The sequence below is a fragment of the Coprococcus hominis (ex Arizal et al. 2022) genome, from assembly GCF_040094675.1.
Lineage (GTDB): Bacteria > Bacillota > Clostridia > Lachnospirales > Lachnospiraceae > Coprococcus_C > Coprococcus_C hominis.
In genome coordinates, this window is record NZ_JBBNHG010000039.1 from 57,672 (window position 1) to 115,342 (window position 57,671).

A 57,671-nucleotide genomic window follows, 5' to 3' on the forward strand; every position below is an offset into this window, starting at 1 on the left:
TGATACCGCCATGTCCCGGAATCAGCTTTCCGTAATCCTTAATGTCATTATTTCGCTTGATGGCGGATGCGGTCAGATCTCCAATCACCGCAAATCCGGCTCCTACAGCGCCTGCCACTGCAAAAATAAGTGGTGCATTTGTTAATTCATATACTTTTGCATTGAAGAATATTCCATACAATGCGCCAATCAATGCAGAACCAAAAATACCGCCAAGCAATCCTTCCACGCTCTTCTTCGGACTGAGTTTTGGTGACATCTTATGCTTTCCAAACTTCACACCAACACAGTAAGCAAATGTATCATTGATCCAGGAACAGATATATACCATCACAACCAAAGCACCACCGTACTTTAAGATACGAACCTGATACAGGAAGGACAGCAGCAATGAAACATAGAAAAATGCTAAGATTGCAACCATCGCATCTTTGTCCGTGTACTTTGGATATGTGATCACATAAACAGCCAATACCAATAATACATACAGAATCATGAGCGGCAGAAGGTATTTCTCCAAATGGAAGAATAAGAAGCAATAATACGCGATCGTCATCAGATAAGCAAGCACTGCCATCGCAGATTTCTCCTGCTTATAGACGCGCATCAGCTCGAACACTCCGCCCAAACTCAAAAGCATAACCGCCACGCCGGTTACATAACCACCCAGATATAAAATTCCAATTGTGAGCAGCGTTAATACTGCACCACTGATAAAACGTGTTTTAAACATAGTTTATTTTACTCCACCAAATCTTCGCTCTCTACCGTTGTAATACCGGATTGCCTCTTTCAATGATTCCTTGTCAAAATCCGGCCACAAGGTATCTGTGAAATAGAATTCTGCATAAGCAAGCTGCCAGATCAGATAATTCGATAACCGCAGTTCGCCGCTTGTACGAATCAGCAGATCCGGATCTGGAAGATCTGCCGTATCCAGATGCTTTGCTATCACATCCTCTGTGATTGCTTCCGGTGCAAGTGTTCCTTCCTGTACCTGCTTTGCAAGCTTCGTCATCGTCCGGCGCAGTTCATCCCTGCCACCATAATTTAACGCGATTGTAAAATCCAGCTTGTCAAACTTTGCTGTCTCACGCTCTGCATGTTCAAGCATCTCCACGATATCTGCATCCAGGGCACTCCGGTCTCCGATCACACGGATACGCAGTCCATCCTTTGATGCACGCTCCACACAGTTCGACAGATAGCTTCGAAGCAGATTCATGATACCGGTTACCTCCTCAGTCGAACGCTTCCAGTTCTCCGTGGAAAATGCATACACCGTCAGATACCGGATTCCCAAATCCGCCGCATCCCGGCAGATCTGCTCCAACACCTTCGCCCCCTGTCTGTGTCCCATGTTCCGTGGAAGCAGACGTTTCTTTGCCCATCTGCCATTTCCATCCATGATGATTGCCACATGAGTAGGTATTTCCAATTCTTCTCCATCAATGATTTTCTTCATAGCTTATACTGTCATGATTTCCTTTGTCTTTGTCTCGATTTCCTGATCTACCTGTGCCACATACTTGTCTGTCATCTTCTGAACTTTCTCTTCGTTGCCTTTGAGTTCATCGTCAGACATCTCTGCTGCCTTGTTCGCCTTCTTCAATGCATCATTTGCATCACGTCGGATATTACGGATGGCAACCTTTGCATTCTCACCCTTCTTCTTAACGTCCTTTGCCAACTCTTTTCTTCGATCCTCTGTCAGCTCCGGGAAGTTGATAATGATGTTCTTACCATCGTTGTTTGGATTGATACCAAGGTCAGAACATACAATCGCCTTCTCGATCTCTTTGATCAGGCTTGACTCCCAAGGTGAGATCATAATCGTTCTTGCTTCTGGAACTGTGATATTTGCCACCTGCTGCAATGGTGTAGGTGCTCCATAATAAAGTACTGTGATACGATCCAGAATATGTGGATTCGCACGTCCGGCACGGATTGTGCTGTATTCTTTCTCCAGACTCTCAATTGTCTTCTTCATCTTCTCTTCATACTGTGCTAACATTTTTCTTCCTCCAAATATAATATACTTTTCTGTCATCCTGTCTTCCTGACATGTAACACACACTTACTCTACTGTTACGGTTGTTCCGGTAAATCCACCAGTCACAGCCTTCTCAATACTGTTGGTATCATTCAAGCCGAACAGCATCATCGGCATCTTGTTCTCCATTGCAAGCACAGCGGCCGCAAGATCGATCACACCAAGCTTCTTGTCCACGATCTCAGAGATTGGCATCGTGTCATATTTCTTTGCGTTCGGATTTGTCTTTGGATCACTGTCATACACACCGTCGATTGCCTTGGCAGAAAGGATCACATCTGCCTCTACCTCGATTGCCATAAGCACGGTTGCTGTATCCGTTGAGAAATATGGATGTCCGGTTCCGCCTGCAAAAAATACGACCTCTCCGTTCTCCAGATACTCGATTGCCTTGTCCTTGTTAAAAAGCTCTGTCATGCTGCCACAGGCAAATGGTGTCATAATGTGTGTCTTCAATCCTTCTGCACGCATCGCATCTGCTGCATAGATGCAGTTCATCACCGTTGCCAGCATACCAATCTGGTCTGCCTTTACACGATCCATGTTGTCGGATGTTCTGCCTCTCCAGAAATTTCCTCCGCCGATTACAATACTCACCTGAATATGCTTATCACAGATTGCCTTTACCTGCTTTGCCACGTCACGGACAACCGCCTCATCAAATCCGGTATGCTTTTCTCCGGCAAGTGCTTCTCCTGAAAGTTTCAATAAAATTCTGTCCATCTTCATCGTTTGATACTCCTCTTCCTTTTATTCAAAAAAGCTCTTTACATCAATCTCCGAATAGCACTGGGAACACATTCCCTCGATCACAGCACCATTGTTGATCTGTACGGATCTTGATTTTATATTTCCCATAATTACCGCGGTCGAATCCACAATCACCGGTCCCTGTACATCGATATCACCCTTGACAGCGCCTGCGATCACAGCAGAACCAGCAAATACATTTCCGACAACGACCGTTCCCACACCAATCTTTGCTGCATCCACGACATGTACATCGCCCTCAATTCTTGCAGCATTCGCGTACAGTTCGCCGACCTGTACATCTCCAGTGATTGAACCGCCCACGATCAGCTTTCCATCACAGCTTACCGCACCGTTTACCGTTCCAATCAGATCGATACAGCCGTCGGTCTGCAAATCTCCATTGATAACTGTCGTCTTTGTAATATAGGTTGTATCTGCCTCTACGAGAGAGCTGACATCTGTCTTTTCAACTGCCGCTGTGTCCATAGTTGTCTCCATCGCTGCATCCTCCTGTACGCGTTCGTTTTCCATCTGCGTCTCTTCCTCTGCCTGCTTCGCCAATGTATCCTCCACAGCCTTCTCCAGATCCGCCGTCAGGAAGTTCTGCAGTTCTTCCTGCTTTGTCTCCGTCTCCGGTTCCGTCAGAAGTGCTTCCTCCGTATGCTCCAGCATATTTTCTTCATCAAGTGCATCCAGCGCCTTTAACTCATCTGTCTCATCCGCGGTATCTTCCTTTATCTCTGCGCCTGCCTCTGTTACCGTCTCCGCCTGCAGATATTCGGTATCTGGTTTTGGTTCCAGCTCATCCTCTGAGAATGGCTCCGGTTCCATTTCCAGCTCGTCCTGAATCACCTCTGCCTCTGGCACGGTGTCAAACACAGAAGTCTCATCTGATGTCTTATCTTTCTCCGTTGTCTCTACATTTGAGAAATGTTCCAGATTCTCAGATGCCTCTGGCATCTCCGGTTCCGGTCTGTCAATCCGGATCTCATCCAGATTCTCCAACAGATCTTCCGGTGCAACCTCCATCTGGTCATTTTCATCAAAGGTGTTTACCATATCTTCATCATCGTATTCCGCGCCAAGTTCATCCTTGTCCGGCATCAGCTCATTGACTGCCTGCGCGAAATCACGCTTGAAATCTTTAAAAAAACCCATGTAGACTTCCTCCTTGTCTCATCGTTTCATTATACACCATGCCTACCTCGAAATCAATTTATTGACTCTGCTTTTCCGTAATTCTTCCATTTTCGCAATCAAGACACATGATCTGCATCCGGTGGATACGCTGGTATATCTTCTCTCCACAGCCGATGGCTGCCGGAATTCCAAACTCTGCACAGCGGATTGCCATATGGGATGCTGCACCGCCATATTTGGTCACAAAGCCTGCAATATCCTTCGCAAAGATCCAGTCATATCCCGGATCTGCTTTCGTAAGCGCCACGATTTTGCCGGTAATGTCCGAATCATGATCCTCATCAAGATTGACGATCGGTGCCTCCACAACCTTATTCGTGATAAAATTCGGTCTTGCCTCGTCGATATCAATAACATCAATATCCCCGACATCGAAGATGACCTCCGGTAATACGAGATACGAATTCACATGGTAAAACCGACGTCGTGTCTCAATCGTCTGAATATAAGAATCACGGCTGTGATAGCTTAAGAGATCCTGAATTTCCAGATAAGACATATCTTCTCTGGCAATCGCCATCACCTCGCCAAGCTTGACGATTACATCCAGCATCAGCGACAATGACTTCGTAAACTCAAACTTAAAATACTCCCGGTTCTGTGTTGTTTTCTTGATAAACTCGATGAATTTCTCCGGTGTAACCGGAATGCCTGCTTCATCCAAAGCAACCTGCAACCGTTCTAAATCGAGACTTTTTGCCTCCTGCTTTACCTTATTGTTTCCAGTCAGATTCGCAGATGCGACATCAAAATAAATGTTCCGGTAGCTGTCTGAACGGATATCATAGGTGCCAAGCCTTAAATGTCCATATAGATGATTGAAGTCATCCCGGCTCAGCTTGCCATGACTGTATAAATCAAAATCACGTTCGAATTCCGAAGCAACCGTCGGAATGGACAACATGAAATCATCCATCTCCTGCTTCGTAAAATATCCTTTTTCCACCAACGTCCGGCAAAAACTCCGCGCCATAAATGCACAACGCGCCTGTCTTGTAAACTGTGGTGTTCCATGGTCCTTGATGGAATCTAACAACTCGTCAATGTAGCTGTACAGCTTCATGACATTTGTCTCCGCAAGTGGCGCATGCTTCCGAAGTTCATGCCGCAGCTCGGTAAGCTGTCCCAGCGAGCGAAGATCCTCCTCGCAAATTTCGTCGTAATGTTCTAACGTCTGCTTTGCAATCTCAAACAGCGCATTTCGAAGCTGGGAAATCTCGACATCGTCAAAGCCATATTCCGCAAGCTCCTTCAGACGGGTATCTGTCATAAAGTCATAGGTGTTGAAAATAATCTCAAATTCAATCTTATCATGTGCCGTCTTATCCTGTCTTAATTTCTGCTCATAATACTGATTTAGCTTATAGCACAGATCCTCCGGCAATCCTGCCGGTGTCAAACCATCGAATGTATAATTCACCGATATATACGGCTTATTCCCCACCTTCTGCATCAGTTCTCCACGAACTGGCTGATAGCCGAGTGGCTGTAATCCTGCCGACCAGATATGGGCGGTGATCAGTTCCCGGTACAGGGAATAATCAAGCGGTCTTGGATTGCTGCCGATAATCTCCGCCGGGTTCCAGAATGCCATATCAGAAAGGATATGGAATGTATCAAGATACTTGCACTTTGCAAGGGCCTTTGTGTCCTTGAATTCCCGGTCTGTCATCGGTGCAATAATCTTCAATGCTGCCGCCAGTGGACGCACCTGGAAAATTACAACCGTTCCATCCTCCAGAATTGCAAATTCGATATCGAGTGCGGAAACATATTCATAAATCTGTTCGATTTCCTTGACTGCCGTCAACAGATCTACAAATTCGTATTCCAGGAACTCTCTGGATGCATTTTTTGCGATCCATTTTGTCTTTCCACGGACGCCACTTGTCACGGAATCCGTGCTTCCATTATCATCATATGTCACCATATAATACGGACGGTTGTATATGATATCTCTTGTGAACACAACCCCTGAAATCCGTACATGATCCGTCTGTCTCTGGATCAATACCTCTTCGTTTGCCTCAATCAGTTGCTGCTTCGCTTCCTCTGTGAAGTCCCCTTCCACATAAGAACGATACACTGTCTCGATTGCCTCTGTAATTGCTGCATCCTTTGATGCATCGACCCCCAGCACGCTCTCAAAGTGTCCGGCATTGCTCGTCTCCAGATTATCCTCACTTTTCGATGAGCTTCTAACAACGATCATCGCTCCGGTAAACTGCTCTTTGATTGCCGCAATCACACCTGCCGGATTTCCGAAGAAATCCTCCGCATACACAATGCTTAATTCCTCAATATAAGAATGTTTTACAATTTCACGCAGATCAGCCAAAGTATCTGCTTTGGTTGATATTAAATATTCCTTCATCTTCTGCCCTTCATTCTACAATACAAACTTCTTAATCACTTCTACCAGTCCATCTTCATCGCAGGAAGCTGTCACATAGTCCGCCACATCCTTGACGACCTGCTGTGCGTTTCCCATCGCAACGCCAACACCTGCGTATTCCACCATCGTCTTGTCGTTGAAGCCATCACCACAGCAGATACACTGTTCCCGCTTCATGCCGATATGCTCCAGAAGCCGTGCGATGGATTCTGCCTTGTCCACACCTTTGACCGTAATCTCAATGAAATACGGTTCGGAACGGAATACATTCAGATCCGGCGAAACCAGCGCTGCCAGCTCCTTCTCATACTGTTCTGCGACTTCTGGCTCAGCTGTCATCAGGCACTTGATCATATCGAAATCCACAACCTTGAGAAAATCATCGACCTGACATAATTCCATATGATTGAGCCGTGCCTCAAACTCCATATATCCATCAGTGTCGGTTCCGGTAATTACCTGATTGTCCTTGTATGTGACCATACCAATGTGACGTTCCTTCGCAAATTCATAGAGAATCTTCGCATAACGGTTCGGGATTGCCTTCGTATAAATCACTTCCTGTGTCGCACACGAAATCACCTTGCCACCGTTAAAGCTCAACGCATAGCCGCCATATTCCGCAAGCCCCAAAGCATCCGAATACTGCTTCAACCCCGGAAATGGTCTGCCCGATGCCAGTGCAACAATATGTCCCTGCTCCTGTATCATCTTCAAATATTTCAGTGTCTCCGGTGTAATCTTTTTCTCCGAATTCACAAGTGTACCATCAATATCTAATACTAAAATCTTTTTATCTGTCATCGTTATCCTCTATCAGCATATTCTTCATTCCATGCCATCGCAATATACTCCTAGGCACGGTTATATTTATTTTACCATTTTCAAGGACATATGAAAAGAAGTATGTTATAATATTTCCATGGAAATTTTAATTCATGTTGAAAAAAAGAAATTAGATAGTGCATATACAAAAGCGGTCGCGGAGTACATCAAACGCCTCTCCGCTTTTTGTCGTGTGAAATGTATCTACTACAAGGATTTCTCAAAATTAGAACTGCAGAATTCGTCTGCCTGCTTCCGTGTCGTTCCCGGCACTGATACGATCTCATCCGAAGAATTTGCGGCAAAGATCGAAGAGCTTGGTCTGTCCGGTTATTCCCGCATCGAGTTTGTTGTTGCAGATCCTGCAACTGTTTATGATCTGGATATCGCAAAGTTTTCCCCATTCTCACTTTCCGGATTTACAATGTCCATTGATCTGACAACCGTCGTTTTGACCGAACAGCTCTACCGTGCCTATACGATATTAAATCACATCACTTACCACAAATAGTATCTGCCAGCACTTCCATAAGCATCACTCGCATCAACTGGTGCGGAAATGTCATATTGGAAAAGCTGATCTTCTCGTCTGCTCGTTTCACAACCGCATCTGACAGTCCCAGCGATCCTCCGATCACAAATGCAATACTTGATTTGCCTCTCTGTTCTGCTGTTGCAATACTTTTTTTGATTTTGGAATTATCCATCTTCTTCCCATCAATGCAGAGAGCCGCCACATAATCGGTATTCTGGATCTGACTTAAAATCTTCTCCCCCTCTGTCTCCTTGATCTTACGGATCACTGTCTCCGATGTCTGCTTCGGAATGCTTTCATCCTTGAGACAGATCAGCTGTATTGATATTTTTTTATTGATCTGCTTCTGAAATTCCTCTATTTTATTCTGATAAAAAGTTTCTTTTACGTTTCCAACTACGATCAGTTTGATCTGCATATCCTGTTTTCTCCTGATTTTCCTTGTTAAATATTACACTTTGCCCGATTATTTACACAAACTTTCAACTTATGTCATAATTTGTTCATAATTATAACTTATATTATAACCATAGTTTTTTCATAAATCCTCTCTTTTTAAGATACAAAAAGAAAATGCCGGCTCGCATCCGGCATTTTCTTTTTTATTCTATTTATGCATTGATGTTTCCATTTTTCACATCTTCAAATTCCTGCATGATCTCATCGCTTGCCTTTGGTGTTGCAAGTGATACAACGACGATAAATACAAGGCTTACAATAAATCCAACTAACAGAGAATATACACCCGTATAAGTAGCCGGTGTCACATGAACCCCATCCAGGGTACAGCATTTAATGTAGTCCCAGATAATAACGGTCAATCCACCGCTTGCCATACCTGCAGCGGCACCTGCGAGATTCATACGCTTCCAATAAAGTGACATCAGGATTGCCGGACCAAACGCACTACCAAGTCCTGCCCATGCATCGCTGACCAGATTCATGATGGATGAATTTGGATTCCATGCAATTACGATCGCAATGATTGCAACAACAAATACCGTTGCTCTTGCAATAAACAATATCTGCTTATCTTTCAGCTTCTTGAAGAACACACCCTTGAACAGATCATTTGCAACTGCGGAAGACGATACAAGAAGCTGGGAATCTGCCGTTGACATGATTGCAGCTAAGATGCCACACAGCAGCAGACCACCGATAAATGGCAACGCGTAATCTGTCATGAAGAGCTTCTTGATCATCTCGATATAGACATTCTCATACTGTGCACCTTCGTTGGAAAGTACCATTGGATACAGATATGCACGTCCAAGCACACCGATCACACAGGCAAGTACAAGCGAGATCAGTACCCACACGATCGCAACCTTCTTGGATTTTGCAAGTTCCTTCTCATCGCGGACTGCCATGAAACGAACAAGAATATGTGGCATACCACAGTATCCAAGTCCCCATGCAAGCTGGGACGCAATACTGATACCGGAAATCGGCTTACCATCCTGCATGAAGATATTCAGATAATCCTTCGCATCGACATTCAATCCGGAATTTACAAGATTTGGTACAATGTTTCCTGTGCCAAGCACGATCACAACCAGAATTGGAACAGCAAGTACACCAACCAGCATCATCATACCCTGTACGAAGTCTGTGGTACAAACGGCAAGGAATCCTCCAAGGAACGTATAGATCAGAATAACGACCGCACCGACGATCAATGCCTGATGATAATCCATCTTTGTGATTGATGCAAACAGCTTTCCACCAGAAGCAAATGCAGATGCAGAATATACCACGAAGAAGATTACAATAACGATCGCAGAAATCGTAATCAGAATATTATGCTTATCGCGGAAACGATTGCTCAGATACTCCGGAATCGTCATTGCATTGCCTGCTCTGATCGTATAGCGGCGCAGACGACCTGCGACGATCACCCAGTTCAAAATCGTACCGATCAAAAGACCGATTGCGATCCAAGCCTGATTCGCACCAAATGCATAGACACAGCCTGGAAGTCCCATCAGCATCCATCCACTCATGTCGGATGCCTGTGCAGAGAGGGCTGTCACCCATCCTCCCAAGTTTCTACCTCCTAAGAAGTAATCATCCGAGCTTTTGTTTTTTCTAGCTGTAATAATACCGATTCCCAACATGAAAATCATGTAAATTACAAATGCAAGTATTACCCATGTTGACATTTAATCTTTGGTCTCCATAAGAAACAGGTACCCATCTCCAATCGTTATGTGACCTTCCTCCTCTCTTAATTCGTTGCTAAGTCCTATCGTCTCTCCCTTTCTGATTGACAGGTCATTTGCATTATATTTAAAACCTTTGAGGGTAATGCCCTTCACACATTCTGAAAAGGGCAGTAAAGATATATAAGGTCCATACAGATTTTCTGCACGAACTATCTTTTCTTTTTGTATCAGAAAAATCCGGTTATGCAGATCTAAGATTTCTGCATGGATTCCCTCCTGTTCACACGTAAAAAGCAATCCCAGATTTCCAAGTGTATGGTCGAGTCTGGTTCCAGTTGCGCCAAGCAGCAATGCCCGTGTAAATCCACGTTTTGCCGCCTCTAAGACTGCAACATGTGTATCCGTGAAATCTTTTTCCGGATTCAGTACCACACACTTTTCACGCACAACGGCATCAGGGCTTGTCACATATTTCGCTCTGATGCCGTCATTCGCGGAATCAAAATCTCCAATTATCAAATCCGGTTCGATGTCCAATTGTTCTAACATTTCCAGTCCCTTGTCCACACCGATCACATACGGATGAACCGGATATCCATATGCGCCCTCATAAACGGTCGCGAGCAAATTCTGATCGACCGAGCCACCTGTGACAATGAGACAATATTTGCTTTCTGTTTTCATTTCTATGCTCTATGCGTTCAGCTTTTCCATAAAAGCCGCGATATTTGCTTTCTTGTCGCCCTTGAAGACAGCGGAACCTGCAACAACAACATTCGCACCGGCGTCTAATACATCCTGTACGTTGTCAACCGTGATACCGCCATCCACCTCGATCAGAAGCTCTGGATTACGCTCTTCGGCAAGTGCCTTTACTTCCTGCAGCTTCGTAAGTGCAATCGGCATAAACTTCTGTCCGCCAAAGCCCGGATTGACGCTCATGATCAGCACCATATCCACCTGATTGATATAGTACTCTAACCAGTGTACCGGAGTCTCCGGATTCACAGCAATACCAACCTTCATACCTGCTGCCTTGACAGCATCAATCGTCTCCTGTAAATCCTTACATGCCTCGTAATGTACTGTCAGCATGTCTGCTCCTGCATCCGCAAATGCATCGATATAACGAATTGGCTCATTAATCATCAGATGTACATCAAAAAAGCTGTCTGTGACCTTACGGATGCATTTAATAACCGGTGGTCCAAAGGAGATATTTCGTACAAAGGTTCCATCCATAACATCTAAATGAAACCATTTCACGCCTGCCTCATCCAGCACTTTTGCATTTCGTTCAATATGGTTAAAATCAATTGACAACAATGACGGTGAAAGAATATTCATACCTACCATCTCCTTTTATTTTTTAATTCATCATATAACTGCACATAATTATCATAGCGAAGCTGTGAGATCGTCCCCGCCTGCAACGCTTTTTTCACGAAACACTCCGGCTCATGTATATGCACACAGCCATTGAATTTGCAACGGCCATTATAACATTCAAACTCCCGGAAATATTCCTTTAAATCTTCCGGTTCTAAGTCCTCAATCACAAGAGAACTGAATCCCGGTGTATCCATGATATACGTGTCTTCCTCAATGTAAATCAGTTCGGAATGTCTCGTTGTGTGTTTTCCTCTGCGGATCTTCTCACTGACTGCTCCGGTCTGCACCTGCGCCTGCGGATGCAATGCGTTTAACATCGACGATTTTCCGACACCAGACGGACCCGCAAAAACGCTTGTCTTACCCCGGATTGCTTCCCGGAATGCATCAACTCCAACATTCTCCTTTGCAACCGTCAGGAACACCTGATAACCAGCGCCTACATAGATATCACAGATTTCCTTTGCTTCCTGCCCGCTTACAAGATCAGATTTGTTAAAGCAGATCAACGTGTCAACGCCCTGTTGTTCCATCATGATCAAAAACCGGTCTAACAGATTGTAGTTTGGCTTCGGATCTGCCAGTGCAAATACGATCACAGCCTGATCGACATTCGCAACCGCCGGGCGGATCAGCAGATTCTCCCGCGGTAAGATTTCCACGATGTTTCCGGTCTTATCCTGTTCACTGATGATCTCGATCTCGACATCATCGCCAACTGCCGGTTTAATCTTCTGGTTGCGGAACGCACCCTTCGCTTTACACTCATATATGGTATTTACAGTATTATGTGGGTGGATATAATAAAATCCACCCACACCTTTCATAATCTTTCCCTGCATAGACTTCCTATACTCTTTTATTCTTCCGAATAAGAAACCTCTGGCGTTGTTCCCGAAAATGCCGCAGTTACATTATTTCCACTCGCATCTACAATTATAAAGTTTGCGCTTCCTCCTGTGGAACTTAATCCTGGAACAGTCGCTGATACATCATAAGTAGCACCTGGTTTAATTGTAATATTCTTTGAAAAAACTATTTGACCATTAAATTGAACTTGCACTGTAACCTCCGTTTCATCAGGCACACTGACATCATCTGTTCTGGCAATTGTTCCCGATATACTAGCTGTATATGTCTTTGCTTTCGGTCCGTCACTGATGACAAAATCAACACTGTCGCCCTCTGTGACAGTGGTTCCTCTGGCTGGATTCTGGCTGATAACCATACCTGCTGCTACGCTGTCACTATTTTCATGCGTCACATTTCCTGCATTAAGCTTCTTACTGGTCAGGGAATCTCTCGCCTGAGCCTCTGTAAGTCCGCCTAAGTTCGGAACCTCTACTTCCTTCTTCTCAGAACCGTTGCTGACTGTCACGATAACCTTTGATCCCTTGGCTGCCTTTGTGCCGCCTTCCGGATCAGTCTTGATAACTTTATCTTTCTCGACATCATCGCTGTATTCATATGCATGACTGACTTCAAAACCAGCCTCTGTCAAAATTGTTACTGCCTGTGAATCTTCATAATTCTTGACATCTGGTACATCTACTTCCTCTGCGCCTGCACTGACCGTGAGCACGATCTCCTGATCTGCAGGGATTGTCTCGCCTTCTTTCACGCTCTGATCAAAGACGTAACCTTCCTGCGTCTTCTCATCCTCGACATGCTCTGTCTTGACGTTTGTAAAACCTGCATCTGAAAGCATCTTCAGTGCTGCATCTTCTGAAACGCCAGTGACACCGATCATGGCAATGGACTGTACTTCCTCGGTTGTGATCTTGTTCTTGTTATCTTTCTTGGAGCCAAATTTGAACCAGCCAAGCACATTACCAAGCACGACGATAATAATGATTGCAATAATCACGGCAGTTGCTACACCTGCGATTGTAACTGCCTTCCGGATACCCGGATCAATGCCATCCGGATCTTCCTCTTCTTCTAACTCTTCATCGTCATCATAATCCTGAACCTTCTTCAGATTGCCACGCTTTGGCTGTGGTTCCGGTTCATAATCATCCTCTTCCCATTCGTCATCGTCTTCCTGCAGAAGTTCATTGATTCTGCCGTTGTTTGCCTGCGGGGTAGAGTTATATCCAATCGGACGGATCTCGCCCATCTCCTGTGATACTGGTGGGTTATCATATGGCTGGCTGTACAGGTCGCGGTTTGCACTTCCGTTACGGATTGCCTGTACGTCTTCCTTCGTCCACTCCTGTGTCGGACTGTTTGTGATTGATGTTGGTGCAACCACAATATCAATATTCGGGTTGTTCTGTACACGCTTCAAGTCTGCGATCAAGGCACTCGCTGTCAGATATCTGCGTTCTGGCTTCTTCTGTGTCGCCTTCAAAATGATCTTCTCAAAGCTGGTATAAATATCCGGATAATACTGTCTCGGCGGAATCATCTCGTTCTGGATATGCATGAGTGCAACCGATACATTGTTATCTCCCTCAAACGGCACTCTTCCGGTTACCATCTCATACATCGTGATACCGAGCGAATAAATATCGCTTCGTTCATCGCTGTATCCGCCTCTCGCCTGCTCTGGGGATATGTAGTGTACACTGCCCATTGCGCCAGATGTAAGCGTATTGCTGCTCGCTGCCTTGGCGATACCGAAATCTGTGACCTTGATATTTCCATTTTTTGATACAATAATATTCTGTGGCTTGATGTCACGGTGAATAATATGGTTCTCATGCGCTGCTTCCAGACCGGATGCGATCTGGATAGAGAAGTTGATGGCTGTCTCCATATTGAGACGACCGTTCTGCTCGATATACTGCTTTAATGTGATACCCTCTACCAGTTCCATCACGATGCAGTAAATGCCTTCATCATCGACAACATCATATACATTTACAATATTCGGATGTGTCAGTCCTGCGGAAGCCTGTGCCTCGATCCGGAACTTTGTCACAAAGTTCTTATCGTTGCTGAACTCCGGCTTCAATACCTTGATTGCCACATTTCGATTCAATCTATGGTCTCTTGCTTTGTAGACTATGGACATTCCGCCTGCACCGACCACGTCCAAAATCTCATATCTATCACATAATATCATTCCTGGTTTTAACATGATTTCAACCCTTTCTGCTATATTCGTTCTCTATTCGGTCATCAATCTGCCGATATAATAATTACGGATATATTATCCGAACCACCATAATAATTTGCCCGATCCACAAGTTCCTGTGCAATTCGGTCCAAATCGTCTTCCTCGGAAACAATATCCCTTATTTCGTCATCTTCGACCATGTTCGATAACCCGTCTGAGCATAACAGATATTTTTCTTCCGTGTTTATATCTATCTCAAAAAAGTCCGGCATCATCTCGTCCCGTGAACCCATCGCTTTTGTGATGATGTTCTTCTCTGGATGATTGCGTCCTTTTTTCCGTTCCAGTTCACCTTTTCGGATCAGTTCCTCGACAAGCGAATGATCCATTGTGATCTGACGAATCTCTCCGCCGATCGCATACAATCGGCTGTCACCGACATTCGCCACATACAGCTTTCCATCCTGTGCCACGGCTGCTACCATCGTCGTTCCCATCCCATTTAAATCGGGATCTGCACACGCCGCCTTATATATTTCATTGTTTACAAATAACATTGCCCGTTTTAACAGTGCTACCGGATTTTCTATTGTGGACTTCTCTACGAAATCCACTGTAATATCAATCGCCATCCTTGATGCTTTGTCCCCCGCGCGATGTCCGCCCATTCCATCTGCTACGATATACAGATTCGGAAGTGGACCGACCGGAGTGTCACTGAAAAAAATACTGTCCTGATTGTTATTACGTTTGATCCCGGTATCCGTCTTTCCACTAGAATGCATGGGAATCCTCCTGATGATGAAACGCATATTTCCTTCGTAACTGACCACAGGCAGCATCTATATCGCTACCCATACTCTTCCTTATTGTAGCATTTATGTGATATTTTGCAAGAGTGGATTTGAATTTTTCAACGGAATCACTGTCGCTTCGCTCGTATTCCCGCTCTTCCACCGGATTGATCGGAATCAGATTGACATGACAATTCATACCTGCAAGCAGCTTTGCCAGTTTTCTCGCCTGTTCCTCCGTATCATTCTTGCCCTTTACAAGGCTGTACTCAAAAGTCACTCTCCGTCCGGTCTGCCGGAAATATTCCCGACAGGCATCTAATGTCTCTGCCAGTGTGTACTGGTGTGCAACCGGCATCAGTTCTTTCCGCTCTTCATCGGTCGGCGCATGTAAGGAAAGTGCAAAGGTGATCGGGATATCCTCCTTTGCCAGATCATGGATGCGCGGCACAATTCCGCAGCTTGATACCGTGATATTTCTGGCACTTAAATTGTATCCATTCTCATCGATCAGCAGGCGCAAAAAACGAATCAGATTCTCATAGTTGTCGAGCGGTTCTCCCGTTCCCATCACGACCACGTGGCTGATACGTTCCCCGGTGATGCGGCTCGTCGCATAGATCTGTTCGAGCATCTCCGAAGCGGTCAGATTCCGTACCAGTCCGCCAATCGTCGACGCACAGAAACGGCATCCCATCCGGCAGCCCGCCTGCGATGAGATACAAACCGAATTACCATAATTATGGCGCATAAACACCGTCTCGATCATCTGTCCATCCGACAAGCGGTACAGGAATTTGATCGTACCGTCTGATTTTGATTCCTGACTCATTTCTGCCTCAATGTGCACGAATCCTTCCTCGTCCATCTGTGCACGCAGTGCCTTCGGAAGATTCGACATATCCTCCGTCGATGCCACATACTTCTGGTGCATCCACTGAAACACCTGCTTTGCCCGAAACGCCGGCTGTCCGTGTTCTTTCATCCACTGTTCAATTTCTGCAAGGTACATTGATTTGATGTCCATTTTAATCTCCTAGCTTATGCAGTACCGCATAATAAAATCCGTCACAGGCATCGATGCCCTGTAAGAACTGTCGTTGTTCTTTTAATGTATATTCTGGATGTTCCTTTAAGAAACGCTCCACCTGCAAGGTGTTTTCTTCCTTTGTGATCGTGCAGGTGCTATATAAAAGCGTTCCACCTGCCTTCACGTATCGGCAGGCGTTTTGCAGTATCGTATGTTGCAGCTCCACCAGTGACTCGATCTGTTCCTCGGTTACCCGGTATTTGATATCATTTTTCCGTCCCATGATGCCAAGTCCGGAACAAGGCAGATCTGCGATAACAACATCTGCTTTTTCCTCCTGCTCCTGCATATATTCCGTTGCATCCTGACAACGGATATCCACATTTGCAAGCTTTAACCGTTCTACATTTTCTTCAATCAATTCCAGTTTTTCCTCTGCAATGTCCATCGACAGCACATGCCCTTGCTGTGCAAATTCTGCTGCCGCCGTCGTCTTACCACCCGGTGCCGCACAGATATCCATCACAAAATCCTCTGGCCGGATGCCTGCTGCCGCAACCGCACACATCGAGCTTTCATCCTGCACCGTGAAATATCCCTGCTTATATCCCGGAATCTTGTGTATAAAATCATAGCCCGATAACAGCCATGCTCCTTCATAATATGCACCCGGCTCGACTGTTATGCCTGCTTCTTTCAATCGGTTCTTATAAGAATCCATCGTCTCTCCGTTTTCTTCGATCCGATGTTTGTTCAGCCGGATACTCGTCTTCCGGTCTGCAAATGCCGCCTGAAAGATCGTTTCTGCGCTCTCTGTGCCATATTCCAAGATAAGCTTCTGTACGAGCCAGAGTGGTGTTGATGTCATCACGGACAAATACCGCTCCGGTTCTCTTTTTTGATCAGGATATGCAAGCTTCGTTTTCTCCCGTGTGATCGTCCGAAGCACGCCGTTCACAAAACCAGAAAGTCCGGCAAAGCCATGTTTTTTCGCAAGCTTCACGCATTCATTGCACGCGGCAGAATCCGGTACGCTGTCCATAAAAAGAATCTGGTAACAGCCCATCCGGAGCAGACAGGCGATCACCGGCTTACACTTTTTTATCTTCGTCTTTGAATACTGGTCGATCACATAGTCCAGCCGCAGCTTTGTCTCTGTGACACCCTCCACCAGTCTGGATAAAAAAGCGCGTTCTACCTTGTCCGTAAACTGGTTTTTACGAAGTGCATTTCCAAGTGCAATATTCGAAAATGTCTGATTAGTCTCTATATCCAATAATACAGTCAAAGCCACGTCTCTTGTATCCATGTGTTTCTCCTCTTTATTTCCAATTTACAGTCATCCCTGCCTTAAGCGGATTGCCATTTAAATAAGCTACGGTATCCATCGGCTTCTTACCCTCCGGCTGCAGTTTCTGGATCTGCAAGGCATCCGTGCCACACGCGATCACAAAATACTTCTTTGCAACCTCCACGATTTCGCCCGGCGCAAAGGTCAGTGTCTGTTCCACCTTTCCCTGTGCCTGCGTCTTATATGCATCGTCCATTGCGATGACCTTTGCTTTGTAGATCTTCACATTCTTGCCGTCTATCTCTGTATATGCACACGGCCACGGATTGAGTCCCCGGATCAGACGTTCCAGTTCCTCTGCGGACTTCGCAAAATCCATCCGCCCCATTTCTTTGGAAAGCATTGATGCATAACAACTCTGTGCATCATCCTGTTTCGTCCGTGTTGCTGTATGATTTTCCAGTTTGGTGAGTGTCTCCAAAATCAAAGCTGCTCCAGCCTCGGCAAGCTTGTCATGCAGCGTGGCTCCAGTATCTTCCGGTGTGATCGCAACCTCCACCTTGTCGATCATGTCTCCGGTATCAAGCCCTTTTTCCATATACATCGTTGTGACACCAGTTACCGTCTCTCCGTCGATGATTGCACGCTCAATTGGTGCTGCGCCACGGTATTTCGGAAGCAGTGACGCATGAATGTTGATACAGCCATACGGCGGAATCGATAAAATGCTCTCCGGCAGAATCTGTCCATACGCAGCCACCACGATTGCATCCGGCTTGTATGACCGAAGCGTTTCTACCATCTCTGCCTCGCGCACCTTCTCCGGCTGATAGACGGGAATCTCATATTCCTGTGCTTTCACCTTGACTGGTGTTGGTACCAGCTTGCGGTTTCGTCCCTGTGGTTTGTCCGGCTGTGTCACAACCGCAACCACCTCATGTTCTTTCACGATTGCCGAAAGCGCAATCGCTGCAAACTCCGGCGTTCCCATATATATGATTCTCATGCTCTACCTCCATGTTCTACCCTGTTGCACTTACGATTTCTGGTTACTCTTCCGGCTCAACTGGCTCTACTTTGTAAAGTCCATCCTCTACCTTGTCCTTGTACAGAATTCCATCGAGATGATCTAACTCATGACAGATTGCACGTGCCAGTAATCCTTCGCCCTCGATCTGCCGAAGCTGCATATCCTCGTCATATGCTTCACAGATTACATGATTTGGTCTTGTCACGGTGCCCTGCAGACCCGGCAGACTCAGGCAGCCTTCCTCGCCTGTCTGTTCGCCGTCCGCCTCGATAATCTTTGGATTGATCAATGTATAGGCATTATCATCTCCGATATCGATCACGACAATGCGCTTTAATATACCAACCTGTGGTGCCGCCAGTCCCACACCATTTGCCTCATACATCGTCTCATACATATCATCGATCAATGTCTGCAACCGTGGTGTCATCTTCTCAATCGGTTTGCAGACCTTTCTCAATACATCATCACCATCTAAACGTATCTTTCTCGTTGCCATATTGCCCTCCATTTATATTATAATTTAAAACCATATTTTTCTTAACAAACCGTCATCGGGTTCATATCCACGCTAATCGTCACGCCTTCGCAGCCGCATGTGTCAATATAGTCACGCAGCGTCGTGATTGCGCCAAGACCCGGTGCCTTGATATAGATCACATAACGGTATTCATCGTTGATCTTTCCAATCGCCGCTTCTCCCGGTCCGATGATCCTTGTCTGCGTATATTGTAATGTCTTTGTCTTTTCCTTTAAATCCCGGCATAAAATCCCGGCATAGCTTTCTACTTTTCCTTTAGATTCTCCAGTCAGCAGAATCTGCAGCATATCATAAACCGGTGGATAACGAAGCATCCGCCTGTATGCCATCTCCATTTCGTAAAATGCTTTGTAATCCTGACTGGCAGCTGCCGCAATCGCATAATGCTCCGGCTGATAGGTCTGTATCACGACCGCTCCTTCTTTTTCGCCTCGACCGGCACGTCCGGCTGCCTGCGTCAGAAGATCAAAAGTACGTTCTCCTGCACGGTAGTCATTTGCGTATAAGGATAAATCCGCCAGGATCACGCCAACCAACGTCACATTGCTGTAATCATGTCCCTTGACGATCATCTGCGTGCCGATCAGCATATCTGCCTTTCCTTCCGCAAACTGCTTCAGAATTCTGGCACCTGCGTCCTTCCGCATCGTTGTATCCCGATCCATCCGCAAGGTCTTAATCGCAGGGAACAGTTTTTTTATTTCCTCTTCAACCTTCTCTGTACCGGTTCCAAATCCGGCGATCATATTCGATTTACAGGACGGACACTGCTTTGGCATCGCTGTCGTATAGCCACAGTAATGACACACCAGTTGTCTCTGTGCCTGTATTGTCTGCTGATGATACGTTAACGCCACATCACATCTTGGACATTTGATTGCCTCACCACATGCCCGGCACGATACAAAGCTGTTAAATCCCCGGCGGTTGATAAAAAGCATCATCTGCTCTTTTCTCTCAAGCCGCTCCTGTATCTTCTCATAGAGACTCCGGCTGATGATACTCCGGTTTCCCCGTCGGAGCTCCTCGCGCAGATCCACAACCTCGATTTTCTGTGCCTGCACACCATCGGGGCGTTCTTTTAATTCCCATAACCGGTATTGTCCGGCTTCTGCCCGCGCATAGCTCTCGATACTCGGGGTCGCCGAACCGAGAATGACACTGGCTTCTTCCAGCTCTGCACGCTTGATTGCCACGTCTCTTGCATGATACCGCGGTGCCTGATCACTCTTAAATGCCGGATCATGCTCCTCATCCATTACTAGCAGCTTCAGATTCGGAAATGGCGTAAAAAGTGCCGAGCGGGGACCGATCACAACATCGACTTCCCCTTCCTTCGCCTTGCGGAACTGCTCGTATTTCTCACCCTTGCTCTGCTTGGAATTGACAAATGCCACACGCGTGCCAAAATGTTTTCGGAACCGCGCCAGTGTCTGATACGTCAGCGAAATCTCCGGAATCAGCACAATCGCCTGACCGCCCTCCCGGATCACTTCCTTGATGCACTGGATATAGACCTCTGTCTTCCCACTTCCGGTTACACCGTGCAGCAGATATGTATGCCGCTCTCCTGCCTGTATATCTTCCGCAAATGCATCGACCAGCGCCTGCTGCTCATCATTCAGTGTCACAAACTCCCAGTTTGTATCCGGCAAAGTTGTCTCCTCCACCTTCTGCGCAGTCTTTCGCACCGTCTGTTTCACTGGCATGACTGTCTGCAACGCCTGATTCATCGTTGTCCCATATGTCTCCCGCATCCATGCAGCAAGCTGGATCAGCTTTCCCTCGATTGGAAGTCCTTTCTGCGGCACATCGACGATCTCTTTGATCTTATCCGGTTCGTAGGATGGAGTCTGTGTGATACCAATCACATAACCGTGCCGGTGCGCATTTCCTTTTCCAAACGGAACCGTCACCAGACTTCCGACCTGTACCTGCTCTTTCCATGCATCTCCGATCCGGTATTGAAACACCCGGTCGATCGCACTATGCGAAATATCGATTATTATATCCGCATATGTTTGTGACATCCTCTTCCTCCAAAATCTCACGAATCAGATCCCGTTCATCCATGTGATGTTTCACACCATGAATCTCCTGATAGTCTTCATGTCCCTTTCCTGCAAGGACGATGACATCGCCCTCTTTCGCATGCAGGATTGCATAACGGATTGCTTCCTTCCGATCTGTGATCTTCACGTATTCCCCATCCGTTTTCTTCATTCCGGTTTCGATATCTGCGATAATTGCAAGCGGTTCCTCATCTCTTGGGTTATCGCTTGTAATAATCGTAAAATCAGACATTTTCCCTGATACTTCGCCCATCTCAAACCGACGGTCTCTGGAACGGTTTCCGCCACATCCAAACAAGGTCACCAGACGTTTCGGATTGTAGGCTCGAAGCGCTGTAAGCAGACTTTCAAGCGCCATTGCATTGTGCGCATAATCGATCATCAGCGTAAATGAATCGGAGATTGGAATCATCTCCACACGTCCGCGTGCCTTTGCTTCCTTCAATATATTCTGAATATCTGTAATACCAACCTGCATCTGATCTGCCACTGCGACTGCTGCCAGAGAATTATGCACGGAGAACTCTCCCGGCAGGTCTACCACAATCTTTGCATCCAGTTTTCCGCACAATGCATACTGGATTCCAAGCACACCTTTTTCTCTGTATAATTCGATGTCTTTTGCCCGGTAATCCGCATCTGCACATTCCCCGTAGGTTAATTTCTCACAGGTTGCATGCTCCATCATGTACGCTGCATTTGCATCGTCCACATTGAAAATACCAGTCTTGCAGAGTGTAAACAGCTTTGCTTTCCAGTCTCGGTATTCCTCAAAACTTGCGTGTTCATTTGGACCGATATGATCCTTCGACAGATTTGTGAAGATACCATAATCAAAATCCACACCCGCTACACGATCTAACATCAATCCCTGCGAAGAAACCTCCATCACGACAGCCTTGCAGCCATTTTCCACCATATTCTTTAAATATTTATGCAAGATCATCGACTCTGGTGTTGTGTTGTCCGCATGAATCTTCTGACTTCCATCTATAATTTCAATCGTACCGATCAAGCCGGTTTTAATCCCGGAGCGTTCCAGCATCTCACGGATCATATAGGTCGTTGTCGTCTTTCCTTTGGTTCCGGTCAGTCCAATGACCGTCAGCTTCTCAGAAGGATTTCCATAAAACGCGGAACTGATCTTACCCATCGCATACCGGGTACTCTTCACACGGATCACCGTCACGGTGTCTGGCACATTTACCGGCTTTTCCACGACGATCACGGCTGCACCCTTCGCAGCCACATCCTCTGCATATGTATGTCCATCTGATACCGCACCAGAGATACAGAAAAACAGATCTCCCGGCTGTACCTTTCGCGAATCGTTCTGGATCTCCCGGATCTCTGTATCTGTGTTTCCCTTCAAAACCTCATAATCCAGTCCCTGTAATACTTCTAATAATTTCATACGCTGTCCTCCCTAAAAGAATAGAAGTGAAAAGTAAATAAGGCTACAGCATTTGTTCTGCAGCCTTTTTGAACCTTTCGGGTTTCTTTACTCGTCATCTCCGACAATCTTAACTTTTCCGCTATACAGCTCCTTGACTGCGGTAGAAAGTGGATTGCCACTCTCGGATTTTACCAATGGCTCTGCGCCATCGATGATCTGTCTGGCTCTCTTTGCAGTCGCCATAACCACAGAATAACGACTCTGAACAACCGGCTGTTCACCTGGTTCTACGTCGCTGTTAATCACTTCCATTAATTCCGTGTAAGATGGATGTATCATTGTCTATATCTCCCTTCCTATAAAGCTTTCAGCTCGTTTTTAATCTCTTCTATAAATTCCAGATTATTCTCGCGCAGACATTTTCTGCCGACAATAATCGAGTGTACGCTGTGTACACATGTATCTAAATCGTCGTTGACAACGATATAGTCGTATTGCTGCATATCCTCGGACTCCTCCACTGCACGTTGCATGCGTTTGTCGATGACTTCCTCGCTCTCGGTGCCACGTCCTGCCAGACGCTCCCGGAGTCCCTTCGCGCTCGGTGCTGTGATAAAGATAAGAATCGCATCCGGATACTGTTCCCGAACATTCATCGCGCCCTGCACTTCGATCTCTAAGATCACATCATGCCCCTTCGCCATCTCATCTTCTACAAATTTTCTTGGGGTTCCATAGTAGTTCTCCACATACTGTGCCCACTCAATAAATCCATTATAATCAATCAGATTCCGAAATTCATCCACGGATTTGAAATAATATTCTCTTCCGTCTACTTCGCCTTCCCGCGGTGCACGTGTTGTCGCAGAAACCGACAGGCTGTAACCATACTCGGCAACCATCTTCTTTACCACGGTACCTTTACCAACACCGGAGAATCCGGAAATAACGATCAAAGAACCTTTCTTTGCCATAATCTATCTGGTTCCCCCTACTCTATATTCTGTATCTGTTCACGAACCTTCTCGATCTCTGTCTTCAGGTCGATTCCCTTATCGGAAATGATCAGGGAATTTGCCTTGGAAAGAATCGTGTTTGCTTCCCGGTTCATCTCCTGTACGATGAAATCAAGCTTCCGGCCAACGGCACCACCCTCGGTCAGGATTTTGATTGTACTGTCAATATGACTTCTGAGACGTACAACCTCTTCGTCCACACAGACCTTATCCGCATACATTGTAACCTCGGCTGCAATACGCTGATCATCGATCTGCGTATTGATTGCAAGTTCATCCACCTTCTCGATCAATCTCGCCTTATAGTCCTCGATGATCTGTGGGGATTTCTCCTCGATATAAGCCACAATGTCTGACATCGCAGAAAGCTTGGCAAGCAAGTCTTTCTTCAGGTTCTCACCTTCACGGACACGGGATTCCACAAATTTCTCGGCTGCTTCCCGCACAACACCCTCCAAATGAGACCATATCTCATTCTCATCCACAGACTGCTCCTCCAATGTAAACACCTCTGGGAATCTGCCGATCACAGACGGCTTCACATCTGACTGCAAACCAAAATCATCCACCATACTGTTCAGATAATTTACATATTCGGTTGCAATTTCCTTATTATATTTTACACATACATTGGACTTTGTATAATCTTCGTATGTGATAAATACATCTACTTTTCCTCGCTGAATGTACTCTTTCAGGCAGGTTCTGATATCTGTCTCAAAATAATTCAGCTTCTTTGGCAGCTTCACATTCATATCACAGAATCTATGATTCACCGCCTTGATCTCTACCACGATCTTACGATCGTCATTTACCTGTTCGCCTCTTCCGAAGCCTGTCATACTTTTTATCACGATAGTCTCCTATATACGTCGGTTGCCTTGCGGCAATCGTTTCTCCCTGCGCATTTATGCACACATAAAAATAATGCAGATTATCGTTTCTATCTTATCCATGAACGATAATCTACATTATTATAGTATAGGCACCCCTAAAAATCAAGGTGTTTTGATGTTTAATTTCACGTTTTAAGCTTCTGCAATCCCGTGGATATCCGGCTCGATACTCATCGAATAATTCGTATGATAGATTACAAAACCCGGCTTTGCTTTCGGCGGTTTCTTCAGATTTTTCTTCGTCGTATAGTCAATCTCCACCTTCGGTGCTTCTTTGCCGGTTGAGTAATATGCCGCCAGTCTCGCTGCCTCCTCGTAGGTACGGTCTGGAATCTCTGTCTCACCGTTCGTCTTGACGATCACATGGGAACCCGGCATCTGTTTGGCATGAAACCACAGATCATTGCCCTCTGCAAACTTAAATGTCAGCTCCTCATTCTGGAAATTATTCTTTCCGACATACATATGGTAGCCATCACTGGATATATAATGCAGTGGCTTTGCCTTCACCTGTTTCTTCTGCTTGTTCCGATCGAATCTGCCGCGCACATAGCCACTTTCCACAAGCTCCTGCTTGATCTCCTGCAGATCATTTTCTGTCTTCGCAATCTCCAGCGAATTCTGCACAGAAAGCAGATAATCAAGTTCCTCTTTCGACTCTACGGTAAGCTCCATCAGCGCCTCATAGGTACGCTTCAGTTTATTATATTTGTTGAAATACCGCTTTGCATTTTCCATCGCCGACTGCTCTGGATCAAGCGGAATCGTAAGCATACTGCTATCATAGTAGTTCTCGCAGGTGATTTCTTTATCGCCCGGTTTACAAGAATATCCATAGGCAGTCAGCAATTCACCATAGACCTTGTATTTATCCCGTTTCTCTGTATCCTTTAGCTGTGACCGCTGCAGATCGTATTTCTTCGCCGTCCGCTCAATCGCGTTGTTCACAATCTTACGAAGATCCGTCGACCGCTGCCGGATGCGCGTTACCACACTTTTTGCCTGATAGTATTCTTCAATGACCGGAGACATCGACGGAAATACTTTCAGTCCATCCACATCCTTCTTGGGAAGGTTGTCTGCTTCCTCTCCGTACATCGTCAGTGTACACGCCGCAAATTCCTTCGGTGCATACCCCTGATATGCAATACACGGTGCAAACTGTTCTTCTTTTATACTTGTACGCATCGCATCAAACGCTGCATACAAATCCTCCTGCTCCTGCATCGAGAGTCCAGCCGTACTCATGCCGCCATCGACACCAGCCCGGTAACAGATCTCATTTGCGATCACCGGTGATAATCCTGTCAGCGATGTATAGATTGCCTTCGTCACCGATACCGGCTTGCGCAGGACATGATTCATAAAATAATTGATATCAATGTCGAGCGGATTTTCCTTTTCCTGTGCCGGAGGATATACATACGTTCTTCCCGGCAGCACTTCCCGCACCGAACTTACTTGATGGGAAATATGCTTGATGCTGTCAATGATCGTACCATCCGCATCCGTGAAGATGATGTTGCTGTGTTTTCCCATGATCTCGACGATCAGCTTCTTCTGGCAAAGATCACCCATTTCATCAAGGTGTTCTAACTGCATCTCTACAATTCGCTCAAAGTTCGGCTGTGTCACGGATAAAATGCGTGCATTTCCAATATGCTTCCGTAGCAGCATACAAAAATTCGGGGCTGTCGACGGGTTCTCCTTTATCTGCCCCGTCAGATAAATAAGAGGCAGACTGGCATCTGCAGAGATCACCAGACGACTGGTTGTGTTGCCCTGTTCTGTCCGGTTTTTTACGACCAGACACAGCTCATCCACTTCCGGCTGATATATTTTATAGATACGTCCGCCTGTCAGATTCTTCTTTAATTCGCTGACGATTGCAGACACGGTTACTCCGTCAAATGCCATTTTCTTACTCCTTTTCATTTCAATAATCACGATCAATAATCACGAAACACACTATGATTTGCATATATGTCTGCATCGTTGTCTGACTATATAAGATGTATTGAAATTAAGAAGTTCTAAGATGTTCTGATTCACAAGCTAAACAACGCACGCAACCACCGCCAATTCGCCATCCATGGCTCAGTGGCGGTTTGTTTGAACATCGTGTTCAAACATTGCTGTTTATTTACAGAACATCAAGAACTTCTAAATTCCAAACATATTTATATTGTCAGACAACGATGCAGACACATAAAAGCAAATCATAGTCCGTTTCGTAAGCTACTTTCTAAAATTGCAATCACATAATATCAAAAATGCATGTCAATGTAAATGCGCATATAGATTCATGAAGTAATATGATACATTTGTGACTTAGAAGTAATTCGTGTTCTGTGAATATCAGCAATGCGAAAACACGATGTTTTCGCAAGTTGCCACTGAGCCATGGATGGCGAATTGGCAGCGGTTGCGTACGGTAATACATATATCCCAGAACACGAATATTACTTCTTAGTCACAATATGTTATATTACGAATGAATCTACTATGCATATTTACATCTGACATGCATTTTGACCACCTTATGTGATTATATTAGATCAACAATCCAAGCAGATCGTTGCTTCGTTTTACAAATGCTGTCATCTTCTCAGCAGAGAGCGGCTTGTTGGCAAGAACAGCTAAATCATAAAGCTGGTTGCAGATCATATCCTTGTACTCACCCTCTGGATTATCTAAGATGTATTTTACAAGCTTGTTGTTTGCATTTAAAACAAGTGTCTCTGCCTCGCCTGCTCCAAACATGTTCGGATCCATGCCGCCCATATTGTAGACACGCATCATTTCCATCATACGACGTGACTCCTCGGAAACCGTCAGGACAGAAGATACATTCTCATTCTTCATGCTCTCAACCTTGACTACAAGCTTGTCATTTCCAGTTGCTTTCTTGAATGCCTCAGAAAGCTTATCGGTATATTCCTTCGTCTGCTCTTCCGTCAGCTTCTCACCGACAAAGTTATCGGCAAGGTCTGCATCGATACGCAGGAACTTCACATTTTCATTCTTACCTTCCAGGTGTGTGATGTATGGGTTATCAATGTTGTGTGTCAGATAAACCGCATTCATGCCCTCTTCCTTGAACATGTTGATGTACTGGGACTGTGCCACTTCATCGGAGATATAGAATACCTTGTTCTCGTATTTCTCCTTGCCCTCTTCGAGGTACTCCGGAAGTGTAATATACTTGCCGTTGATATCCTTGAAGAGCATGTAGTCTGTCATCTTGTCACAGAACTTCTCATCCTTCAGGCAGCCAAACTTGATGAATGGGCTTAAGTCATCCCAATACTTCTCGTAATCTTCCTTGTTGTTTTTGTACATGCCAGTCAGCTTATCAGCGACCTTCTTCGTGATGTAATCTGAGATCTTCTTGACAAAACCATCGTTCTGCAGTGCGGAACGGGATACGTTCAGCGGCAGATCCGGACAATCAATGACACCCTTCAGCAGAAGCAAAAACTCTGGAATAACTTCCTTGATGTTATCTGCGATAAATACCTGATTGTTATATAACTTAATCGTACCTTCCAACTGGTCATACTGTGTATTGATCTTCGGGAAGTACAAAATACCCTTTAAGTTAAATGGATAGTCCATATTCAGGTGGATCCAGAAGAGCGGCTTCTTGAAGTCCAAGAATACATGCTGATAGAAATCAATGTACTGCTCGTCCGTACAATCCTTCGGATTGCGCATCCAGAGAGGATTCGTATCATTTAACGGTTTTCTCTCTTCTTTCTTTTCCTCTGTGGCATCCTCTTTCTTCTCTTCTGCCTCATCCTTCTTCGGTGCATCGCCGACAAGCTCATCTTCCTGTGTCGTATCGACCTCGATCACCTTGTCCTTTTCCTTCTTCTCAGCTTCCTTCTTGGCAGCTTCTTCCTCTTCCTTATCCTCATTGATAAAGTAGATGTTGTATGGCATAAATGCACAATACTTCTGGATAACTTCCTTTACACGGTACTCATTTGCATACTCCAGGCAATCCTCATTCAGATACAATGTAATGGCTGTACCACGGATATCGTCGTCGCTCTCACTCATCGTATAATTCGTTCCGCCGTCGCACTCCCAGTATACCGGCTTTGCACCTTCCTTGTAGGAACATGTCTCGATCGTTACCTTATCGGCAACCATAAATGCGGAATAAAAACCAAGTCCAAAATGTCCGATGATCTGCTCATCGCCAGCCTTGTCCTTGTACTTGTTGATGAAGTCCGTCGCACCGGAAAATGCGATCTGGTTGATGTATTTGTCAACCTCTTCCTCGGTCATACCAAGACCGTTATCGACGAATGTCAAAGTCTTATCCTTGGCAGACGCGTACACCTCAATCTTGTACTCCTCGCCTTCAACTTCCTCATAATCTCCCATCACGGCAAGCTTCTTTAATTTTGTGATTGCATCACAGCCGTTGGAAATCAGCTCTCGAATGAAAATATCCTGATCGGAATAAAGCCATTTCTTAATAATCGGAAAAATGTTGTCACTGTTAATTGATAAATTACCCTGTCGTTCCATGTCTTATTACCTCCTAAAACCAATACAAGTCTGCTGTCCTTTCCTGCAGACTTCATTTTACGAATGTATATTTCATAAATAAGATAATAATACTTGGAAATTTGAATGTCAAGAAAAAATTAGCACTCATTTTTATTGAGTGCTAATAATTCTACTTTAAATATAATATTTCTTGATCGTATCGTCCCAGATATGCTCCAATGTTTTATCCATCGTAAATATCTTCAGAGATGTTCCAGTTGTCACAGACAGCGTTTCATGCTCATAAACCACGTTCATAAACAACGCGCTCACATCCTCCTCTTTGACCGGCAGATTGTTCATTTCCAACAAACGGCTGATATTCTCGCGATTGAACATCAAAATGATCTTAAAGCCGATCGGCAGCCGTTCCCCTTTCAGATACGCATACACGGTCGCCTTGATATCCTTCCATTCAATATATTCCGGCAGATCTGCCTGTGCCTCCGTATCAAAATACTCACGGTTCAGTCTGCCATTTACATAATAATCAAGTTTCGTTTTCACCCGCGCCTCATACAGATAAAAGCTGTCGTATTTCTCCTTTTCAAACAACTCTTTTATATATTCTGCTTTTTCTTCTATCTCAACGATTTCCATCTTCTACCTCTGATTTAAATATACCGTTACCAGTTCATACGCGCCGTAAGGCTCTTCTGTGTACTGAAAATACTGCACCGCACTCACATCCTGCATAAAGGAATAATCAAAATCGGTCGTATAATCGGTCACGACAACCTCAATTGTCCCCGTGCTGTTGCGCAATGCCTGATCCTTGAGCAGTGTACGGAACGCATCGCTGTCACAGATCAGATCATTTTGCTCGTAATAATTATAATCGGTGCTGTCACACGCCGGAAATGCATCCTGCTTCCAGTCATGCCGTTCATCCATGATCTCATCCGTCACATTGAAATACTCATGTCCAGCAAATACACCGCGATCCGGCAAAGGATCGTCCCATGTGGCATCGACCTGATACCAGTTTCCATCCAGGCACACCTGATTCCATGCATGTAGCTCATTATCCGCCGTTCCGGTTACGATCTGGTTTTCGATTCCAACGCATGTCATAAGCAGTGCCATCGCCTCAGCATATCCATTGCACACAGCCTTGTTCTGCACCAGAGCACCATATGCCCGGTACGCATAATCCTTGGAAGATTCCACATACCCATACTGGCAATGCACCACAATATAATCATGAATGGCAAGTTCCTTTTCATAATCTGTCATATCCGGCTTGATGATCTGCTTCAACACATCTTCCACTTTATCATACAGCTTATAAGCAAGTGCATGCTCGGATGGAATCGCCGTGCCATTTACATATTTCTGCCATACATAATAATTGTCCGAGATCTCATACCGAAACTGAATCCGCATGCCATCCCTGCTTTTTTCTGTCACCATATACTGGTCGACCATGCCGTTCATGCTGCACAGATTCTCGTTGATATTCCCGATATCACTCTCCGAAATTCCGGATACATAGAAATTGCCTGTCGTCTTACCATCGTTGATCTGTTCAGTTACCAATTGTGTTAATTCTTCCATGCTGTATGCGGTCTCATCTGGATGCAGATAGGAACCGATGCGGAAGTTGAAAAAATAAAACACAAGGATCACAGCCACCACAAGCACTGGAAGGATAATATGCATTTTCCCTTTTTTCTGCTCCATTTAATGCTTACTCCTGTCTTTTTCTTCCTCATCTGACTCATCGTCTTCTCCATTTCCACCTTTGCCTACCATGATCAGAACGACCATCAATACGATGGAGACAATCAGGCAGATGGCTACCAGAAGTGGTTTGCCACTGTCGCCGGTTGCGATTATATTTGCAAGAATTGTGTTCATATTTATCTCCTTATCCCAGACAACTGCGAAACATTTATACTGCGAACATATATTTCAATCTTATTCATTCGATATACAATGTATTAAAACCAGATTGAAATATATGATACACTTTATTCTCCCTGTTTCGCACTTGTCTTATATATGTCTATAATTATGTAAATCATTCTAATGTATATAATGATAAATCGCAACCTTTTTTCGCGTTTGTCTTGTCGGTTCTTGGGATTTGTTGTATATTATATTTCAAACATTAAATATCTGTAAATATTTACAATGTCTTTGGCATATGGCAAGGGATTCATTTGTGTAGTATATGATATGTTCGCATCTTAGAAGTAATTGGTGTTCTGTTCACATCAGCAATGCCTGAACACGATGTTCAGGCAAGCTGTCACTGAGCCACGGATGGCGAATTGACAGCGGTTGCGTCAATATGGAATCTCTGATATCAGAACACCTTATTACTTCTTAGGTGCGATACATTATATACGATACAAATCAATCCCTTGTTATATGCCTTAGCACAACGCAAATTATTTACAGAAGATAAAGTGAGGTAGATTATGGCACAGTTATGGGGCGGTCGTTTCACAAAGGAGACAGACCAGTTAGTATATAATTTTAATGCATCGATCAGTTTCGATCAGAAGTTCTACAAGCAGGACATCCGCGGCAGCATCGCACATGTAACAATGCTTGCAGCAAGCGGTATCCTGACAGATGCAGAACGCGACCAGATTATCGATGGCTTAAACGGCATCCTTGCCGATGTAGAAAATGGAACTCTGGAGATTTCTTCAAAATATGAAGATATTCACAGCTTCGTCGAAGCGAACCTGATTGACCGGATTGGTGATGTCGGTAAGAAGCTTCACACCGGACGTTCAAGAAACGATCAGGTAGCTCTCGACATGCGTCTGTATGTACGCGATGAAATTCTCGAAGTTAAGAAGCTGCTCGTATCGCTGATGAAAGAGCTGCATATCCTGATGAAGGAAAATGTAGATACCTATATGCCGGGCTTTACACATCTGCAGAAAGCACAGCCTGTCACATTTGCACACCATGTCGGTGCATATATGGAGATGTTCAAACGTGATTACAGCCGTATGAACGATATCTATACACGTATGAACTATTGTCCGCTTGGTGCAGGTGCACTGGCCGGAACGACATATCCGCTGGATCGTAACCTGACTGCCAGTCTTCTGGATTTTGCCGGTCCAACCTTAAACAGTATGGACTCCGTATCCGATCGTGACTACGTGATAGAGATGCTTTCCGCATTCTCTACGATCATGATGCATCTGTCCCGTTTCTCTGAGGAGATCATCATCTGGAATTCCAACGAATACCAGTTTGTAGAATTAGATGATGCATACAGCACCGGAAGTTCGATCATGCCACAGAAGAAGAATCCGGATATCGCCGAGCTTGTCCGCGGTAAGACCGGGCGTGTATACGGCGCACTGATGTCCATTCTCACAACGATGAAGGGCATCCCACTTGCATATAATAAGGATATGCAGGAGGACAAGGAGCTTACCTTCGATGCAATCGACACGGTCAAAGGATGTATCGCTTTGTTCACAGGTATGATCTCTACAATGAAGTTAAACAAGCCTGTCATGGAGAAAAGTGCCATGAACGGATTTACAAATGCTACCGATGCGGCTGATTATCTGGTTAATCACGGTGTTCCGTTCCGTGATGCACATGGTATCGTTGGTCAGCTTGTACTCTACTGCATCGAGCATGATAAATCCCTGCTTGATATGTCCATCGGCGAGTATAAGGCAATCAGCCCGGTATTCGAGGACGACATCTACGATGCAATCAGCCTGAAGACTTGCGTCAGCAAGCGAAATACGATTGGTGCACCGGGTGAGGAAGCAATGAAGCAGGTGCTCGCCATCAACGAGGAATATCTGAAAAATTTATAATAATATAGTTATATTTTTTGAAGGGAGTTAACCTTATGAATAAGACAACAAAAGCGAAATACGACCTTGCAACGCGCATGTTGAAGGTGGATATTTCCATAGATGAAGTAGCTCTTATGTCCGGACTCACAATTGATGAGATTGAGAAGTTAAAGGCCGGCATTGAGCCGGAAGAGATCATTGATGAGGCAGCTTTCGCGGAGAAAGCTCTGAAGGGAAAAGACAAGTAATACGCAAGTCAAACAGAATCCGATAGATGTTTCTCTGTTTCACAATCATCATAAAAAAGAAAGCGATTCGATGAAAATCAAATCGCTTTCTTTTTATATGATACTTCTTATACTTGTTCGTACAGTCTCTGATAGATCTCTGCGGAATTAGACCAGCTGTAGTTCTGCTGCATCGCACATTCCTGCATACATTCCCAGGCATTCTTCTTGTCGAAGTATACCTGCTTTGAGTAGTTGATCGTATTCAGTAACTCATGTGCGTTATAGTTTGCGAATGAGAATCCGGTTCCGCTTCCCTCGAATTCATTGTATGGAATAACCGTATCCTTCAGTCCGCCCGTCTCTCTTACGATAGGCAGTGTACCATAACGAAGTGCCATCAGCTGTGTCAGTCCACATGGCTCGAAGCGGGATGGAACCAGCATTGCATCACACGCTGCATACATCTTGTGTGACAATTCGTCCGAATAATAAATATTCGCAGATACCTTTGCCGGATGAATGCCCTGATAGTACCGGAACATATCTTCATATTTCCGGTTACCGGTACCAAGCACAACAAACTGTGTACCATCGGTACAGATATCGTTCATGACACGGTCAACGAGATCTAAGCCCTTCTGATCTGTCAGTCTGGAGATAATACCGATCATATAAGCATTCTTATCTTCCGGAAGTCCAAGTTCCTTCTGCAGTGCAAGCTTGTTTGCCACTTTGTTCTTGCGGAAATTCTTCAATGTGTAATTCTTATAGATCTTCTTATCTGTAGCCGGATCGTAATCCTTGTAATCGATACCATTTACAATGCCCCACAGGCTCTGGTTTCTCGCGCGGAGCAAACCGTCTAATCCTTCACCATAATAAGGCGTCTGAATCTCCTGTGCATACGTATTCGATACCGTTGTAATCTTATCTGCATAAACAAGTCCACCCTTGAGCATACTTGCATCCTTGTCAATCTCCAGCTTATCCGGTGTAAACAAATAATCTGGCAGTCCGGAATACTCCTGTACGGTCTTGATATCCCATCTTCCCTGGAACTGCAGGTTGTGGATCGTCATGATTGACTTCATACCACTGTAAAATGGATTGTCTGCAAACAATGTCTTCAAGTATACCGGAACCAGTCCTGCCTGCCAGTCATGGCAGTGTACGATATCCGGCTGGAATCCGATACTTGGCAGGATGGAAAGTGCTGCCTTGCTAAAATAGCAGAACTTCTCGATATCCCATTTCATATCGTCACTGTATATATTGAAACCATTGAAATAATACTCATTGTCAATAAAGTATACCGGAACCCCTTCATATTCCAGATACATAACCCCGACATACTGCTGCTTCCAGCCAATATCCATATGGAAATGCGTCAGATAACGCATCTTCTCCTTGAATTTTGCCGGCAGACACATATAATTCGGAATGATGACACGCACGTCATACTCCTTTTTATCAAAGATTCTCGGCAATGTACCAACAACGTCTGCAAGTCCGCCAGTCTTGATAAACGGTACGCATTCCGATGCAATATAAGCCACTTTCTTCATGTTTTTTGTCCTCCCATATCCGACTCTAAAAGTCTCGTAACAAAGTTACTTTAATTCTAGCATAAGCACTCCGATTATTCAATCCATTTTATGCCACATTCTGTCAAAACTCGTCCGATTCTACCGGCTGGATAACCGGCGCATCTTCTGCAGCAATGCCCGGTCTACCTCCGCGTCTCCATATCGGATGTCCTCATAACAGCGCGTCAGCTCCGTCACATCCGCGAGCGACTGTTCATTTAATTCCGTCTCAATCTCCCGCCCGGTTTTCGACTGTTCCAGTGCAATATCGTAGCGATAGCGTTCAATGCAGTCCTTGTAGCATCGTCTTGCCCGCTGTCTGCGTGATAAAAACCGTCGTTTTTCATCTGCATGCGTCCGCTGTTCCTCTTTCTTCTTTTTTACTACAACCAGTTCCACCTGATCGGTCGAGATATTACGCCTTGCCATCAGGAACCGGACAAACCGGACCAGCACTTTATACGCGATAAACAGTCCCAGACAGATCAATCCGACATAGAGCACCGGCTCCAGTGTCTGTCCGACGGAACGAATACCCGACGGCACATCGCCATCATCAAACTGCTGGTGTTCACTTGTCTCTGCCTCTCCACCACGGAACCAGAAACTTATATAGTGATAGAAAAGTCCGATCACCATCGCGATCACACGAACCACTGCCAGTATCGCCTGCCCGATCAGCGCGATCACTCTGCGGAAATCAAACACTTCGCCAAGCACGAGTCCAATCGTCAGACAGAGAATGATTGCACCGACCATGATCGTATTTACAGACAGTATCTGCCGGATCGGGATTCCCGATACATGGCTGGTCGCGTCCAGATAATTTTCCATTCCATCCGTGTACACCAGCGCCAGATACAGAAAAAGCAGAATCAATGCTGTCACATAAGCATAGATCCGAAGTCCCTGCACACCGAGATGCCCACTCACAAGGTACACGATCAGGCACAGCAAAAAGGATGGCCACGGAAGTTCATCCATCTGCTTCCTTTTATTTTTCCATGTGCTTTTTACAGATGCCGAGAACAGATAACAAGGAATCAGGAAATAAAACCACTGAGTCTCCATCGATACCGGCAGCAAAAGCATCGGCAGCCGCAACGCCACATGCCCGACAAACAACCACAAATAATGCTGTGCCTTCTCCCTCAGAATATACGAATACACAAACATTGCACCCGTGATTGGAAGCAGAAAGTAATGTACATCCTGTTTCAAAAGCACAACTTCAAAAAAGGCAAAGCACAGACTGCAGCAAAGCCATTCATATAGAAGGTGCAAAAGCTTCGTGACCTGTAACAGTTTAGATTTCATTCCACTTCACCTCCACGCCCTGCATATAGCCACGCCATCCAGTCTTATCCTGAATGTCATAATACGGAACTACCATGTGCAGCTCCGGGTGCTTTTTATGCATATAATCAAGCTTCAAAAGCAGATCTTCTTTGTAATAAGGAGAAATAATCACATACGTTATCGGCTCTTCCATCTGCTGTATCTCGGTATCTACCATCTGCATAAATGCATCGATTCCTGCATTTTCTTTGATGCGTGCCAGATATTTGTCGATCGTTTCACCATGCTCCATCGACATGCCGACTTCCACCCGCTCACACGCACCAGTCATGCAGTCAATCCCATTTGATACAAGTTCCACCGATACCTTATGTTGCAGAAAATACTCAGCGATCGTTCCCGCCATACGGATACTCATCTCCTGCAGATATTCCGTCTTTACCATGATATTCGTCTCCAGATTGAGCAGAATCCGCACGCGCTGTTCCGAAGTATAACCATACATATTTACCATGAGTTTTGACGCTTTCGCAGTTGCCTTCCAGTTGATCTTCCCGTAAGTATCTCCATAGGTGTATTCCCGGATTCCACGAAACGTATACGGATCCTCCATCTGATTTCGTCTCGTCTCCAACTCACCGAGCAAATGGGAACAGAACATCGAAAGCTCCGGGGATGCGACCCGCTTCGGCAGCACATACAGCCATGCGTCGGATTTCCGGCTATATGCGAAATTCGTTGTCATAAAGAAATCCCGCGCCGTCATATTCAGACTCGGTATGCCATACAGTCCCCGCTTTCCAGTCTGAAACGGCAGCCGCCGCGTGATCTTCCGGTAGCCAAGCACAGAGAACACATCGTTTCGATAATAGCTGTCGGTCACGACTGTATTTTCTGTATCTGCAAACCGAAACGAATGATCGGTCGAGAATTTGACATGAAAGACAGGCAAAGGCAAAAACTTTCCATTGTAGATAACCTCTGTCAGGGCACTTGCATCCCCTTCCCTCACGCATGTATCCTCAAATGAAATTGTCACATCGAGATTCCGGTTCCACCATTTCGCGTACAGACGTTTCTGTACAATATAAACCAGACTCGCAATCACAAGTGCAACAATCAGATTCACTGCTTCCAATCCTCCACTGGCACTTCAACCGTTGCTACGATCTCCTTCATCCGTTCGTTGTTATCCTTTGTACTTCCATACGTCAGAAGCCGATGTGCCAGCACGCATGGAGCAAGCAGCTTCACATCATCTGGTATCATATATGTTCTTCCCTGCATTGCCGCATAGCATTGTGATGCACGCACAAGCGCTAACATCGCACGTGTACTGACCTCTGTCATGATGCCCTGATTTTTTCCGGTTTCCTCCACAATCTGGACGATGTACTCCCGGATACACGGATGTACAGTTACCGTTCTTGCAGCTTCTCGCATCTGTGCAATCTGCTCCGCCGTGCAGACCGGTTTCAGAGAAAGAAGCGGATGTTCCCCCATAAAAGTCTCCATCACGTGCAGCTTCGCCTGCGTATCCAGCTGTCCCATTGAAAGCTTCATCATGAAACGATCCACTTGTGCTTCCGGAAGTGGATAGGTTCCGGTTGTCTCGATCGGGTTCTCCGTTGCAACTACCAAAAAAGGCTCCGCAAGCGGCAATGTTTCTCCATCGATCGTCACCTGCTTTTCCTCCATCGCTTCGAGCAAACTTGCCTGTGTACGTGGTGTCGCCCGGTTGATCTCATCGGCAAGCAGAACATTTGTAAATACCGGTCCCTTTACCAGATGAAACTCCCCATCCTTCTGACTGTACACATTCAATCCCGTAATATCGCTCGGCATCAGATCCGGCGTAAACTGCACACGTTTCTGCTCCACATCCAGCAGTCGTGCAAATGTCTTGGCAAGCGTCGTCTTTCCACTTCCCGGGCGATCCTCCAACAGCACATGTCCGCCTGCAAGCAGCGCGACTAACAGCTTCTCAACAACCGCTTCTCCGGCAATCACAACTTTCGATGCTTCTGCGATCACATTCTGTGTTATTTTCTGCACCTCTGTAACTTCCATAATTCCTCCTGTTTTCTATGTATTTCTAACTTATTTCTGCGTATATTCCATATATAGATTTATTCTAGCATAATCTTTGAAAAATTACAATTTTGATACCTACAATTCTTTAACACCTAACTGGTATTATAAAGTGTTACGATAAAATCCGCAATGCCTTGATTTTACTACAGTTTTGGCAAGTGAGCTTTCCCTTAGACTTTCCCTTATGTTATATCCTTTTCCCTTGTGTTACGACACCTCATAAGGGCAAAAACAAGGGAAGCAAAATCCGGTAACAGCTAATAACATTATATAAATCACATAATCGGCTGGAACTGGTCAAGATGCTTCTACAACTGAAACAGATAAGAGAAAGGACTTTGCAATATGAATATCGTTCATGCAGAATATAATAAATATCACAACATCATAGACATCAATTATTACAATGGCTACATACTTCGGATTGACTGTGGCAAGGCAGAAGATGGATTGATTACTACTCCTAACTCTCAACGAATGTTGGATGCACTGGCGATTGACAATCCACTAGAATATGCCCGTTTGTATCTTGATTCAGAAATGCAAGATTGGGTGAATGCGATGAATATGGAATGGTATAGCACTTGATAAAAGAACATAAAAATGAGAAGAAATCTGTCAAAAGTATTTCTATAAAATACGATATTTCTTTAGCCCTTCCATAAATAATGAAATAGAGCCGATAACTCACAATCGAAATAACGAGTGATTCATCGGCTCTATATTTTATGGTTATGGATATCATGAGTATCGCTTTATATGCAATTGCTAGGGAGTATCCCAAAGTTTGTGTAAACCTCCAAACTGATGTAAGATAAAATTACTCAGTTTGGAGGTTATTTTTATGGCAAGAAGAAAAGACAGCCCACAAAAAGCAGCAATGAGAGAAATGATGCGTAACTATCTGAAAAATAATGATATCAGCATCAAAGATGGCACCGATGTTAACAGCATCATGCGTGACATGATGTCTGTCATTTTGGAAGGTGCTTTGGATGAAGAACTGGATGAAGAATTAGGATATTCCAAGTATGACTATCGAAACAAAGAAACAGACAATAGTAGAAATGGACATTCCAGCAAAACCATGCACACCAGTTATGGAGATATGGATGTGGCAATCCCAAGGGATCGTAATGGTGATTATGAACCTCAGCTGATTAAAAAATATCAGAATACCGTAACTCAGGACATGGAAGAAAAAATACTTTCCATGTATGCCAAGGGAATGACAACTGGAGACATTGAATCCCACATGCGTGAATTATACGATATTGATATTTCTGACAGCACAATCAGCCGGATCACAGACAAAATCCTGCCGATTGTAAAAGAATGGCAGGAACGCCCTTTGGAAGAAGTGTATGCTGTAGTATTTATGGATGCAATCCACTATCACGTCCGCAGTGAAGGACGTATTGTAAAACGTGCGGTTTACATTGCCCTTGGTATCGATATGAATGGGAAAAAAGATGTTCTTGGAATGTATGTTGGAGAAAACGAAAGTGCAAAGTTCTGGCTTTCTATCATGAATGGATTAAAAAACAGAGGCGTTGAGGATATCCTGATTGCATGCGTTGATGGTTTAAATGGATTTCCACAGGCAATCGAGGCTGTTTATCCAAAAACAGAGATTCAGCAGTGTATCATCCATCAGATCCGTAATTCAACGAAGTTTGTTTCATACAAAGACATCAAAAAACTGATGGCTGATCTGAAGCTTGTATATGCAGCTCCGACGGAAGAAACCGCTTTAAATGAACTGGAACTGTTCAAGGATAAATGGGATTCCAAGTACCCGAAAATCTATAAATCTTGGAATGATAACTGGGCAACCTTGTCCACTTATTTCAAATATCCAGAAGCAGTAAGACGCCTGATTTACACTACAAATGCCATTGAAGGATTCAACCGCCAGCTCCGGAAAGTGACTAAAAGCAAGACGGTATTTCCGTCGGATGACAGCCTTTTGAAAATGCTGTATCTGGCAACCATGGATATCACGAAAAAATGGACCGGACACAGGCAGGACTGGGGACAGATCCATTCCCAGCTTGAAATTTATTTTGAAGAACGTCTGGCAGGACGGAACCTATAAAACAGTCAATTTTAGGCAGGTTTTATTGACATGCCTAAAAACTACTGTATAATGCAGATATGGGCAGGATCCGAAAAATCGGCTCTGCCCATTTGTAACTATTCACAAATCTTATATCAGTTTTTAACGTTTACACAAAACTTGAAACGGTCTCAATTGCTATTTTGTTAATTCCCAATATTTATGACCCATAAAGAAGATTGTTAATTCGTTTTGATCTACTTCTATCTCAAAATTCACGCTATTATCTCTCTGTTCCACAAAAATCATATTTGAGGAAGATATGCTATATAATGCATTGCCACAGGTAATACCCAATTCGGGCATATCTTTGTTTACAACAAGTCCTCCATTTTCTTGAAAGGTAAACACTTCCTCTGCATTTGCATTCTTCCATGTACCAATAATATTTTTTTTATTCTGAATGTGCTTTATTTTTCCAACACATACAACGATAAGTATAGCTACACTTACAATTAAAGCAATGCCTACAACACTCTTTGCCAATTTCTTTTTATTCAATTTCTATTATCTCCATTTTTAGTTTCTTTAAGATTGAATGATTCCATATTGCTTAATTCAGTATCTCCATGAATTTCTAACATTGATACGCTTCTCACAGGAAATAGAATAGGAGAGATTCATTCATAAATAATTAAATCATTCATACTTACCTGAATTTGTAATGTTTTTCCATATTTTCTCATAATTATCTACTATAGTTTTTTCTGAGGTCAAAAATGCAAACATATATATACTTGAATAGAGAGTTTCCGCCGAATCAAAAACCACACAACTTTCATCATGAGTTAGATTTCTCTTTGAATATATTTCCGATACAGGCATAAATGAATTTTCTTCCTCTTTGGTGTATTTATACCCATCAATACATCCTAGATTTTTTAAAAATATTAAATAAGTATCTTCGGTCTTCAGATATTGCCATCCGTTAGTGTAAAATTCTTCACCTCTAACAAATGATACAGGTTCTATAATGTAAATACAGTCACCTACTGAAAGATTAGCAGAATTATCCTTATAGATTTCCTCTATTTTTACCATTGTTTTTGTTGATCGTAAACTCATTTCACGAGAATTTGTTACAGTTATACGAGCTATTAAAGAAGAATCTTTTTCCATATCATCCAATGAGTAATTACTTTCATTGTTAAAGTAAGAAGTTTTCTGCCCTCCTGTATAGAAAATTTCCATAGCTGTATTTTCTGATAAAGCAATATCAGGATCATGAACCCCTGTAGTTGTTTTTATCCCAGTCTTTCCATAGAATAAGGCTGTCACCATACAAATGATTACAACACAGATAGTTAATACAAATTTCTTCATTACATCAACTCCTTAATTTTACCAAATTCCATGCATATCTTCTCATCCGCTAATATTTCAATATCTTCTTTATTATGGCTTGTCAGTATAGTAATGGTATCATTCTTTTTTTCTTCCAATATACGTTCACGAAATAAATCAATGCTATGCTGATCCAATGCGTTAGTTGGCTCATCCAAAAGCAAAATTTTTGGATGTTCCATCAGTGCTTGACAAAGAGCTAGTTTTTGACGCATTCCTAATGAATATTTATTTACTTTTTTCTTTGATTTGGGATCAAGACCAAAGTATATCATTATTTCATATATTTCTTCATCTGATACAATTCCTTTTATATTGGAAAGCATTTTCAAATTTTCAAATCCTGAATACATACTCCAAAAAGAAATATTTTCAATAACAGCTCCTAAATCTGGTAAAACATCCATATCTTTATGTAATGCCTTGTGATTATATTTTATGTATCCTTTGTCTGTATTTATAAAACCTGCAATGGCTCTGAGTAGCATTGTTTTACCTGAACCATTTTTACCATATATTCCATATATTTTACCAGATTCAAATGTATAACTGATATCATCAAGCACTTTTTCACCTTTAATTGACTTTGAAATAGATTTTACATATAAATTCATGGATATCATTCACCTCACAATATTTGTTTTTTTTCGCAAAGAAATTTACCTATCCACACCAAAACAGCGGATGATATAACTGAAATGAGACAGCTTGACTTAAAATTCAATAAATCTATATTGCTTGTAGTCCATTCGTAATTTTCTTCGACATAATATATAATAAGCTTGTTATGCCAATTAAATAAAGGAATATGTAGCAAGGAATAATGCCAAATTTTCCATATAACATTTCCCATTGAAAAATAAAATCCACACACCATTACTGGAATAAAAAATACAATAAATGCAACGATGTATCCTATAATTGAATCTTTCCAAAATGAAAACAAATAACTAATCATTTGCAAATGAAAAATCTCTATCAATAGCATAAAAATAACTTTGAAATCTTCTAAGCCATTAGAGGTATGCTCTACAAAAAGAAAAAACAAATAATCGGAAACAACTACAATACAGTCACGTAATATCATTTTTATTAATATATCCTTATAAATTATGTGTTTTTTCCCATAACGAGGAAGTAGAATTACCATGTTATCATTTGCATCATTAAATAAGTCCATTGTAAGATAACAAATCTCAAGGATAAACAAAATCGCAAAAAATGATAAAGATATAAGGTCAAACGAATGATCTATTAGTATTCCCCCAAAATATATTTGTGAACGTACTCCTTCTGTTATTGTAACCAGACTATTATGAAACCCCAAGTACACATTAGCATAAAAATATCTAATTACAAATGTTATAAGTGATACTAGTAAGCATTTTCCAACATTAACATTCAAAATTTTTTTCTTATATAACTTCATAATTTTTTATTTTTCTCTGTATAATGCCAATACTTAATCCAAAAATAAGCAATATCAGAACAATTTCTCCTATTATATTTCCATGAACATTAGGCATAATATAACCTTGTATAGAGAATTCATTTAGCCCAAAGACAGAAACAATCAAATTAAAAACAATATAGAATATAAACAAAGCACCAGGTATCTTTGCGAAATATAGAACTTTCATTTTGTTATAATATGAAAGAGCATAAGCTAAGATAGCTAATCCCGAGCCAAAAATTCCGTAATTAAAAATGTATATTAGATTATATAAAGTTGGATGTTGCAATCTCACCATATCAAGAAAATTGTCAGCGTTATATGATACCAAACCTATAGCGTAATCAGGTTCTCCCCAAGCACTGTCATATCCATGTATTGGATATGTCAAGTGGCATAATAATAAATTTATGAGCATTGGTATTGTTATTGTCAAAAAGGTTACAATCAGAATGCCAAATAATTTTCCTGCTAAATATTTCTTTTTCCCGATTCTTTGAATAAGTAGGATTGAACTATTGCTTTTTTCTTCTCTTATTAAGGAAAGTGATGCAATAATTGTTGCATAAACAGGCAATAACAGATACATTATATATGGAATATATGCCGCTTCAGTGCCCTGTAATACGAAATTTTCATTTGCTGAACGAATAAATTGATAACTTTTTCCTATATCATTTTTTACACATAAAATATACGAAGCAATATTTAAAATCATTAGAGCAATAAAAACAACTTTATATTCTGCACGATCAATACAATGTTTGATTTCTATAAGAACCATTTTTTTCATAATCTTTACCAAAAGGGCATAAACCCACGAAGAGGTTTATGCCCATCCCTTCTGTTATCTAAAATCTACATTTCCACTTACAAATGCAGTTGATAATTGAGATTGATAATTTTCCATTCCCATACCGACCTGTGTGTTAGTAGAATTATAACCGCTCTTGGTAAAGATTAAATTACAAGATCCTGTTCCAACACCCTGCTTATACTTATTAGATATTTTACTCTTGCTGTTATTGACAGCCCAGAAATTTGCGTAAGAGGTATTGGTAATTGCTGTTACCTCATTTGTGATGTAATCATCGGATGTTGTTTTTGCATGCATAGAGGTAAAGTTATTAGTCTTATTCAGTTTAAGTGCATAAGCGGTGTAAGATGCCGCCTGAGAATATGCTGCTGAAGAAAGAAATACACATCCTGCACAAAACAAACCAATACCTACTTTTGCAATCTTCTGTTTTAAACTTTTTAACATCATAGTCAATTCCTCCCAATCTTATTTTTTTAACTGCGTTGGTACTTTTGGTTCATACAACAAACCACGGCACAATGAATTTGCATTACTTCGAGCAATAGCAGTCACTGCCTGAAGTACGAGACGGGCACTTTTCTGGGGTGCCTTGTTTACTTGCTTATTGTCCATCGTTTTCACCCCCCCCCCTCCTTAATTGTCTGACAATTACAGACAACTTTATTTGTTTACCATGGTATGTGCTTAATATAACAGAGTATTTAATTTTTTCAATCCTTCTATGCACGAATGGTAGCCCAACATGCACGAACTGTTCTACATATAGGTATAAAACCGAAAAGATGGCAGATAGGTTAAGCACCTACCTGCCATCTTTAATCTATATATTTCAGAAATAATGATTAATTATTGTCAGTCTCATATATAGATTTATAACGCTCTCGATCAACTGGAATAATCTCATTATCATTAGCATCTTTATATGTAATAAACTCATCGTATTCTGTAACTGATTTTTCCTCTGAGACAGAATTAATAGAATACATATTCGAATCGTTACACATTACATTTGAATTTGGACCAGAAATTAGTAACGAACCATCCTCTTGTGCATATGCCAAAAAGATATAAATGGAATTTTCGGAAGGCAGTGAATCATTCTCAAACAGATAAATAGCATCTTGTTTTTCTGAAATTCCGCCTTGTTTAACAATAGGAATAGGTTTATCTGTAATAAGTTCACCTTTTATATTTTCGAGAACCTGAATAGTATAATTAGTGTAAGGCGAACCGACCTCCTTAGGATTTCCTTTTTCATCTTCAGTCGTTATAACATTTCGATACTCGGTTCCATCGCAACTGACAACCTTTGCTACAAATACGTAATCACAGATACCAACAGCTTCGCGAATGTTATCAGTATCATATACAAAAGATGCGTGCATCTGGTGGATTGGCAAGTTAGATACATTTGTATTCAGTTGACTTGCATTATTTTTGGATGCACATCCTGTAAAAAACATTCCTACGATAAGAACAATAGACAAAATACCATAGATACTTGATTTTTTCATAGCGTTCTCCCTCCCCTAATAATTATTATATGCGGCATCATATGAATCTTTATCATTTTGAGATAATGCCTGCGTACTAGTATGTCCCGTAATTGCTGCATCCATAACATCTGTTGAAGTACTGTGATCCAACCCTAATGCATGTCCCAATTCATGTGTCGCTACATTCTGTTTTTTACTATTACTATAACCGCTCATATAATAGGTATTGAGTTCAATTTTACCACTAGAATATGTCATGCCTGCCCATCCATTCGAAGCATTGACATCGCTTACGTATACATCTTCTACAACAAAAGCACTGTCTTTTCTGATTACTCCAGATTTATATGCATTCCATGTGGCAGCCCCAGTGTTAATATAACTCATGTAAGTGCTGTTTCCGTCATAGTCTAGATGTTTGCCAGAATCAACAAGATCCCATGTTTGTACATAAGCTTGTGCAAATGCCGTAATAGGAAATAGCATTGCTATAGCCATTAAAGTTATAATGCTATACAATAAATGATTTTTTAAAACAGATTTTTTAAAATGCATACTCCTTCACTCCTTTTCAATCATGTAACAACGGTTATCTTCAATTATTCTTAAAGGTTATCTTTATGAAAATTGAAACGCAACACATACTAGTACACATTATATATCCTGTTAATATTCCTAAAGTACGACATCTTATCATCTCCACTCCATATTATAGATTCTCAGAATACTTAAGATGTAATACTTAAGATGTAGTAGTATACCTTGAATATAACAAAATCTTTATACTTTTCAATACCTCTATGCATGAATGGTAGCTCACTATGCACAAACGGTAGCATATTATGTTGTGTACCTACTTTATTGATGATAAAATATGACGGAGAATGATTAAAGGAAGTGGTAGCTATGCTATATATTGACTCAATATGGGAATATATTGTTAATTTCTTAGAACTGGCATTGTTTATAATATTTATCCATAAAAAATTGCGTATTCGAGCAAATTATAAACATCAAGCAGTTTTGATGTTTCTTTTCGTATCATTTCAGTTTGCTGTGTTATGCACGCTGAATAAAATGGGAATATCATCCTACAGCACTTTGATGTCATCTTGTGTTTTGGACATTGGATATGCAGTATTGTTCTATCGTGATAGTATAATTCGCCGTATCTTTTGGGGCTTTTCGTATTCCATCATTTGCTTAGTTGCAGAACAGATTTCGTTCTTTATTCCCGTTACTCTTTTTAAAGGAGCGTCTCTGGAGCTATTATTAGGTGGAACATTACGGAAGCCATATACCATGTTATATTTGGCAATGATAGCTGTTTTTGTCTTGTTATTTCATTCTATTGGAAACAAAGACATATCTCTTTCACCGTTCCAAAAAGTTGCATATATTTTCATCGCAATTTCTGGACTTGCAATCGGGCACTACATATTAAGGCTGACTTTGGAATCTGTTGATAAATTTGGTGATTCATCCTTTTCAGCTAGGCTATCATTGGTTGACTTGTTTTTTATTATTTTATTTTTAGTATTGATGCTATACATATACCAGCTAGGTTATTCAAAAGAAGAAAACATACGATTACTGGAAGAACAAAAGATTTATGAGCTGGAAAGGACTGAGTTCAATAGCTTATCTGAGACAACTGAACGATTACGAAAAATGAAACATGATATGCAGATTTATGTGGATGCAATCAACGTATTAGCAAAAGACAAGAAATGGGATGAACTTATAGCATATACAGAGCAATACCATAACACTCTTGCAACTACGCAAAGTGCCATAGCAACGGGAAATATTGCTATTGACTGCATACTTACCGCAAAACTTGATTATGCTGAAAAACACGGAATTAAGACAGAATATTCTATTATGGCTCCTGAAAATTTTCCGCTTGATTCTGTTGAGCTTTCATCCATACTTGGAAATATATGGAATAATTCCATTGAAGCAGGAGAAAGACTTATAATCTCTGATCCAACCGAGCATCCATACATTTATTTTTATATTAAACCTTACCAGAATATGATACTGATTCACATTGAAAATAATTATGATGGTGTGATAAAAGGTAGCATTGATGGAGACATTTTGAGTGTTAAACAAGGAAAAGAACATGGACTTGGGATAAGACGAGTAAAAGAGCTTGTAGAAAAGGCAGATGGCGTATTGCAGATTACATCTGATAACAAAATTTTTTCCGTACATATTATGATACCGGATAAGGAGAATAACAAACTACTATGAAAATGAAAATAACCATACTTGAAGATTCTGTGATCGAATCAGAACGGCTGAAAAATGGAATAAGAAAATACGGGCAGCAATATGATTGGGATATTGAAATTGACGAATACGAATCGGGCGAAGAATATTTTTCAAAAAATTCTGAAGGCACAACTATACAGGCTTCAGCATTTTTCCTTGACATACAAATGGGGCAAATGAATGGAATTGAGGTTGCTAAACGCCTTCGTGAATCTGGTTATCAAGGTATTATTGTATTTTTAACAGCTTTTAGAGAATATGTATTCCGAGGATATGAAGTCAGAGCTTTAAACTACTTGCTAAAACCCGTCAAGGAAAATACTCTTTTTCTGTGTTTGGATGAAATCGCGAAGGAGTTATCTAATAATACCTACATATACCGAAACAAGCAGGAAATTGTAAGTATTCCCTATGCAGATATATTGACATTTTCGAGCAGATTACATTATGTGGATATATTGACCGTAGACGGCAAATGCTATGAACAAATGTCTACCCTAAATAAGATTATTGTCCATTTGCCAAGTGAATTTATCCGAACCCATCGTTCTTATATTGTAAATATGGCACATATCTATCGTATTACATCAGGAACGATTGAATTGTCAAATCATCTAACTACACAAATCGCACGTTCTTATTCCAAAGACGTGATAAGTGCTTTTGCCAAATATACAACAAGATTTGATACAAGCGGGGATTTTGAATGATTACGAAGTGGGCTACATCTATTGCTAATAAGTTAGCAGAACTATCCGGGGAGGATGTTTCTGCGGATCAATTAGAAATATACATATATGGCTTAGAATGTTTTTTGAATACTTTTATAACCATAGTGTTATTGTTCGTATGGGGAGTTTTATCACATACACTCGGCTATACCCTAATTTGGGTAATTACCTTTTCATTGTTACGACATTATACCGGAGGTGCCCATGCTCCAACGCAGTTAACATGTATCTTAGGCAGCTTTTTTCTCGGTTGTCTTGATAAGTGGGCTATAATCTATTTAAAGCCAACTGTACTAGGATATTTGATACTTGTCCTTATGTGTATATTATTTGCACCTATAAGTAACCATAAAATATGTTTAACCACCAAACAAAAATGGATACATAAACTTATTTCTGTGATAATTGTTAGCATTGGATTTCTGCTGTTTTATAAAATTGGAAACACGAAGATGAATACCACATTGTTTTATTCCTTTTTCTGCGTAATCATTCTTATGATAGTCGAAACAATTAAAAATCTAATGAGACACTTTAAATAGCAGGATGACTTTTCATAAATATTCAAAAAAGATAAAGAATTTGATGGTCTTTATCTTTTTTGAATTTAATTAGATTATCTAGCTCCTCTGTCTGATGGCGAACGATAGTTAAAATCTCTGTCCTGTTCCCGTTTCTGAACTTCTGCCTGTTTTTCTGCCAGCTTTCGATGGATTGAGTTTTCTCCATACTTGGAGTTCCATTCCTTGTTTGCTTTGACATAGGATTCATACTCGGACTTGCCTTGTTTATAGACTTGCAGGAACGCATCTACCGTTGGATATTTGTAATCCTGCACGATATGGGATAATCCCTGCTTCATAATCTTAATCGTTTCTGCGTATTTGTTAGACTGTGCCTGCAATTCCTTTCGTTTCTTTCCTTGGAATAATCCTGTACAGTTCTTCAAATCCTCGTCAATAAGGTCTTTTTTCACTTCCTGCGTATGAATGGCTCTGTTTTGTCGTTTAAGTTTCTCCATAATCTCTTCAAGTCGCATCTCATAATCGTGTGCCAGCTCAGACATTCTTGGTCTTGGCGGAATAACGGTCTTTTCTGCGGTAGTAGTAGCAGGTGCTTTGAATGGTTGGGTCACAGCAGGAATTGTCTGATTGTCTGTCTGTGTAACGGATGGAGCTGGTTGTTTCTCTTGTTTTTCATTTCTTCGCTCCATAAGGTCGGAGATTCTGGCTTTCTGTTGTTCCTGTTTCTGTATCAGCAACTTTATGAGTTCTTTTAACAGCTCGATTGCCCGAAAGATAATCATAAACAAAAGCTCCGGATGATTGCCATACTTGTGAATGGATTCCTTAATCGGAGTTGAAATCTGTTCCTGCTTTACCTTTAAGATTTCCTTTCGCTCCATCCCCGATACCAAAGCGTGATCCACAGTACGATTCCAGTCCTGTATGACCTTATTATTGAGTGTAATCTTATCTGCCTTTGGATTGTTCTTACCGATTTTCTTAGTGGCAAGATAGACATCCCCACGCTTGAATGCAGACAGCTTTTCTTTCTCATCTTTGACAAGTCCGTTGATGACATCGGTATAAAATACCTTGACCTCATCTAAGAAATGTTCCTGCTTAAAGCGAGCGTCCTTGATGGTAAACATCTGTCTTTCGTAGACCTCACCTTTCTTGATCACCTTACACCTTTTACGGATAGTTCCATTCTCGTCTAGGATTTCTTTCTTGGTACGAACATGATTACCTTTCTCATCATAGAACATATTTCTGGTGGCAATCTTTTCTATCGGTTCGTCAAGATAATTTCGTTCTGCAAAGATAAGATGGATATGATAATTCGTCTTTCGTTTGTTATGATGGAGTGCTGCAATACAATCAACACCATACCGACTTTTGAATTTATCCGTCATATATTTTAATAGTCCGTCTGGCGGATAATCCACAAAGGATTCCGGCAGGGCAATGATAAATTCTCTTGCTTCGATACATTTTCCCTCTGTACCGCTTTTCTTAAATTCTGCCTGATTGCACTTGGCAAGTTCTGTCCAAAATTTTCGGTCTGTGGTTTCATATACCGCATAGAGATTTTCCTGTTTTTTGTCACTGGAGATATAATAGATTCTTCCACGAACATTATGGAGCTTTGACATCTGCACAAATGAATTTCTTGGCATAGCGATTTCCTCCTTTCCCAGTTTTGATTTTGGAAAAGAGGACAGATAAGATAGATGAGATGTGAGTAGTAAACTTTCCCTGTGAGCGAGTGCATAGGCACTCGTCTTGCGAACACATCCGCCTTGTGGCGGCTAAGCCTCGCAGAGCGAAATACACAGAGTACAAAACGAAGTTTTGTGCGATGGGTGTATTTCGCTCTCAAACGCCGAGGGCTTGCTTATGAAGTTCACTTTTAGCTGTAACTGTTCCCTCAGCACCTAATTTTGTGCCTTTAATGGCACACTTTTTATGTGCCGTATCCGGCACTCCCTTTTCTTAACAGAAATGCTAGAAGATTGCTATGAAAATCAGCGAAACAATAGACGAATCCGTTAGCACTTTTGCCTTAACAATAGCATTGTTCTATTATTCAGACTTTTTAGCAAAAACCGTAGAAACAGTAGAAGTCTGCTATTAAAATCGAAAAAACAATAGCACGATTCGTTAGCATTTTTGCCCTGACAATAGCATTGTGTTACTTCGCTTACTTTTAAACTGTGTCTGGCAAGGAAGTGGTAGTAAAAGTTCCTATTAAATTTCATTTTTAATAGTGCATTGTTTTATTACATTTTGATTTTAATAGAGCTTTTTACTATTAACTCTTTGAAAATGTACCCCATAGATTGGACACTCAAAATCATAGTAGCGTACACTTTTTGTCATAGGTCGGACAGCTTTTTTCATAGCTACACTTGGTATGACTTCTCACAGCACTTTTTGTAAGTTGGGTGGACTTGTCCTACCAGTCGGCTTCACTTGGGTGGATGGTTGCACCCACTTCATTTTCTGGCTTGGGTGGACTATTCATAACACCTTTTGCATCTTGGGTGGACTTGTCCTACCAACAAGCTATAACTGGGTGGACGATTGCACCCATTCACATCCATCTTGTCCTCATTTTCCAAAAGTTCTGGTTGTATCTGAGGACTTGTCCGTGATATAATCTATTTGCGTGTAGGTATATCATGGCTTTTAGTCAGATACATACCAGAGGGATGGTCTTAGGACTGTCCCTTATTCATTTTTCATTGTTCCCTTGACCGCTTTTACTGCGTGTCTGTCTCGTAAATCCTTCCCCTCATTGAGAATCAGAAACTCGTCTAATCGTTCCCTGCGGATTAAGATTTTTCTTCCCACTCTAAGGATAGGCAGCTTTTCCCATTCCACAAGATTTCTAAGAGTGTTTCTTCCGATACCTGTATAGTCGGCAGCTTCTTCAATGGAGAGAGCAAACTTTAATTCTGTCATTCGATCACCTCATTCCTGCGTAGGATTACAAGTCTTGTATATCAGAGGATGTTCCTTTTTGAAGAAAGGATTAGCCTTTTTTAAAACTTGCGTTACGCAATTCTGATTAAAGTATATATCTTTTATAACGCTATGTCAAGCCTTACGAAATTCTATCATCTTTTATAGAATTGCGTATTGCAATATATCGTGTTATGTGGTATAGTAATGACATACCGAAAAAGGAGGTTCGCAAGTATGTTAAAAGATAAAGAATTGCGAAAGACAATCGGTAGCAGAGCAAAAAGCCGTAGACAGGAGTTAGGATTGAACCAGCCTTATGTCGCTGAAAAAATGGGCGTGACAGCCTCAACCATTCAGAGATACGAAGCAGGAACGATTGATAACACCAAGAAAATGACCTTAGAAGGTCTGGCAGATGCACTTCATGTATCTGTGGAATGGCTGAAAGGTGAGACGGACGAATACGAAACAGACATTACGGATAAAAGAGAATTACAGATTCGTGATGTGATGACTTCCATTCTGAATAAGCTCCCTTATGATATGGAACAGTCCGAAAGTGATTTTTCCAAAGACCTGCTACTACTGATGTTACGGGAATACGAGCTGTTCGTGGATTCGTTCCAGTTCGCTTGTAAGAATTTCAAAGGAAATACAGATAACAAAATGCTCGCCCAGACAATGGGGTTTGAATCCAATAAGGAATACAATGAGATTATGTTCCTTAGAGAAATCACCCACACCGTCAACGCATTGAACGATATGGGCGATATTGTAAGACTGTATTCTAAGAATCCTGAGACAGCGAAAAATCGACTAGCCAATCTTTTATCAGAAAAAGATCCCGATTCGGTATAGATAGGCAGACGGAGCTATGATATACTTACACGCAAGAAGCATTTCACCAGTTCCGATTGCCGATATCGAAAGGAGAAACGATTATGGCAAAAGGTTCTGTAAGGAAGAAAGGCAAGAAATGGTACTACCGCTTTTATGTGGAGGATGCAAGTGGTAACTTGGTTCAGAAAGAATTTGCAGGTACGGAGAGCAAATCAGAGACAGAGAAAATGTTACGCAAGGCTATGGAGGATTATGACGCAAAGAAATTTCTAGCCAAAGCGGACAACCTCACACTCGGACAGATGCTAGATGTATGGGCAGAGGAAGATTTGAAAACGGGTTCACTTAGCAACGGTACAGTCGGTAACTATTTACAGGCAGTAAACAGGATTAAACAACACCCAATCGGAAACAGAAAACTAAAGACAGTCACTTCGGAGCATTTGCAGAAGTTTATGGATTTACTTGCATTTGGCGGTGAGGAAGGAAATTTTAAGTCAAAGGGTTACACCATCGACTATATCCGTTCTTTCCACGCAGTCCTGCAACAGTCCTTCCGATTTGCAGTCTTTCCAAAGCAGTACATCACATTCAATCCAATGCAGTATGTGGTAATGCGTAGGAAAGCCGAGGAAGATGTGGATTTGTTTTCTGATAATGATGAGGATGCAGAGGTTATCAACCCGATTACACCAGAGCAGTATCAAACGCTTATGGAGTATCTGGAAGAAAGAAACAAGCCTGCTGTCCTGCCGGTACAGATAGCGTACTACACAGGTCTTAGACTTGGAGAGGTATGCGGACTGTCTTGGAGTGACATTAACTTTGAGGAACAGTATCTGACAGTACGAAGAAGTGTCCGTTACAACGGAGCAAGGCACAAGACCGAGATTGGTCCGACAAAGCGAAAGAAAGTCCGTATCGTGGATTTCTGTGATACGCTCGCTGACATCTTAAAGAAAGCGAAAAAGGAACAGAGAAAGCAGGTATTCAGTTACGGAGAACTCTATCAGAGGAACTACTACAGGGAAGTTAAGGAAAAGAATCGTATCTACTATGAGCTTTATCATTTGGATGGCACAGAGGACATTCCGCTTGATTACAACGAGATTGACCTTGTATGTATCAGACCGGACGGAGCATACGAAGCCCCTGCAACGGTTGAGACAGCTTTAAGGACAGCAAGGAAACGATTGTCGGAGCTTGATGATAATTTCCACTTCCACACCCTGCGACACACTTATACCACAAACCTGCTCTCAAATGGAGCAGCACCAAAGGATGTACAGGAATTACTTGGACACTCGGATGTAAGTACCACTATGAATGTCTATGCACACGCTAACCGAGAAGGTAAGCGAAACTCAGCCCGACTACTTGATAAGGTGGTTGGAGAATAAAATCGAATAAGAAAAACTTTCCCTTGTAGATACCTCATAAGGGCAAAAACAAGGGAAAAGGATACATATAGAGTGGCAAGGCATACCGCCAAGTCGCATAAAATAAGGAAAGTTGAGATTTTAGTTATACAAATGGAAATTTTTTTACACGTTTTAAGCAATCTATGATATAGTTGATTTATCATATTTGGGGAGGTTTCCTATGAATTGTAAAGCATGCGGACATGCATTAAATCAATACGGCATCTGTCCCATCTGCGGCTGGCAGGATCCATCATATGGACAGCAATCGTCCTACAATGGGCAGCAAATACCATACCAGCAACCATACGGCGGGCAACAGATGTACAACCAACAACCTTACAACGGGCAGCAAATGTACAATCAGCAGCAATCTTACAACGGACAGCAGATGTACAGCGGGCAGCCTTACAACGGGCAGCAGATGTACAACGGACAGCAAATGTACAGCGGGCAGCAGCCACAAGGTTCCGTTCCACCAACACCAGCACCGAAAAAAAAGAAAAAATGGCCGCTCTTTGCCGGCATTGGCGGATGTGTTGTTGTTCTGGCAATCGGAATTGCACTGATCGTAACCAAACGTCCAATCAAGGATCTGACAAACGACGATTCCCATACAACAACGGAACAGTCTACCATGTCTCCTACAACGGAAGCTTCCGTGACCGAGCATCCACAACAGGCGGAAGCAGGCACAAAAACCGTTATGATCTATATGGTTGGTTCCGATCTGGAAAGCCAGTATCAGGCAGCTTCCACGGATATTGAAGAAATGCTTGATTCCGGCTATGATGAATCAAAAATGAATGTCTTGATCTACACTGGCGGCTGTTCCAACTGGCATAACCGTGACATCCCAGAGGACGCCAACTCTATTTTGAAGATTGAGAATGGATCGTTGACAGAGCTTACTTCCAAGGATGCTTCCAACATGGGCGATCCGTCAAACCTAACCGAATTCTTAAATTACGGTTACATGAACTATCCGGCAGAACAATACGACCTGATCTTATGGAATCACGGTGGCGGCGCGTTCTTCGGATATGGATTTGACGAGACAACCAATGACAGTCTGACCTTGGATGAGCTTGATCAGGCGTTTGCAGACTCTCCATTCCACGATGGAAACAAACTGGAGTTTATCGGATTTGACGCCTGTCTGATGGCGAACATCGAGACTGCACATACGTTAAGTCCTTATGCTAATTACATGGTTGCCTCTCAGGAATCCGAGCCGGGCAGCGGATGGTCCTACTCCTTCCTTGCCGACATCGAGACACTCCAAAGCGGCAAAGACATCGGACAGAAAATCGTGGACAGCTACATGCAGGATACAACAGATTACATGAACAGCATGCCATTTTCCTATGCGACAATCTGCTTATCTGTATTGGATCTGAGTCAGGTCGAAACATGTGAGATGGCATTAAATGATTTGTTTGCTTCTGTCAATAAAGATTTCAACGAAAGCACCTACCCGCAGTTTTCTTCTATGCGTAAGAATTCAAAGGAAATTGCAGCAGCCTACTCCTATACAGAAGGTTCCTATGATGTCATCGATCTTGGCGATTATGCATTACATATGAAATCCATCTATCCGGCAGAATCCGGCGCCCTCTCGAACGCATTGAACAAACTGATCGTATATTCCGATGCTAATGAGTCAAAGATCAACGGCGTATCAATCTATCATCCGTATTACACGAAGCAATATGCTTCTTCGTTGATACCGATGTACACAACCTTTGATTTTGCAGAAAATTATACAAGCTACATTTCCCGGTTCGCTGGTATGCTGACCGACACCAACGCATTTGCAGTAACATGGAATCCAGAAGATCTCGTTCCAACTATGAACGATGATTCCACATTCTCGGTTACATTAAATGCTGAACAATCTTCTGCTTTACAGAATGCATATTTTGTAATTGCCAAGAAGGATCAGGAAAAGGACGGCATGTACGATCTGGTTGCATTAAGCTCTGCCATCTCAAACGATGGAACCGGAAAACTGACGGCTGACTTCGACGGACAGATTACCTACATGCAAAATGATACAACAAAAGAGAACTACGAACTGATGTATACCGTACAGGAAAAGACAGATACATACACCCGCTATCTGATCTCCAGTATCCTCTACAATGACGATATTGAAGGCGATGACAGTATGTATGCCTATTTCGTCTTAGAGGTATCCAACGAACATCCGGAAGGTCAGATTCTGGGAGCTTATCCGATTGACAATTATATCAACACTGAAGGAAATGAGATCTTCCCAGAGCGTTACGAGATCGATATCAACGACTACCAGAATGTCGCGTTCGGATATTTCTCTCACCGCTTCACCTCAAATGAAGACCTGACAAACTTCAACGATGCAGACTGGGCAGACCTGACGATCAATTACAGCTCGTTCCCAATCTCCGAAGGCTTCACGCCGATACGGGATGCATTGCTTGCCGGAGAAGAATATTATGGTATGTTCATCTTCGAAGATATGCAGGGAAACAGACATTGCTCAAGTCTGGTACAGATTCAGTAAATAACTCATTACAAAAAATGCGTCAGCTTAACGCTGGCGCATTTTTTCATATCCACTCCGGCTGCCACTGCCGGCAGTCTCCTGATCGTATTTATCTTTCAACCGGTCGATATCAGACTTCACTCCACGCACATCGAAATGTGGCAGTTCAAACTTATATCCATTGTCTGCTAAAAAACGATGTGCAACCGAAAACGTAATATCATCGAAGTTCGTCATAAACCGATGGTTGATCTCTCTGACACAACTCTCCACACTCTCGTATTTTCCCGGATCAATCTCCGAGAACACCTGATAGAACGTATCGAGGCAGATGCTTCTCTGACTCTCAAAGTCCGATGTGACATTCTGCACTGGAAACGCATGCAGATATGCTCGTAACCATGCCGAATCCCCACGATACCACTGTGAGATGGTATCATACTTTTGATCCATGTCTAAAATCTCCCGTTCCCAACAGTTTGACATATACGATGCATCGACGATCCGGTTAATCTCCTCATCGGTCAGATACAGATCATATTTCTGATTAAATTTCTGAATAATCTTTCTTCGCTTTGGTACAGCTCTTGTCAGTCCTGTTACCGTGGTTCCTTTATTTTCCGAAGGCTGACTGTAATGCTGCTTATAGTAGCTGTAATCATCCTGTTTTGCTTTTGCTTTTCCTTTGGATGATCTTGCAATCAACCAAGCAACAAGCCAGATTGGAGCTCCAAAAAAAGCGATTACAATCGAAACTGCCAAAAGCCCACCAAACAGGGAGCTAAAACCAGACAGGCCACCAAACAAAATACAGATTGCAATCACCCAGCCAAGCTTGTTATGCAACTTACTGTATATCTTCGGATTGTTTCTGCCATAGATGCCATACCAGATGAAAAAAATAATTATAAGTGGCATGTTTCTCCTTTACTTATCCCTCTTGCCGGCTCCGCCTGTTAAGAATGATTTCTACTCATCCCTCTTACCAGCTTACGCTGGTAAGAAAGGTCTTCGTAAAAAAATGCTGGCAAGCCGCATTTTTTTACTCATCCCAGTTGTGGTACACGTCCTGGACGTCGTCATCCTCATCGAGCATGTCAAGGATGCGGTTCATCTTCTTGATGTCATCCTCCGATGTAAGCTCTACGTAGTTCTGTGG

At 42.6% G+C, this 57,671-nt stretch carries 56 protein-coding genes (2 of these 56 cut by a window edge); 11 read left to right on the plus strand and 45 right to left on the minus strand.

Features of this window, described 5'->3' with window-relative positions; all coding sequences use genetic code 11:
- The 7 genes from AAAT93_RS12320 to AAAT93_RS12350 all read right to left on the minus strand — a co-directional run.
- Window positions 1-733, minus strand: partial view of a phosphatidate cytidylyltransferase gene (locus AAAT93_RS12320; protein ID WP_021985224.1) — the 5' portion only. It extends 89 nt beyond the left edge of the window; only the first 733 of its 822 coding nucleotides appear in the window; the start codon lies at window positions 731-733; its stop codon lies beyond the left edge, outside the window.
- Between the two features lie 3 nt (window positions 734-736).
- Window positions 737-1,465, minus strand: a complete 729-nt coding sequence (locus AAAT93_RS12325) for an isoprenyl transferase (protein ID WP_021985225.1) — start codon at window positions 1,463-1,465, stop codon at window positions 737-739.
- Window positions 1,466-1,468: 3 nt separating this feature from the next.
- The gene (gene frr, locus AAAT93_RS12330) at window positions 1,469-2,014 is read right to left on the minus strand and encodes a ribosome recycling factor (protein ID WP_021985226.1); all 546 of its coding nucleotides are present in this window, start codon (window positions 2,012-2,014) and stop codon (window positions 1,469-1,471) included.
- 63 nt (window positions 2,015-2,077) lie between these two features.
- Entirely contained in the window at window positions 2,078-2,776 is a 699-nt protein-coding gene (gene pyrH / locus AAAT93_RS12335) for a UMP kinase (protein WP_117780672.1), read from the minus strand.
- A 27-nt stretch (window positions 2,777-2,803) separates the two neighbouring features.
- On the minus strand, window positions 2,804-3,964 hold the full coding sequence (locus tag AAAT93_RS12340) for a polymer-forming cytoskeletal protein (RefSeq protein ID WP_021985228.1): 1,161 nt from the start codon (window positions 3,962-3,964) through the stop codon (window positions 2,804-2,806).
- Between the two features lie 58 nt (window positions 3,965-4,022).
- Window positions 4,023-6,380, minus strand: coding sequence for a PEP-utilizing enzyme (locus tag AAAT93_RS12345; protein ID WP_227573274.1), 2,358 nt, complete (start codon window positions 6,378-6,380; stop codon window positions 4,023-4,025).
- A 15-nt stretch (window positions 6,381-6,395) separates the two neighbouring features.
- Window positions 6,396-7,205, minus strand: a complete 810-nt coding sequence (locus tag AAAT93_RS12350; protein WP_118373450.1) for a Cof-type HAD-IIB family hydrolase — start codon at window positions 7,203-7,205, stop codon at window positions 6,396-6,398.
- A gap of 118 nt (window positions 7,206-7,323) precedes the next feature.
- On the opposite strand from AAAT93_RS12350, the gene AAAT93_RS12355 reads away from it, so the two are divergent.
- Window positions 7,324-7,737, plus strand: a complete 414-nt coding sequence (locus AAAT93_RS12355; protein ID WP_117780649.1) for a 23S rRNA (pseudouridine(1915)-N(3))-methyltransferase RlmH — start codon at window positions 7,324-7,326, stop codon at window positions 7,735-7,737.
- On the opposite strand, the gene AAAT93_RS12360 is transcribed toward AAAT93_RS12355, so the two are convergent.
- The 21 genes from AAAT93_RS12360 to AAAT93_RS12460 form a co-directional block, all read right to left on the minus strand.
- The gene (locus AAAT93_RS12360) at window positions 7,721-8,179 is read right to left on the minus strand and encodes a 23S rRNA (pseudouridine(1915)-N(3))-methyltransferase RlmH (RefSeq protein WP_227573275.1); all 459 of its coding nucleotides are present in this window, start codon (window positions 8,177-8,179) and stop codon (window positions 7,721-7,723) included. The two genes, AAAT93_RS12355 and AAAT93_RS12360, sit on opposite strands and share 17 nt — an antisense overlap.
- Before the next feature lie 193 nt (window positions 8,180-8,372).
- A complete protein-coding gene (gene putP, locus AAAT93_RS12365; protein ID WP_227573276.1) occupies window positions 8,373-9,923 on the minus strand; it encodes a sodium/proline symporter PutP in 1,551 nt (516 codons plus the stop codon).
- A complete protein-coding gene (locus AAAT93_RS12370) occupies window positions 9,924-10,610 on the minus strand; it encodes a thiamine diphosphokinase (protein WP_118373452.1) in 687 nt (228 codons plus the stop codon). It abuts the gene before it with no gap.
- 9 nt (window positions 10,611-10,619) lie between these two features.
- A complete protein-coding gene (gene rpe, locus AAAT93_RS12375; RefSeq protein ID WP_021985235.1) occupies window positions 10,620-11,273 on the minus strand; it encodes a ribulose-phosphate 3-epimerase in 654 nt (217 codons plus the stop codon).
- A 2-nt stretch (window positions 11,274-11,275) separates the two neighbouring features.
- A complete protein-coding gene (gene rsgA / locus AAAT93_RS12380; protein WP_227573277.1) occupies window positions 11,276-12,160 on the minus strand; it encodes a ribosome small subunit-dependent GTPase A in 885 nt (294 codons plus the stop codon).
- 17 nt (window positions 12,161-12,177) lie between these two features.
- On the minus strand, window positions 12,178-14,403 hold the full coding sequence (pknB, locus tag AAAT93_RS12385) for a Stk1 family PASTA domain-containing Ser/Thr kinase (protein ID WP_227573278.1): 2,226 nt from the start codon (window positions 14,401-14,403) through the stop codon (window positions 12,178-12,180).
- Window positions 14,404-14,444: 41 nt separating this feature from the next.
- Window positions 14,445-15,167 carry a Stp1/IreP family PP2C-type Ser/Thr phosphatase gene (locus AAAT93_RS12390; RefSeq protein WP_117780654.1) on the minus strand — a complete coding sequence of 241 codons (723 nt, stop codon included), beginning with the start codon at window positions 15,165-15,167 and terminating at the stop codon, window positions 14,445-14,447.
- Window positions 15,157-16,203, minus strand: coding sequence for a 23S rRNA (adenine(2503)-C(2))-methyltransferase RlmN (gene rlmN, locus AAAT93_RS12395; protein WP_117780655.1), 1,047 nt, complete (start codon window positions 16,201-16,203; stop codon window positions 15,157-15,159). The genes AAAT93_RS12390 and rlmN overlap by 11 nt, the downstream gene beginning before the upstream one ends.
- Before the next feature lies 1 nt (window position 16,204).
- Complete coding sequence (rsmB, locus tag AAAT93_RS12400) at window positions 16,205-17,515, minus strand: 16S rRNA (cytosine(967)-C(5))-methyltransferase RsmB (protein ID WP_227573279.1); 1,311 nt, start codon at window positions 17,513-17,515, stop codon at window positions 16,205-16,207.
- Window positions 17,516-17,528: 13 nt separating this feature from the next.
- The gene (gene fmt, locus AAAT93_RS12405; protein ID WP_021985241.1) at window positions 17,529-18,503 is read right to left on the minus strand and encodes a methionyl-tRNA formyltransferase; all 975 of its coding nucleotides are present in this window, start codon (window positions 18,501-18,503) and stop codon (window positions 17,529-17,531) included.
- A 43-nt stretch (window positions 18,504-18,546) separates the two neighbouring features.
- Window positions 18,547-19,026, minus strand: a complete 480-nt coding sequence (def, locus tag AAAT93_RS12410; protein WP_021985242.1) for a peptide deformylase — start codon at window positions 19,024-19,026, stop codon at window positions 18,547-18,549.
- 41 nt (window positions 19,027-19,067) lie between these two features.
- On the minus strand, window positions 19,068-21,098 hold the full coding sequence (gene priA, locus AAAT93_RS12415; protein ID WP_021985243.1) for a replication restart helicase PriA: 2,031 nt from the start codon (window positions 21,096-21,098) through the stop codon (window positions 19,068-19,070).
- Window positions 21,055-22,554 (minus strand): UDP-N-acetylmuramoyl-L-alanyl-D-glutamate--2,6-diaminopimelate ligase, encoded by a 1,500-nt coding sequence (locus AAAT93_RS12420; protein WP_021985244.1) that lies wholly within the window; start codon window positions 22,552-22,554, stop codon window positions 21,055-21,057. Before AAAT93_RS12420 ends, priA begins: the two co-directional genes overlap by 44 nt.
- A gap of 87 nt (window positions 22,555-22,641) precedes the next feature.
- Entirely contained in the window at window positions 22,642-22,875 is a 234-nt protein-coding gene (gene rpoZ / locus AAAT93_RS12425) for a DNA-directed RNA polymerase subunit omega (protein WP_117780658.1), read from the minus strand.
- A 17-nt stretch (window positions 22,876-22,892) separates the two neighbouring features.
- A complete protein-coding gene (gene gmk, locus AAAT93_RS12430) occupies window positions 22,893-23,510 on the minus strand; it encodes a guanylate kinase (RefSeq protein ID WP_021985246.1) in 618 nt (205 codons plus the stop codon).
- A 17-nt stretch (window positions 23,511-23,527) separates the two neighbouring features.
- Window positions 23,528-24,406 (minus strand): YicC/YloC family endoribonuclease, encoded by an 879-nt coding sequence (locus AAAT93_RS12435; protein ID WP_021985247.1) that lies wholly within the window; start codon window positions 24,404-24,406, stop codon window positions 23,528-23,530.
- A 174-nt stretch (window positions 24,407-24,580) separates the two neighbouring features.
- On the minus strand, window positions 24,581-26,365 hold the full coding sequence (locus AAAT93_RS12440) for an Rqc2 family fibronectin-binding protein (RefSeq protein WP_021985248.1): 1,785 nt from the start codon (window positions 26,363-26,365) through the stop codon (window positions 24,581-24,583).
- Window positions 26,366-27,001: 636 nt separating this feature from the next.
- Window positions 27,002-28,990, minus strand: coding sequence for a molecular chaperone HtpG (htpG, locus tag AAAT93_RS12445; protein WP_118373457.1), 1,989 nt, complete (start codon window positions 28,988-28,990; stop codon window positions 27,002-27,004).
- Between the two features lie 156 nt (window positions 28,991-29,146).
- Entirely contained in the window at window positions 29,147-29,611 is a 465-nt protein-coding gene (locus tag AAAT93_RS12450) for a DUF5721 family protein (RefSeq protein ID WP_021985250.1), read from the minus strand.
- A gap of 3 nt (window positions 29,612-29,614) precedes the next feature.
- Complete coding sequence (locus tag AAAT93_RS12455) at window positions 29,615-30,694, minus strand: transglutaminase domain-containing protein (RefSeq protein WP_021985251.1); 1,080 nt, start codon at window positions 30,692-30,694, stop codon at window positions 29,615-29,617.
- Window positions 30,695-30,871, minus strand: coding sequence for a hypothetical protein (locus AAAT93_RS12460; protein ID WP_021985252.1), 177 nt, complete (start codon window positions 30,869-30,871; stop codon window positions 30,695-30,697).
- 566 nt (window positions 30,872-31,437) lie between these two features.
- Here AAAT93_RS12460 and argH point away from each other — a divergent pair.
- Together argH and AAAT93_RS12470 are read left to right on the plus strand one after the other, a co-directional pair.
- On the plus strand, window positions 31,438-32,817 hold the full coding sequence (gene argH / locus AAAT93_RS12465) for an argininosuccinate lyase (protein ID WP_021985253.1): 1,380 nt from the start codon (window positions 31,438-31,440) through the stop codon (window positions 32,815-32,817).
- 35 nt (window positions 32,818-32,852) lie between these two features.
- Complete coding sequence (locus AAAT93_RS12470) at window positions 32,853-33,047, plus strand: hypothetical protein (RefSeq protein WP_021985254.1); 195 nt, start codon at window positions 32,853-32,855, stop codon at window positions 33,045-33,047.
- A 107-nt stretch (window positions 33,048-33,154) separates the two neighbouring features.
- On the opposite strand, the gene glgA is transcribed toward AAAT93_RS12470, so the two are convergent.
- The 4 genes from glgA to AAAT93_RS12490 all read right to left on the minus strand — a co-directional run bounded on the left by glgA (window position 33,155) and on the right by AAAT93_RS12490 (window position 37,984).
- Window positions 33,155-34,594 (minus strand): glycogen synthase GlgA, encoded by a 1,440-nt coding sequence (glgA, locus tag AAAT93_RS12475; RefSeq protein ID WP_117780663.1) that lies wholly within the window; start codon window positions 34,592-34,594, stop codon window positions 33,155-33,157.
- Window positions 34,595-34,714: 120 nt separating this feature from the next.
- Window positions 34,715-35,932, minus strand: coding sequence for a DUF4129 domain-containing protein (locus AAAT93_RS12480; protein ID WP_117780664.1), 1,218 nt, complete (start codon window positions 35,930-35,932; stop codon window positions 34,715-34,717).
- Entirely contained in the window at window positions 35,922-37,043 is a 1,122-nt protein-coding gene (locus AAAT93_RS12485; protein ID WP_227573280.1) for a DUF58 domain-containing protein, read from the minus strand. Before AAAT93_RS12485 ends, AAAT93_RS12480 begins: the two co-directional genes overlap by 11 nt.
- Complete coding sequence (locus tag AAAT93_RS12490) at window positions 37,040-37,984, minus strand: AAA family ATPase (protein ID WP_227573281.1); 945 nt, start codon at window positions 37,982-37,984, stop codon at window positions 37,040-37,042. The genes AAAT93_RS12485 and AAAT93_RS12490 overlap by 4 nt, the downstream gene beginning before the upstream one ends.
- 369 nt (window positions 37,985-38,353) lie before the next feature.
- On the opposite strand from AAAT93_RS12490, the gene AAAT93_RS12495 reads away from it, so the two are divergent.
- Together AAAT93_RS12495 and AAAT93_RS12500 are read left to right on the plus strand one after the other, a co-directional pair.
- A complete protein-coding gene (locus AAAT93_RS12495; protein WP_008397019.1) occupies window positions 38,354-38,596 on the plus strand; it encodes a DUF6061 family protein in 243 nt (80 codons plus the stop codon).
- Between the two features lie 292 nt (window positions 38,597-38,888).
- A complete protein-coding gene (locus AAAT93_RS12500) occupies window positions 38,889-40,106 on the plus strand; it encodes an IS256 family transposase (protein WP_227573300.1) in 1,218 nt (405 codons plus the stop codon).
- A gap of 159 nt (window positions 40,107-40,265) precedes the next feature.
- On the opposite strand, the gene AAAT93_RS12505 is transcribed toward AAAT93_RS12500, so the two are convergent.
- The 9 genes from AAAT93_RS12505 to AAAT93_RS12545 form a co-directional block, all read right to left on the minus strand.
- Complete coding sequence (locus AAAT93_RS12505; protein WP_008397018.1) at window positions 40,266-40,628, minus strand: hypothetical protein; 363 nt, start codon at window positions 40,626-40,628, stop codon at window positions 40,266-40,268.
- Window positions 40,629-40,766: 138 nt separating this feature from the next.
- The gene (locus AAAT93_RS12510) at window positions 40,767-41,450 is read right to left on the minus strand and encodes a hypothetical protein (protein WP_227573282.1); all 684 of its coding nucleotides are present in this window, start codon (window positions 41,448-41,450) and stop codon (window positions 40,767-40,769) included.
- On the minus strand, window positions 41,450-42,085 hold the full coding sequence (locus tag AAAT93_RS12515) for an ABC transporter ATP-binding protein (protein WP_015559483.1): 636 nt from the start codon (window positions 42,083-42,085) through the stop codon (window positions 41,450-41,452). Before AAAT93_RS12515 ends, AAAT93_RS12510 begins: the two co-directional genes overlap by 1 nt.
- A 14-nt stretch (window positions 42,086-42,099) precedes the next feature.
- Window positions 42,100-42,900: a hypothetical protein gene (locus AAAT93_RS12520; RefSeq protein WP_008397014.1), complete on the minus strand. Its 801-nt coding sequence runs from the start codon at window positions 42,898-42,900 to the stop codon at window positions 42,100-42,102.
- Window positions 42,887-43,717: an ABC transporter permease subunit gene (locus tag AAAT93_RS12525; protein WP_008397012.1), complete on the minus strand. Its 831-nt coding sequence runs from the start codon at window positions 43,715-43,717 to the stop codon at window positions 42,887-42,889. The genes AAAT93_RS12520 and AAAT93_RS12525 overlap by 14 nt, the downstream gene beginning before the upstream one ends.
- Window positions 43,718-43,771: 54 nt before the next feature.
- The gene (locus tag AAAT93_RS12530; protein WP_008397010.1) at window positions 43,772-44,191 is read right to left on the minus strand and encodes a hypothetical protein; all 420 of its coding nucleotides are present in this window, start codon (window positions 44,189-44,191) and stop codon (window positions 43,772-43,774) included.
- 18 nt (window positions 44,192-44,209) lie between these two features.
- Complete coding sequence (locus AAAT93_RS12535) at window positions 44,210-44,356, minus strand: cyclic lactone autoinducer peptide (RefSeq protein WP_015568874.1); 147 nt, start codon at window positions 44,354-44,356, stop codon at window positions 44,210-44,212.
- Between the two features lie 230 nt (window positions 44,357-44,586).
- On the minus strand, window positions 44,587-45,258 hold the full coding sequence (locus AAAT93_RS12540; protein ID WP_008397007.1) for a hypothetical protein: 672 nt from the start codon (window positions 45,256-45,258) through the stop codon (window positions 44,587-44,589).
- Window positions 45,259-45,273: 15 nt separating this feature from the next.
- Complete coding sequence (locus AAAT93_RS12545) at window positions 45,274-45,795, minus strand: matrixin family metalloprotease (protein ID WP_008397006.1); 522 nt, start codon at window positions 45,793-45,795, stop codon at window positions 45,274-45,276.
- A 351-nt stretch (window positions 45,796-46,146) separates the two neighbouring features.
- Here AAAT93_RS12545 and AAAT93_RS12550 point away from each other — a divergent pair, with 351 nt between their 5' ends.
- The 3 genes from AAAT93_RS12550 to AAAT93_RS12560 are packed head-to-tail and all read left to right on the plus strand — an operon-like array spanning window position 46,147 to window position 48,793.
- A complete protein-coding gene (locus tag AAAT93_RS12550; protein WP_148446358.1) occupies window positions 46,147-47,499 on the plus strand; it encodes an ATP-binding protein in 1,353 nt (450 codons plus the stop codon).
- Window positions 47,496-48,230, plus strand: a complete 735-nt coding sequence (locus AAAT93_RS12555; protein ID WP_015559482.1) for a LytR/AlgR family response regulator transcription factor — start codon at window positions 47,496-47,498, stop codon at window positions 48,228-48,230. Before AAAT93_RS12550 ends, AAAT93_RS12555 begins: the two co-directional genes overlap by 4 nt.
- A complete protein-coding gene (locus tag AAAT93_RS12560) occupies window positions 48,227-48,793 on the plus strand; it encodes an accessory gene regulator B family protein (protein WP_008397001.1) in 567 nt (188 codons plus the stop codon). The genes AAAT93_RS12555 and AAAT93_RS12560 overlap by 4 nt, the downstream gene beginning before the upstream one ends.
- Before the next feature lie 74 nt (window positions 48,794-48,867).
- Here AAAT93_RS12560 and AAAT93_RS12565 read toward each other — a convergent pair whose 3' ends face one another.
- Both AAAT93_RS12565 and AAAT93_RS12570 read right to left on the minus strand, forming a co-directional pair.
- Window positions 48,868-50,433: a MobA/MobL family gene (locus tag AAAT93_RS12565; protein WP_015559481.1), complete on the minus strand. Its 1,566-nt coding sequence runs from the start codon at window positions 50,431-50,433 to the stop codon at window positions 48,868-48,870.
- A 1,054-nt stretch (window positions 50,434-51,487) separates the two neighbouring features.
- Window positions 51,488-51,721, minus strand: coding sequence for a helix-turn-helix domain-containing protein (locus tag AAAT93_RS12570; protein ID WP_008396997.1), 234 nt, complete (start codon window positions 51,719-51,721; stop codon window positions 51,488-51,490).
- A gap of 237 nt (window positions 51,722-51,958) precedes the next feature.
- Here AAAT93_RS12570 and AAAT93_RS12575 point away from each other — a divergent pair, with 237 nt between their 5' ends.
- The 3 genes from AAAT93_RS12575 to AAAT93_RS12585 all read left to right on the plus strand — a co-directional run bounded on the left by AAAT93_RS12575 (window position 51,959) and on the right by AAAT93_RS12585 (window position 56,530).
- The gene (locus AAAT93_RS12575) at window positions 51,959-52,582 is read left to right on the plus strand and encodes a helix-turn-helix domain-containing protein (protein WP_008396996.1); all 624 of its coding nucleotides are present in this window, start codon (window positions 51,959-51,961) and stop codon (window positions 52,580-52,582) included.
- 83 nt (window positions 52,583-52,665) lie between these two features.
- Window positions 52,666-53,964, plus strand: a complete 1,299-nt coding sequence (locus tag AAAT93_RS12580; protein WP_008396995.1) for a tyrosine-type recombinase/integrase — start codon at window positions 52,666-52,668, stop codon at window positions 53,962-53,964.
- Window positions 53,965-54,166: 202 nt separating this feature from the next.
- On the plus strand, window positions 54,167-56,530 hold the full coding sequence (locus tag AAAT93_RS12585) for a clostripain-related cysteine peptidase (protein WP_118670577.1): 2,364 nt from the start codon (window positions 54,167-54,169) through the stop codon (window positions 56,528-56,530).
- Between the two features lie 27 nt (window positions 56,531-56,557).
- On the opposite strand, the gene AAAT93_RS12590 is transcribed toward AAAT93_RS12585, so the two are convergent.
- Window positions 56,558-57,430 carry a sulfite exporter TauE/SafE family protein gene (locus AAAT93_RS12590; protein ID WP_227573283.1) on the minus strand — a complete coding sequence of 291 codons (873 nt, stop codon included), beginning with the start codon at window positions 57,428-57,430 and terminating at the stop codon, window positions 56,558-56,560.
- A gap of 124 nt (window positions 57,431-57,554) precedes the next feature.
- Window positions 57,555-57,671, minus strand: the 3' portion of a protein-coding gene (locus tag AAAT93_RS12595; protein WP_118544821.1) for a YebC/PmpR family DNA-binding transcriptional regulator. The gene runs 612 nt beyond the window's last position; the window shows 117 of its 729 coding nt (coding positions 613-729); its start codon lies off the right edge, out of view; the stop codon is at window positions 57,555-57,557.

What these genes read in the sequence shown, in the direction of transcription:
- AAAT93_RS12325 (WP_021985225.1), bottom strand. Translation starts at nt 1,465, where the DNA reads ATGAAGAAAATCATTGATGGAGAAGAATTGGAAATACCTACTCATGTG.
- frr (WP_021985226.1), bottom strand. Translation starts at nt 2,014, where the DNA reads ATGTTAGCACAGTATGAAGAGAAGATGAAGAAGACAATTGAGAGTCTG.
- pyrH (WP_117780672.1), bottom strand. Translation starts at nt 2,776, where the DNA reads ATGGACAGAATTTTATTGAAACTTTCAGGAGAAGCACTTGCCGGAGAA.
- AAAT93_RS12340 (WP_021985228.1), bottom strand. Translation starts at nt 3,964, where the DNA reads ATGGGTTTTTTTAAAGATTTCAAGCGTGATTTCGCGCAGGCAGTCAAT.
- AAAT93_RS12345 (WP_227573274.1), bottom strand. Translation starts at nt 6,380, where the DNA reads ATGAAGGAATATTTAATATCAACCAAAGCAGATACTTTGGCTGATCTG.
- AAAT93_RS12350 (WP_118373450.1), bottom strand. Translation starts at nt 7,205, where the DNA reads ATGACAGATAAAAAGATTTTAGTATTAGATATTGATGGTACACTTGTG.
- AAAT93_RS12355 (WP_117780649.1), top strand. Translation starts at nt 7,324, where the DNA reads ATGGAAATTTTAATTCATGTTGAAAAAAAGAAATTAGATAGTGCATAT.
- AAAT93_RS12360 (WP_227573275.1), bottom strand. Translation starts at nt 8,179, where the DNA reads ATGCAGATCAAACTGATCGTAGTTGGAAACGTAAAAGAAACTTTTTAT.
- putP (WP_227573276.1), bottom strand. Translation starts at nt 9,923, where the DNA reads ATGTCAACATGGGTAATACTTGCATTTGTAATTTACATGATTTTCATG.
- AAAT93_RS12370 (WP_118373452.1), bottom strand. Translation starts at nt 10,610, where the DNA reads ATGAAAACAGAAAGCAAATATTGTCTCATTGTCACAGGTGGCTCGGTC.
- rpe (WP_021985235.1), bottom strand. Translation starts at nt 11,273, where the DNA reads ATGAATATTCTTTCACCGTCATTGTTGTCAATTGATTTTAACCATATT.
- rsgA (WP_227573277.1), bottom strand. Translation starts at nt 12,160, where the DNA reads ATGCAGGGAAAGATTATGAAAGGTGTGGGTGGATTTTATTATATCCAC.
- pknB (WP_227573278.1), bottom strand. Translation starts at nt 14,403, where the DNA reads ATGTTAAAACCAGGAATGATATTATGTGATAGATATGAGATTTTGGAC.
- AAAT93_RS12390 (WP_117780654.1), bottom strand. Translation starts at nt 15,167, where the DNA reads ATGCATTCTAGTGGAAAGACGGATACCGGGATCAAACGTAATAACAAT.
- rlmN (WP_117780655.1), bottom strand. Translation starts at nt 16,203, where the DNA reads ATGGACATCAAATCAATGTACCTTGCAGAAATTGAACAGTGGATGAAA.
- rsmB (WP_227573279.1), bottom strand. Translation starts at nt 17,515, where the DNA reads ATGGATACAAGAGACGTGGCTTTGACTGTATTATTGGATATAGAGACT.
- fmt (WP_021985241.1), bottom strand. Translation starts at nt 18,503, where the DNA reads ATGAGAATCATATATATGGGAACGCCGGAGTTTGCAGCGATTGCGCTT.
- def (WP_021985242.1), bottom strand. Translation starts at nt 19,026, where the DNA reads ATGGCAACGAGAAAGATACGTTTAGATGGTGATGATGTATTGAGAAAG.
- priA (WP_021985243.1), bottom strand. Translation starts at nt 21,098, where the DNA reads ATGTCACAAACATATGCGGATATAATAATCGATATTTCGCATAGTGCG.
- AAAT93_RS12420 (WP_021985244.1), bottom strand. Translation starts at nt 22,554, where the DNA reads ATGAAATTATTAGAAGTATTACAGGGACTGGATTATGAGGTTTTGAAG.
- rpoZ (WP_117780658.1), bottom strand. Translation starts at nt 22,875, where the DNA reads ATGATACATCCATCTTACACGGAATTAATGGAAGTGATTAACAGCGAC.
- gmk (WP_021985246.1), bottom strand. Translation starts at nt 23,510, where the DNA reads ATGGCAAAGAAAGGTTCTTTGATCGTTATTTCCGGATTCTCCGGTGTT.
- AAAT93_RS12440 (WP_021985248.1), bottom strand. Translation starts at nt 26,365, where the DNA reads ATGGCATTTGACGGAGTAACCGTGTCTGCAATCGTCAGCGAATTAAAG.
- htpG (WP_118373457.1), bottom strand. Translation starts at nt 28,990, where the DNA reads ATGGAACGACAGGGTAATTTATCAATTAACAGTGACAACATTTTTCCG.
- AAAT93_RS12450 (WP_021985250.1), bottom strand. Translation starts at nt 29,611, where the DNA reads ATGGAAATCGTTGAGATAGAAGAAAAAGCAGAATATATAAAAGAGTTG.
- AAAT93_RS12455 (WP_021985251.1), bottom strand. Translation starts at nt 30,694, where the DNA reads ATGGAGCAGAAAAAAGGGAAAATGCATATTATCCTTCCAGTGCTTGTG.
- AAAT93_RS12460 (WP_021985252.1), bottom strand. Translation starts at nt 30,871, where the DNA reads ATGAACACAATTCTTGCAAATATAATCGCAACCGGCGACAGTGGCAAA.
- argH (WP_021985253.1), top strand. Translation starts at nt 31,438, where the DNA reads ATGGCACAGTTATGGGGCGGTCGTTTCACAAAGGAGACAGACCAGTTA.
- AAAT93_RS12470 (WP_021985254.1), top strand. Translation starts at nt 32,853, where the DNA reads ATGAATAAGACAACAAAAGCGAAATACGACCTTGCAACGCGCATGTTG.
- glgA (WP_117780663.1), bottom strand. Translation starts at nt 34,594, where the DNA reads ATGAAGAAAGTGGCTTATATTGCATCGGAATGCGTACCGTTTATCAAG.
- AAAT93_RS12480 (WP_117780664.1), bottom strand. Translation starts at nt 35,932, where the DNA reads ATGAAATCTAAACTGTTACAGGTCACGAAGCTTTTGCACCTTCTATAT.
- AAAT93_RS12490 (WP_227573281.1), bottom strand. Translation starts at nt 37,984, where the DNA reads ATGGAAGTTACAGAGGTGCAGAAAATAACACAGAATGTGATCGCAGAA.
- AAAT93_RS12495 (WP_008397019.1), top strand. Translation starts at nt 38,354, where the DNA reads ATGAATATCGTTCATGCAGAATATAATAAATATCACAACATCATAGAC.
- AAAT93_RS12500 (WP_227573300.1), top strand. Translation starts at nt 38,889, where the DNA reads ATGAGAGAAATGATGCGTAACTATCTGAAAAATAATGATATCAGCATC.
- AAAT93_RS12510 (WP_227573282.1), bottom strand. Translation starts at nt 41,450, where the DNA reads ATGAAGAAATTTGTATTAACTATCTGTGTTGTAATCATTTGTATGGTG.
- AAAT93_RS12515 (WP_015559483.1), bottom strand. Translation starts at nt 42,085, where the DNA reads ATGAATTTATATGTAAAATCTATTTCAAAGTCAATTAAAGGTGAAAAA.
- AAAT93_RS12520 (WP_008397014.1), bottom strand. Translation starts at nt 42,900, where the DNA reads ATGAAGTTATATAAGAAAAAAATTTTGAATGTTAATGTTGGAAAATGC.
- AAAT93_RS12525 (WP_008397012.1), bottom strand. Translation starts at nt 43,717, where the DNA reads ATGAAAAAAATGGTTCTTATAGAAATCAAACATTGTATTGATCGTGCA.
- AAAT93_RS12530 (WP_008397010.1), bottom strand. Translation starts at nt 44,191, where the DNA reads ATGATGTTAAAAAGTTTAAAACAGAAGATTGCAAAAGTAGGTATTGGT.
- AAAT93_RS12535 (WP_015568874.1), bottom strand. Translation starts at nt 44,356, where the DNA reads ATGGACAATAAGCAAGTAAACAAGGCACCCCAGAAAAGTGCCCGTCTC.
- AAAT93_RS12540 (WP_008397007.1), bottom strand. Translation starts at nt 45,258, where the DNA reads ATGAAAAAATCAAGTATCTATGGTATTTTGTCTATTGTTCTTATCGTA.
- AAAT93_RS12545 (WP_008397006.1), bottom strand. Translation starts at nt 45,795, where the DNA reads ATGCATTTTAAAAAATCTGTTTTAAAAAATCATTTATTGTATAGCATT.
- AAAT93_RS12550 (WP_148446358.1), top strand. Translation starts at nt 46,147, where the DNA reads ATGCTATATATTGACTCAATATGGGAATATATTGTTAATTTCTTAGAA.
- AAAT93_RS12555 (WP_015559482.1), top strand. Translation starts at nt 47,496, where the DNA reads ATGAAAATGAAAATAACCATACTTGAAGATTCTGTGATCGAATCAGAA.
- AAAT93_RS12560 (WP_008397001.1), top strand. Translation starts at nt 48,227, where the DNA reads ATGATTACGAAGTGGGCTACATCTATTGCTAATAAGTTAGCAGAACTA.
- AAAT93_RS12565 (WP_015559481.1), bottom strand. Translation starts at nt 50,433, where the DNA reads ATGCCAAGAAATTCATTTGTGCAGATGTCAAAGCTCCATAATGTTCGT.
- AAAT93_RS12570 (WP_008396997.1), bottom strand. Translation starts at nt 51,721, where the DNA reads ATGACAGAATTAAAGTTTGCTCTCTCCATTGAAGAAGCTGCCGACTAT.
- AAAT93_RS12575 (WP_008396996.1), top strand. Translation starts at nt 51,959, where the DNA reads ATGTTAAAAGATAAAGAATTGCGAAAGACAATCGGTAGCAGAGCAAAA.
- AAAT93_RS12580 (WP_008396995.1), top strand. Translation starts at nt 52,666, where the DNA reads ATGGCAAAAGGTTCTGTAAGGAAGAAAGGCAAGAAATGGTACTACCGC.
- AAAT93_RS12585 (WP_118670577.1), top strand. Translation starts at nt 54,167, where the DNA reads ATGAATTGTAAAGCATGCGGACATGCATTAAATCAATACGGCATCTGT.
- AAAT93_RS12590 (WP_227573283.1), bottom strand. Translation starts at nt 57,430, where the DNA reads ATGCCACTTATAATTATTTTTTTCATCTGGTATGGCATCTATGGCAGA.